Here is a 57,671-nt window from a genome sequence, read left to right as displayed (position 1 = left end):
CTTGGAGGGCAGGTGCTTCCGGCTGGTGAAGGGGGGCAGGACCCGTACCGTCCAGGGGACCTTGTGGGTGCCCTGGCGGGAGAAGAGGCCGAGGGGGCCGTAGGAGCGGATGGTGACGCGGTCGGCCTGACGGTCGCCTCGGCGGGTGGGGCGCAGGCGGGTCGTGACGCGGCGGCGTTCGCCTGCGGGGACCGTGAGGCGGTGGCGGGACGCCGTCGTCTCCGTGCCCGGCTGCCAGCTGCTGGGCGACCAGGCGTCCCGGAGGCGGGCACGCAGGGGGCGCCCGGAGGGATTCGTGATGGTGAGGGTGACGTCCGCGGTGTCGCCCAGGCGCACGGAGGTGTCGCCGGAGCGGGTCAGGCCCAGGCCTCGTACGGGGGCGGCCAGGGCGAAGTCGCAGGCGCAGGCCAGGGCCAGGGGGCCGTTGACCGCGAGGATGCCCGTCCAGCTGGGCTCCCAGATGCCGACGGGGAGGGAGCCCAGGGCCGCGAGGAGGGCGGCGCGTCCGGTGAGTGCCATCAGCGGGGGACGGGGACGTGGGCGAGGATCGCGTTGATCACGGAGTCGGCTGTCACGCCTTCCATTTCGGCCTCCGGGCGGAGCTGGACGCGGTGGCGGAGCGTGGGCAGGGCGAGGGCCTTCACGTCGTCCGGGATGACGTAGTCGCGGCCGGTGAGCCAGGCCCAGGCGCGGGCGGTGGCCAGCAGGGCCGTGGCGCCTCGGGGGGAGACGCCGAGGGTGAGGGACGGCGACTCGCGGGTGGCGCGGCAGATGTCGACGACGTAGGCGGTGATCTCCGGGGAGATCGTCGTCTTGGCGACGGCGGCGCGGGCCGCTTCCAGGTCGGCCGGGCCCGCCACGGGGCGTACGCCGGCGGCCTTGAGGTCGCGGGGGTTGAAGCCTTCGGCGTGGCGGGTGAGGACGTCGATCTCGTCCTGGCGGGAGGGGAGGGGGATGGTGAGCTTGAGCAGGAAGCGGTCCAGCTGGGCTTCCGGGAGGGGGTAGGTGCCCTCGTACTCGACCGGGTTCTGGGTCGCAGCGACCAGGAAGGGGTCGGGGAGCGGGCGGGGCGTCCCGTCGACGGTGACCTGGCGTTCCTCCATGGCTTCCAGGAGGGACGACTGGGTCTTGGGGGGCGTGCGGTTGATCTCGTCCGCGAGGAGCAGGTTGGTGAAGACCGGGCCGGGCTGGAAGGAGAACTCGGCGGTGCGGGTGTCGTAGACCAGGGAGCCGGTGACGTCGCTCGGCATGAGGTCGGGGGTGAACTGGACGCGCTTGGTGTCGAGTTCGAGGGCGGCGGCGAGGGCGCGGACCAGGAGGGTCTTGGCGACGCCGGGGACGCCTTCGAGGAGGACGTGGCCGCGGCAGAGCAGGGCGACGACGAGACCGGTCACGGCGGGGTCCTGGCCGACCACGGCCTTGGCGATCTCGGCGCGCAGGGCCTCCAGGGAGGCCCGGGCGGCGTCCGGGTCCCCGGAGCGCCCGGCGTTGTCAGTGGTCGGGTCCATCATGGACGGCGTACCTCTCTTTCGAGGGCGTCGAGTCGGTCGGCGAGTGCGATGAGTGCTGCGTCGTCGCCTGGTGGCGGTCCGAAGAGCAGGGCGTGCGGGTCCTGTCCGTCGCCGTGGAGGCGGGTGGACAGGGCGGGGAGCAGGGCCTCGGGCGCGTGCGCCTGGGTGACGGGGACGCCGACGAGGGGGGCGAGGCGGGTGCGTGTGGTGGAGCGGAGAGCGTCGGCCGCGCGGTCGCGGGCGTCGGCCTTGCGGTAGAGGCGGGCGCGGCCCTCGGCGGTTTCCGAGGCGCGGATCGCGACGGGGAGATTTTCGGGCACGAGGGGGCCGAGCCGGCGTGCCCGCCAGAGGGCTGCCAGGGCCGCGGCGATGAAGAGCTGCAGGGTGCCCCAGAGCCAGCCCGAGGGGAGCAGGTCGAAGAAGCCGCGTTCGTCGTCGGTGCCGGTGGCCGACGTGTCGGAGAGGGTGGGGAGGTACCAGACCAGATGGGGGCGCGAGCCGAGGAGTTGCAGGGCGAGCGAGGCGTTGCCCTGATCGTCGAGGCGGTCGTTGAGGAGGATGTCGGGCGCGCCGAGGACGACGGTGTCGCCGTCTCCGCGTTCGGCCGGGATGCGCAGCAGGGTGGCCAGGCGCTCGCTCGGGTAGCACTCGTCGGCGTCGAGGTGGGTGGTGGTGTAGCGGACGCCGCCCGTCTCGGCGGTGCCGGCGCGCCGGGCGGCGGGCAGGGCGCAGTCGGGGGAGAGCGCCGAGTCGAGGCTGGTGGCGGGGTCGGCGGTGACGCCGGGGGCGAGGCGTTCGACGGAGGCACTGCCGGAGGCGACCAGGACGGTGCGGCCGCCGGAGTCGGCGAACGCGTCGTGCAGGGTGGACTGCTGACCGCGGGTCAGCAGGTCGGGGACGGCGACCAGGAGGGTGGTGTCCGGACCGGTCGCGGCGGCGGCCTCGTCCAGGGTGGTGACGACGCGCGTGTCCACGCCGCGGTCGGCGAGGAGTTCCGCGACCGCGCGGCTGCCGTTGGGGTCGGCGGAGCGGGGGTCGAGTTCGCCGTGGCGGGCGTCGGAGCGGATCACGGCGATGGCGACGGCTCCGGCGAGGAGCACGACGAGGGCGAGCGCGATTCCGCGCGCGCGGGTCCACACGTGGCGGGCGGTGGGCGAGGCCGAGGTGGACGGAAGCGTGGCCTCGGTGGTCATTCGGCGGCTCCCTGGCGGGTGGTGGGGGCCGTGGCGGCGCTGCTCGTGGCGAGCTGGGGCTTGGCGCGTTCCAGGTCGCGGTCGAGTTCCGCCATGCGGTGGTACGACTGCTCGGTCGCCGAGCGGCCGCCGTACGTGACGTCGTCGAACTCGCGGGCGGCGGCGCGCAGTCGGTCGGTGTGGGCGGGCAGGGCGCGGCCCGCTTCGGCCGCGGCCTCGTCGGCGGTGCGGCCGGGGCGGAGGTCGAGGAGCGCGCGTTCTTCGAGGGCGCGGACGAGGGCGCGCATGCGTTCCTGGACGGCCTGGTTCCAGTGGCCCTGGGCGGCGTGTGCCTCGGCGGTGGCGCGGTGGTCGGAGGCACTGCGCGGGCGGTCGTCGAACAGGGCGGCGGTGGAGGCGGGTTGGCGGCGCGGGGTGCCCAGCCGCCACCAGAGGGCGGCCAGGACCGCGACGACGGCCAGGATGATGACGACCAGGCCGAGCGTGCCGCCGGGCGTGGCGGTCGAGGCGGCGTTCAGCAGTGTGCCGAGCCAGTCCCAGAAGGCGTCGAGGGCGCGCTGGAACAGGCTGGGGTCGTCCTCGTGGTACATCCGCTTGGACAGTTCGCGCCGGGCCGCCTCGCGCGCGGGGTCGCGCGGGACGGTCAGGGGCGGTTCGTCGTCCGAGCGGGCCGACGACAGTACGGAGGTGTCGCCGGCGCGCAGCAGCGTGCGCAGGGCGGCGTGTGGCAGTGCCGTGGTGAGAGGTTCCCCCGCCGAGCTCACCGCATCAGCTCCCGGGGGTGGTGCCGGGGGCGGTGGGGCCGTAGCCCTGGACACCGGCGGCGCGGGCCAGTTCGAGGTCGAGGGCCTCGCGGCGGATGCGCTGGTCGATGTAGAGGAGCACGGTGACGCCGGCCGTGATCGGGAACGTGATCATGGAGCCGATCACCGAGCCGATGCCGCTGATGATGAGGAACGTCCAGCCCAGGCTGCCGACACCGGAGTTGAGCCAGCCGGTGATCCCGTCGCCGCTGAGGGCGGCGGCGAGGAAGGTGAACGGGATGACGATGATCGACGCGACGACGTTGGCGATGATCGTGGCGAGCAGCTGGATGCCGAAGATCCGCCACCAGGTGCCCCGGACCAGTTTCGTGGAGCGGCTCAGCGCCTTCTTGATGCCCTGCTTCTCCAGCATGAGGGCGGGCGAGGCGAGCGAGAAACGGATCATCAGCCACAGGGCCACGATGCCGGCGCCGATGACGCCCAGCACGGTGAGGGCGACGCCCGCTCCGGTGCTCCCGGCGAGGGAGACGAGGATGCCGGGCAGGGTGCCGGCGGTGACGATGCCGGCGGTGATGAGCAGCAGCAGGCAGATGAGGCCGAACAGTTTGACGATCTGGGGGCGGGCGTCACGCCAGGCCTCACCGATGGTGACCGACTTGCCGAGCACGGCGCGGCTGGTGACGGTCGTGAGGAGGGCGGTGGCGACGACGGTGCCGACCAGGGAGATCCCGAAGATGACGGTGGAGTTGAGCAGTGCGTCGCCCATGGCGCGGCTCAGCTCGCCGAGGGTGGCGCTCGGGTCGTTGAGGGCGTCGGTGGTGGAGTCGTCCAGGACGAGGCCCTGGAACAGCACGACGATGATCTCGGTGAGGACCGCGACGGTGAGCGAGATGCCGAGGACGGTGCGCCAGTAGGTGCGCATGGTGGAGACCGCGCCGTCGAGGATCTCCCCGACGCCCAGCGGGCGGAGCGGGATCACGCCGGGCTTGGCGGCGGGCGGGGGGCCGCCCCAGCCGCTGCCCCAGCCGCCGGGGTGTCCGTGGCCGTAGCCGGGGCCGTGGCCGCCGGGTCCTCCGGGAGGGCCGTAGCCGCCGGGTCCTGCCGGGCCTTGGCCGCCGGGGGGCGGGGCGCCCCAGCCGCCCGGGCCGGGGGGCGGGGGCGGGGGTGCCTGGCCGGGTCCGGGCTGCCCGCTGGGGGCGGACCACTGGGCCGGTGGCGGCTGTTCCTTGGACCACTGCGGGCCGGGGCCCTGAGGCGTGTGGCCCGGCTGGTCGGCGGGCTGTGCGGGACCGGGGCGGTCTGCGGGCTCGGCAGGGCCGGACGCGTCAGGCTTCTGCCCGTCGGACGGGGCGGATCCGGGCGAGGCCCAGCCCGGAGTGTCGTTCATCGTCGCTCCTTCACGGTGCCCGTCCGCGGTCGCGGCGGCAGGTTGGCAGCCATCGTGCCATGGGGTGGTCTTGGTGTGACCGGCCGCGGTCTGGGCTGCGTACCTTCAATTGTCCGCCGGATTGGGGGCAGACTGATCGCATGGCTGATCAGTACGCGTACAGCGGCGACGACAAGCGGCCGACCGAGATCCCGGCGATCCGCTGGGAAGAGCCACCGGAAGGGCCGGTTCTGGTTCTGCTGGACCAGACGAGGCTGCCGGCAGAGGAGGTCGAACTGGTCTGTACGGACGCGTCCGCGCTGGTCGAGGCGATTCGCTCGCTGGCCGTGCGCGGGGCGCCGCTGCTCGGCATCGCGGGGGCGTACGGTGTCGCGCTCGCCGCCGTGCGGGGCTTCGACGTGGACGAGGCCGCGTCCGCGCTGGCGACGGCCCGGCCGACCGCGGTGAACCTGGCCGTCGGGGTGCGGCGGGCGCAGGCGGCTCACGAGGCGGCGCTGGCCAAGGGCGGTGACGTACGGCAGGCGGCCGCGGCGGCGCTGGCCGCGGCGCGGCAGCTGCACCGGGAGGACGCCGAGGCCAGTGGGCGGATGGCCGAGCACGGGCTGGCGCTGCTGGACGAGCTGCTGCCCGGGGGCGGGCACCGGATCCTGACCCACTGCAACACCGGTTCGCTGGTGTCGGGCGGGGAGGGCACGGCGTTCGCGGTGGCGCTCGCGGCGCACCGGGTGGGCCGGCTGCGGCGGCTGTGGGTGGACGAGACGCGTCCGCTGCTGCAGGGCGCGCGCCTGACGGCGTACGAGGCGGCCCGCAGCGGGATGGCGTACACGCTGCTCACGGACAACGCGGCGGGGTCGCTGTTCGCCGCGGGTGAGGTGGACGCGGTGCTGATCGGGGCGGACCGGATCACGGCGGACGGATCGGTGGCGAACAAGGTGGGCAGCTATCCGCTGGCGGTCCTGGCGCGGTACCACCATGTGCCGTTCATCGTGGTCGCGCCGGTGACGACGGTGGACCTGGACACGGCGGACGGGGCGTCCATCGAGGTGGAGCAGCGTCCCGGGCACGAGGTGACCGAGCTGGTGGCGCCGCAGGTGCCGGTGGCCGGCGCGGAGGCGGGCGGCGGGATCCCGGTGGCGCCGCTGGGGACGCAGGCGTACAACCCGGCGTTCGACGTGACGCCGCCGGAGCTGGTGACGGCGATCGTGACCGAGGAGGGCGTGGTGTCGCCGGTGACGGCGGAGGCGCTCGCCGAGGTCTGTGCGAGGTCGCGCCGGGTGGCTGCGGGCTGAGGGCCGCGCGGCCGCCGGAGCGGGCCGTGACCGGTTTCCGCCCACCGGAAGGGCGCCGCGCAGACCACGGAGGTGATCATCAGTGGGCCGGCGAGGGCAGACAGTAGCGCTTGCTGCGACTATGGTCACTGGCCGGTGACCTACCTCACCACTGCCTTCGCCACCGTTATGAGAATGGGATGATGTCGTTTATGAAGGGACGAGTCCTTGTCGTCGACGACGACACCGCACTGGCCGAGATGCTCGGCATCGTGCTGCGTGGTGAGGGTTTCGAGCCGTCGTTCGTGGCCGACGGGGACAAGGCGCTGGCCGCGTTCCGGGAGGCCAAGCCCGACCTGGTGCTGCTGGACCTGATGCTGCCCGGCCGGGACGGCATCGAGGTGTGCCGCCTGATCAGGGCGGAGTCCGGGGTGCCGATCGTGATGCTCACGGCCAAGAGCGACACGGTCGACGTCGTGGTGGGCCTGGAGTCGGGCGCCGACGACTACATCGTGAAGCCGTTCAAGCCGAAGGAGCTGGTGGCCCGGATCCGGGCCCGGCTGCGGAGGTCGGAGGAGCCCGCTCCGGAGCAGCTGGCCATCGGTGACCTGGTCATCGACGTGGCCGGGCACTCCGTGAAGCGGGACGGGCAGTCGATCGCGCTGACGCCGCTGGAGTTCGACCTGCTGGTCGCGCTGGCGCGCAAGCCGTGGCAGGTGTTCACGCGCGAGGTGCTGCTGGAGCAGGTGTGGGGCTACCGGCACGCGGCGGACACGCGGCTGGTCAACGTGCATGTGCAGCGGCTGCGCTCCAAGGTCGAGAAGGACCCGGAGAAGCCGGAGATCGTGGTGACCGTCCGTGGTGTCGGGTACAAGGCAGGGCCGAGCTGACATGTCCGGCGACAGTGCCGCTTCGGCGCCCGGCCGGTCCGGGGACCGCCCGGGGCGGCCTGTCGGGCGGAAGAGGAGTTCCCGCTGGGGACGGTTCCTGGAGAGCGGCCTGCTGCAGGGCGGCGTTCAGGGCAGTCCCGTCATCCGTCTGTTCATGCGGTGGGTGCGCCGGCCGTTGCTGCCGGTCATGCGGCTGTGGCGGCGCAACATCCAGCTCAAGGTCGTCGTCACGACGCTGCTGATGTCGCTGGGCGTGGTGCTGCTGCTGGGCTTCGTCGTCATCGGGCAGGTGCGCAACGGCCTGCTAGACGCCAAGGTGAAGGCGTCGCAGAGCCAGGCCACGGGCGGGTTCGCGGTGGCCAAGCAGCGGGCCGACGAGGCGGCCAGTGGGACCGGCGACGACGTCGCCACGGCGGACGGCCGTCCCGCGCAGAACGTCACCCAGTGGCTGAGCGACCTGGTGTCGTCGCTGTCCAGCGGTGGGCAGGGCGCCTTCGACGTGGTGACGCTCCCGGCCTCGGACGCGGACGGTGCCGGTGGGCGCGGGCAGCGCGCCTCCGGTGAGGTGGACTGGAGCCGCAGCGTGCCCGCGGACCTGCGGGAGCGGATCGGCAGCAGTACGACGGCCGCGCAGAGCTACACCCGCATCACCTACAACAACGAGATCAAGGACTCCCAGCCGGGCCTGGTCATCGGCAAGCAGGTCAACGACCCCAACGGCAACCCGTACCAGCTGTACTACCTCTTCCCGCTCACGCAGGAGGAGAAGTCGCTGAGCCTGGTCAAGGGCACGCTGGCGACGGCGGGGCTGTTCGTCGTCGTGCTGCTCGGGGCCATCGCCTGGCTGGTGGTGCGGCAGGTCGTCACGCCGGTGCGGATGGCGGCGGGGATCGCCGAGCGGCTGTCGGCCGGGCGGCTCCAGGAACGGATGAAGGTCACCGGCGAGGACGACATCGCGCGTCTCGGCGAGGCCTTCAACAAGATGGCGCAGAACCTCCAGCTCAAGATCAGCCAGCTGGAGGACCTGTCGCGGATGCAGCGCCGGTTCGTGTCGGACGTGTCGCACGAGCTGCGTACGCCGCTGACGACCGTGCGGATGGCCGCTGACGTGATCCACGAGGCGCGTGCGGACTTCGACCCGGTGACCGCGCGGTCGGCGGAACTGCTCGCCGACCAGCTCGACCGGTTCGAGTCGCTGCTCGCCGACCTGCTGGAGATCAGCCGGTTCGACGCGGGTGCCGCGGCCCTGGAGGCGGAGCCGATAGACCTCAGGGACGTCGTGCGGCGGGTCGTCAGCGGGGCGGAGCCGCTCGCGGAGCGCAAGGGCACGCGGATCCGCGTCCTCGGCGACCAGCAGCCCGTCGTCGCCGAGGCCGATGCCCGGCGCGTGGAGCGGGTGCTGCGCAACCTCGTCGTCAACGCCGTCGAGCACGGCGAGGGCAACGACGTCGTCGTCCGGCTCGCCGCGGCCGGCGGCGCGGTCGCCGTGGCGGTGCGGGACTACGGGGTCGGGCTCAAGCCGGGAGAGGCGACCCGCGTGTTCAGCCGCTTCTGGCGGGCCGACCCGGCACGCGCGCGTACCACGGGGGGTACGGGGCTGGGGCTGTCGATCGCCCTGGAGGACGCGCGGCTGCACGGCGGCTGGCTGCAGGCGTGGGGCGAGCCGGGCGGGGGATCGCAGTTCCGGCTGACGCTGCCCAGAACGGCCGACGAGCCGCTGCGGGGCTCGCCGATACCGCTGGAGCCCAAGGACTCGCGGCGCAACCGGGGCCTCGACGACGCCGGTCTGCCCTGCGGTGGCGGGAGCGGCGAGAAGCGGGCGACGGTGCCGGCGCAGCCGGCGAGCGGATCGGCTGCGGGGGCCAAACGGGACCCGATACCGCCGCGGGCGGCCAGCGCCACGGCCGATCCGACGGCGCTGCCGGGCAACGGCGCGCGCGTGGTGCCACGGCCCGCCTCGGGCACCCGGCGGCCCGACGAGGGCAGCGGTCAGGCTGGACGCGCCGCAGGCGGCGACGTGGGTGGTTCCGCGGGGACCGCCCACGGTGGCCGTGTGGGCGCTCCGGCCGGGAGCGCCGAGAACGGTGGGTTGAGCTCCGGCGGCGGGGCCGCTCGGGACCGGGCCGGTCGGGACCGTGCCGCTGGGGACCGGGCCGGTCGCGGAGCCGGGGAAGCCGGCCCAGACAAGGGCGCAGCAGCCCCGGGCGGGGAGAGCGCCCAGGGCGGGGACAGCACCCCCGGCGGGAAAACCGGGCCGGGCGAGGCGAAGAGGCAAGGGGAGGCATCTCGTGGGCGCTGACCGCGAAAGGCGCGGCCGGCGCAGGCACGCGCGCGTGATGGCGTACGCCGCCGGTGGCGTCCTGGTGCTGGCGGGGTGCGCGTCGATGCCGGACAGCGGGGATCTGCGCGGTGTGGAGTCCACGCCGCGCCAGGACACCCAGGTGCGGGTGTTCGCCGTGCCGCCGGGCGAGGACGCCCCGCCCTCGGAGATCGTGCAGGGCTTCCTGGAGGCGCTGACCAGTGATGATCCGCACTACAAGACGGCACGCCAGTACCTGACCGGGGAAGCGGCGAAGACCTGGCGGCCGGAGCTGTACACCACGGTGCTCGCCGACGGACCGGGTGCCAAGCCCGAGGGGCCGACCGGCCGGGAGGACACCGGCGAGATCTCCTACATGCTGACCGGCACCAAGGTGGCCACGGTGGACGCGCAGCAGTCGTACGCGCCCGCGACCGGGACGTACGGCAGGACCGTGCATCTGACGCAGGACCAGAAGAGCGGGCAGTGGCGGATCGACGCGCTGCCGCAGGGCGTCGTCATGGGCCAGTCGGACTTCCAGCGCAACTACATGTCCGTCAGCAAGTACTACTTCGCGTCGAACACCGTGGCGGCCGGCGCGACGTCGCAGCCCACCGCGGTCGCCGATCCCGTCTACGTGCGCCGCCGCGTGGACCCCATGACGCAGATGGTGCGCTCGGTGCTGAGCGGGCCCACGCGGTGGCTCGACCCGGTCGTGCGTTCGAGCTTCCCGACCGGTACGGCGCTGGCGAAGGGCGCCGGCGCGCTCACGCCCGACGACCGCAACCTGCTGACGGTCCCGCTCAACGACAAGGCCGCGGGCATCGGCACCAACCGCTGCGAGGAGATGGCCGCGCAGCTGCTGTTCACGCTGCGCAGCCTCAGCCCCGCCGTGGACGAGGTGGAGCTGCGGGCCGGCGGGGCCGAGCTGTGCTCGCTCACCCAGGACGCGGCCGAGGCTGCAGCCTCCCGGAGCGCCGCACGGCACCCGGACTACCTGTACTTCGTCGACGGCAAGGACCGGCTCGTACGGATCCCGGCGGGCAGCAGCGAGACCGAGCCGGACCCGGCGCCGGGCGCGCTGGGCGAGGGCGACACGGCCCTGCGCTCGGTGGCCGTCTCGCGCGACGAGCACACCGCGGCGGGCGTCGGCCTCGACGGCAGGTCGCTGTACGTGGGCTCGCTCGTCTCGGGCGGTTCGCTCGGCGAGCCGGTGCTGCGCAGCCAGGGCCGGAGCGAGGCGGACCGGCTGACGACCCCCAGCTGGGACGCCGACGACGGCCTGTGGGTGGCCGACCGCGACCCGCGTGATCCCCGGCTGCTGCTGTTCGAGGACGGCAAGGGTGAACCCCTGGAGGTGCGCACTCCGCACCTGGACGGGCGGATCCAGTCGGTGCGGGTCGCCGCCGACGGGGTGCGGATCGCGCTCGTCGTGGAGAAGGGCGGCAAGAAGACCCTGCTCATCGGGCTGATCGAGCGAGAGCAGAAGCAGGGCGAGAAGCCGTCCGTCCGCGTGGTCGAACTGCGCTCCGCGACCCCGGAGTTGGAGGAGGTCACGGCCATGTCGTGGGCCGGGGACAGCCGGCTCGTGGTGGTCGGGCGCGAGCACGGGGGCGTGGAGCAGATGCGGTACGTCCAGGTCGACGGCTCGACGCCGGACGTACCGGCGCCTGCGGCCCTGACGGGCGTCAAGGAGGTCACCGCCGCCGAGGACGACGGGCTGCCGCTGGTGGCGAACTCGGTGGACGGCATCGTCCGGCTGCCGACGGGCGCGCAGTGGCAGAAGGTCACGGAGGGGACGGCGCCGGTCTATCCGGGATGAGGGACCTGCGGGGTGAGGGGCCTGCGGGGGGCCGGGCCCCGAGGGATGAGGAACCTGCGGGGCCGGGCCCCGAGGGGTCGGTCGGAGCTCTGGGTGGCCGTTCGTTTCTCGTGACCGGTGATACGGCGGGCCCGGGCCGGGTACGCCCCGGCCGCGGCGCCGGGTTCTCGGTGGGCCGAGGCCTGCGTCCGGGGCCGCCCCGAGTTGTCCACAGGCGGTTTTCCACAGGGGTGGCAGGTCCCCGGCCCGGACGGCACAGTGATGGTCATGCGGGGGTGGTGGCAGGACCTCACCGACCTGGTGCTGCCGGGCGAGTGCGGGGGCTGCGGGGCGCCTCGTACGGTGCTCTGCGCGCGGTGCCGTGCGGTGCTCGGCGGGGCAGCGGTACGGCGGGTGCGACCGGCGCCCGAGCCGCCCGGGCTGCCGACGGTGCACGCCGCGGCTCCGTACGCGGACGAGGTGCGGGCGACGCTGCTGGCCCACAAGGAGCGGGGTGCCCTGGCGCTCGCCGCGCCGCTGGGGGCGGCCCTGGCCCGAGCCGTACGGGCCGGGCTCCCGGAGGACGCGCCCGGGGCCGGGGCGCCCGGGGCCGGTGCGCTTCGGGCCGGTGCGCTTCGGGCTGGGGCGCTTCGGGCGGAGGCCGAGGCCCGGCCGGGTCCGACCCGGCCGGGCGGTGAGGCCGCCGAGGTGCCGGGCAGGGCTCCGTGGGCTCCGTTGCTGCTCGTGCCTGTGCCGTCCGGGCGGCGGGCCGTGCGGGCCCGGGGACATGACCCGGCACGCCGGATCGCGCTCGCGGCGGCCGCGGACCTGCGGCGCGGCGGGCTCCCGGCCCGGGTGCTCGGGGTGCTGCGGCAGCGGCGGGCCGTGGCCGACCAGTCCGGGCTCAACTCTCGGCAGCGACTGGCCAATCTCGCGGGAGCGCTGACGGTCGTTCCGGGTGGTGCCGGGCTGCTGCGGGAGGGACCGGTCGTGCTGGTCGACGACGTGATGACCACGGGCGCTTCGCTCGCCGAGGCCGCGCGGGCCCTGCGGGCGGCCGCGGACGGACCGGCCGTGCCTCTCGGGGCGGCCGCGGGGCCGATTCCTGACGCCGGGTGCACTGCGCCCGTGTACGCGGGAGAGAGCTGGGAAAGCAGAGAGGAACAGAACGTCGGATCAAGGCAAGAGAGGACGGGCCGGCGGCCCGGCCGGCAGCGAATGGCGGGCGCACACGGCGCCTGCGGAGTGGTTGACGTGCTGTGCGCGGCAGTGGTCGCGGCGGCACCGGACTCTTTCCAAATAAACCGGAACTGACTGAGATCTTACGTCGTTGCAGGTAATGAGAGGGCCTATTCACCTGAACGGAGGTACACCGCGGTAGAGGGTGACGACATCCGTCCGGGCGAGATATGTTCGGTTGAGAGGGAAAGCCGCAGGCCACACCTCTCGAATCCGAATGCCGTGACGCGGGTTTTTCCTTCATCACTCGCGACGGTGGAGTGGAGATCTCGCCCACGGGGGAGGAGGTGGAAGTCACCGAGTCCGAGGTTCCGGGGCTCACCGGAACCTGGTGCAAAAGGGAGACGCTCCGCAGCGAAGCGGAGCGATCCGGGAACGGAGTTCTGCGTGGACATCGTCGTCAAGGGCCGCAAGACCGAGGTGCCCGAGCGGTTCCGGAAGCACGTGGCCGAGAAGCTGAAGCTGGAGAAGATCCAGAAGCTCGATGGCAAGGTGATCAGCCTCGACGTCGAGGTGTCCAAGGAGCCCAACCCGAGGCAGGCCGACCGCTGTGACCGAGTGGAGATCACGCTCCGCTCCCGCGGTCCGGTGATCCGGGCGGAGGCAGCGGCGAGTGATCCGTACGCGGCGCTCGACCTGGCGGCGGAAAAGCTGGAAGCCCGGCTGCGCAGGCAGCACGACAAGAGGTTCTCGCGCCGTGGCGCGCGCCGGATTCCGGCCGCCGAGGTCGCCGACCACGTCCCGGGCGTGGCCACGCTCAACGGAAACGGCCTCGCGCCGGCCCCCGAGGAGGAGCCGGAAGCCGTACCCACGAAGAAGATCGGCTCGCTGGAAGTGCAGGGTGACGGCCCCATCGTCGTCCGCGAGAAGACCCACGTCGCAGCGCCCATGACCCTCGACCAAGCTCTCTACGAGATGGAGCTGGTCGGGCACGACTTCTACCTGTTCGTCGACTCCGAGACCAAGGAACCGAGTGTCGTCTACCGACGGCACGCCTACGACTACGGCGTGATCCACCTCAGGACGGACACGATGGTCACACAGGCGCACTCCCCGGACGCGGGCGGTGCGCTCGGCGGCTGACCGCCCCGGGTGACAGCGGAGAGGGTGCCCCTGGAGCGCGCGTGCGCCCCCAGGGGCACCCCTGTGCGACCACTTCGCGCCCCACACCGTCACCCCGGTGCCGTTCGGGCATGAAATCATGGTGGCCACGGCCCAACCGGTGGGTCGTTGCTCTGGGTTGGCGATGGCTCAGGACCACAGGCCACAGCCTTCAGGGGGAGGAACGATGGCGGACAGCTTCGGACCGATGCGTGACGGGGATGCCCACGACGGCGTCGTCGGCATGGGCCCGGACACGGAGACCCCACGCAAGGAACCGATCAGAGTCCTCGTGGTGGACGACCATGCCCTCTTCCGCCGTGGCCTGGAGATCGTGCTCGCGGCCGAGGAGGACATCCAGGTCGTGGGGGAGGCGGGCGACGGCGCCGAGGCCGTCGAGAAGGCCGCCGACCTGCTGCCCGACATCGTCCTGATGGACGTGCGCATGCCCAAGCGGGGCGGTATCGAGGCCTGCACCTCCATCAAGGAGGTGGCACCCAGCGCCAAGATCATCATGCTCACGATCAGCGATGAGGAAGCCGATCTCTACGACGCCATCAAGGCGGGCGCGACCGGCTATCTCCTCAAGGAGATCTCCACGGACGAGGTGGCCACCGCCATTCGCGCGGTCGCTGACGGTCAGTCGCAGATCAGCCCGTCCATGGCGTCGAAGTTGCTCACCGAGTTCAAGTCGATGATCCAGCGCACCGACGAGCGCCGGCTGGTACCCGCGCCGCGCCTGACGGACCGCGAGCTGGAAGTTCTCAAGCTCGTCGCCACGGGAATGAACAACCGTGACATCGCCAAGGAGTTGTTCATCTCCGAGAACACCGTGAAGAACCACGTGCGCAACATCCTGGAGAAGCTGCAACTGCACTCCAGGATGGAAGCCGTGGTGTACGCGATGCGGGAGAAGATTCTCGAAATCCGCTGAGGCCGCGAAACCGCCGATGCCGCTGAGCCCGGGACGGCGAAGCGGCACAGGGCACAGCGGCCGGACGTCAAGTTGTCAGGCGGTCAGGCGGTCAGGCGGGCCAGTTCTCTCACGAGCGGCTCGCGCAGGTCCGGTGCGTCGACGCGCTCCACGCGCACGTCCGTGCAGTCCACCCAGGTCGCGGCCTCGGCCAGGGCCTGGGCGACGGCCGGGACCGCCTTCGGGCCGTCGAGCGTGACCTGCTTCGCCACCAGCGTGCTGCCCGCGCGCGCCGGGTCGACGCGGCCGACCAGCCGGCCACCGGCCAGCACCGGCATCGCGAAGTAGCCGTACACCCGCTTCGGCTTGGGGACGTAGGCCTCCAGGCGGTGGGTGAAACCGAAGATCCGCTCCGTGCGCGCCCGCTCCCAGATCAGGGAGTCGAACGGGGACAGCAGCGTGGTGCGGTGGCGGCCGCGCGGGGGCGTCCGCAGGGCCGCCGGGTCGGCCCACGCCGGCTTGCCCCAGCCCTCGACCGCGACCGGCACCAGCCCCGAGTCGGCGATCACCGCGTCGACCTGCTCGCCCTTGAGGCGGTGGTAGTCGGCGATGTCCGCGCGGGTGCCGACGCCGAGGGACTGACCCGCCAGGCGGACCAGGCGGCGCAGGCACTCGGTGTCGTCGAGCTCGTCGTGCAGCAGCGTGTCCGGGATCGCGCGCTCGGCGAGGTCGTAGATCCGCTTCCAGCCGCGGCGCTCCACGCACACCACCTCGCCGTACATCAGGGCGCGTTCGACGGCGACTTTGGAGCCGGACCAGTCCCACCAGTCGTTCGTCTTCTTCGCGCCGCCCAACTCCGTCGCCGTCAGCGGGCCTTCGGAGCGGAGCTGCTTGATGACCTGGTCGTAGACCCCGTCGGGCAGGTCGTGGTTCCAGTGCGGGCGGCTGCGGTAGGCGCGGCGGCGGAAGGCGAAGTGGGGCCACTCCTCGATCGGGAGGATGCACGCGGCGTGGGACCAGTACTCGAAGGCGTGGGGGTGTGCCGCGGGTGCGCCGGAGGCCGTCGCCCCCCAGTAGGCCTGCTCCACCGTCCTGCGGCCCACCGCGCCCAGGCGGGCGTACGGCACGAGTTCGTGGGAGCGGGCCAGGACCGAGATCGTGTCGAGCTGTATCGCGCCCAGGTGGCGCAGGACGCCGCGGACGCCGGAGCGGCGGTCGGGGGCGCCGAGGAAGCCTTGGGCGCGCAGGGCGATCCTGCGGGCCTCGTCTGCGGAGAGTTCTGCTGCGGGACGCGGGCTGGTCATGGTTCGCACGATAGGGGGTGGGACTGACAGTGGGGGTGTGACCAGCGAGGTCGGGTGCGCGGTGCCGGGCGCGACTAGGGAGCGGGCAGGTACGGCGCCGTCGACGGCAGTCCCAGGTCCGAGGGGAGGAGCGACCCCACCCAGGTGTCGCGGCGCACTCCCCTGTTGTTCGTCGCGGAGCGGAGCGTGCCCTCGATGGTGAAGCCCGCGCGTTCGGCCACCGCGCGGGAGGCCCGGTTGCCCACCTCCGCGCGCCATTCGACGCGGTCGATCGCGCCGTGGGCGAAGGCCCAGCGGCAGGCGGTGAGGGCCGCTTCCGCGATGTAGCCGTGGCGGCGGTGCCGCTTCGCGGCCCAGTAGCCGATCTCCGCCATGCCCAGGGCGCGCATGGTGAGGCCGAGCAGGCCCGCGAGGTCTCCGCAGTGGAGGAAGACGCCGAAGGTGAACAGGGAGCCGTCCGCCCAGCCGGCCGGAGCCGTCTGTTCCGTGAAGCTCTCGGCGTGCTCGCGCAGATAGGGCGAGGGGATCGTCGTCCAGCGCTGGATGTCGGGGTCCTGACAGGCCTCGTGCACCGCGTCGGTGTCCCGGGGGCCGACCGTGCGCAGCAGGAGGCGGTCCGTGGTGAGGGTGACGGGGTCCATCGGCCGATTCTGCTCGGCGGGCGCCCGCGGTGCCATCCCTTTGCCCTCGGTGAGCGGGTGATCACTCCGTGTGCGATTCGGTGGCGCGATGCGGCACCATCCGGCGGCCCCGGACGTTGTCCTCTGTGAAGCGGAAGCGAAACAGAATGGAAGCAACGGACGGTCGCCGTCACGGCAGGCCCTCCCGGCGCGGTGGGGTCCTCGCATACGATGGCCGTTGCTCAGTAAGTCAAGTGGTAACCGACCGTCCCAGGCCCGACCGGCAAGGAGACCAACCCCCGTGTCCGTCCTCTCGAAGATCATGCGTGCAGGCGAAGGCAAGATCCTGCGCAAGCTGCACCGCATCGCGGACCAGGTCAACTCCATCGAAGAGGACTTCGTCGACCTCTCCGACGCCGAGCTGCGGGCCCTCACCGATGAGTACAAGCAGCGGTACGCCGACGGTGAGAGCCTGGACGACCTGCTGCCCGAGGCCTTCGCCACCGTCCGCGAGGCCGCCAAGCGCGTCCTGGGCCAGCGCCACTACGACGTGCAGATGATGGGCGGCGCCGCCCTGCACATGGGATACGTGGCCGAGATGAAGACCGGTGAGGGCAAGACCCTCGTCGGCACGCTCCCGGCGTACCTGAACGCGCTGTCCGGCGAGGGCGTCCACATCATCACGGTCAACGACTACCTGGCCGAGCGCGACTCCGAGATGATGGGCCGCGTCCACCGCTTCCTGGGCCTGGAGGTCGGCTGCATCCTCGCCAACATGACGCCGGCTCAGCGCCGCGAGCAGTACGCCTGCGACATCACCTACGGCACGAACAACGAGTTCGGCTTCGACTACCTGCGCGACAACATGGCGTGGTCCAAGGACGAGCTCGTCCAGCGCGGCCACAACTTCGCCATCGTCGACGAGGTCGACTCCATCCTCATCGACGAGGCCCGTACGCCGCTGATCATCTCCGGTCCCGCCGACCAGGCGACCAAGTGGTACGGCGACTTCGCCAAGCTGGTCAAGCGCCTCAAGCGCGGCGAGGCCGGCCAGCCGCTCAAGGGCATCGAGGAGACCGGCGACTACGACGTCGACGAGAAGAAGCGCACGGTCGCCATCCACGAGTCCGGTGTCGCCAAGGTCGAGGACTGGCTGGGCATCGACAACCTCTACGAGTCGGTGAACACCCCGCTCGTGGGCTACTTGAACAACGCCATCAAGGCCAAGGAACTGTTCAAGAAGGACAAGGACTACGTCATCATCGACGACGAGGTCATGATCGTCGACGAGCACACCGGACGTATCCTCGCCGGCCGCCGTTACAACGAGGGCATGCACCAGGCGATCGAGGCGAAGGAAGGGGTGCCGATCAAGGACGAGAACCAGACCCTCGCCACGATCACCCTCCAGAACTTCTTCCGCCTCTACAAGCGCCACGACCACAGCGGCAAGGAACAGCCCGGTCTGTGCGGCATGACCGGTACGGCCATGACCGAGGCCGCGGAGTTCCACCAGATCTACAAGCTCGGCGTGGTGCCGATCCCGACCAACCGGCCGATGGTCCGCAAGGACCAGTCCGACCTGATCTACCGCACCGAGGTCGCCAAGTTCGAGGCCGTGGTCGACGACATCGAGGAGAAGCACCGCAAGGGGCAGCCGATCCTCGTCGGCACCACCTCCGTCGAGAAGTCCGAGTACCTCTCGCAGCAGCTGAGCAAGCGCGGCATCCAGCACGAGGTGCTCAACGCCAAGCAGCACGACCGGGAGGCGACGATCGTCGCCCAGGCCGGCCGCAAGGGCGCGGTCACGGTGGCCACGAACATGGCCGGCCGTGGTACGGACATCAAGCTCGGCGGCAACCCCGAGGACCTCGCCGAGGCCGAGCTGCGCCAGCGCGGGCTCGACCCCGAGGAGCACATCGAGGAGTGGGCGCACGCCCTGCCCGAGGCGCTGGAGCGGGCCCAGAAGGCCGTCAAGGCGGAGAAGGAAGAGGTCGAGAGGCTCGGCGGCCTCTACGTGCTGGGCACCGAGCGGCACGAGTCGCGGCGCATCGACAACCAGCTGCGCGGCCGTTCCGGCCGTCAGGGCGACCCGGGCGAGTCCCGCTTCTACCTCTCCCTCGGCGACGACCTGATGCGGCTGTTCAAGGCCCAGATGGTCGAGCGCGTGATGTCCATGGCGAACGTGCCGGACGACGTGCCGATCGAGAACAAGATGGTCACGCGCGCGATCGCCTCCGCGCAGTCGCAGGTCGAGCAGCAGAACTTTGAGACCCGTAAGAACGTCCTGAAGTACGACGAGGTCCTCAACCGCCAGCGTGAGGTCATCTACGGCGAGCGGCGCCGCGTCCTGGAGGGCGAGGACCTGCACGAGCAGATCCAGCACTTTATGGACGACACCATCGACGCCTACGTCCAGGCCGAGACCGCCGAGGGCTTCCCGGAGGACTGGGACCTCGACCGGCTGTGGGGCGCGTTCAAGCAGCTCTACCCGTGCAAGGTCACGGTCGAGGAGCTGGAGGAGGCGGCCGGCGACCGGGCCGGGCTCACCGCCGAGTTCATCGGCGACTCCGTCAAGGACGACATCCACGAGCAGTACGAGGCGCGTGAGGCGCAGCTCGGCTCCGAGATCATGCGCGAGCTGGAGCGCCGGGTCGTGCTGTCGGTCCTGGACCGCAAGTGGCGCGAGCACCTCTACGAGATGGACTACCTCCAGGAGGGCATCGGCCTGCGCGCGATGGCCCAGAAGGACCCGCTGGTCGAGTACCAGCGCGAGGGCTTCGACATGTTCACCGCCATGATGGAGGGCATCAAGGAGGAGTCGGTCGGCTACCTGTTCAACCTGGAGGTCCAGGTCGAGCAGCAGGTCGAGGAGGTCCCCGTCGAGGACGCCAAGCCCGTGGCCGACCTGGAGAAGCAGGACTCGGTGCCTGCGCAGGCGGGTGCCCGGCCGGAGATCCGCGCCAAGGGGCTCGACGTCCCGCAGCGGCGCAACCTCCACTTCTCCGCGCCGACCGTCGACGGCGAGGGCGGCACGATCGAGGGCGACTTCACGGAGGACGGTGAGCCGGTGCGCTCCGAGGCCGACGGCCTCACGCGCGCGGAGCGCCGCAAGCAGGCGAAGAGCCGGGGCCGCCGCAAGAAGTGACCGGCGCGGGAGCACCGTGACGGCGTGAAGGGCCGGACACCCCGGGGTGTCCGGCCCTTCGGCGTGCCCGGTCCGGGCGCGGATCGGGCAGTCCTGGTCGGCGTGCCCGGACCGGCTCGGCCGGGCCGCGCACGGATCGGTCAGTCCTGGTCGGCGCGCGGCGGCCGGGGACCGCCGAGCTCCACCGCGGTGCAGCGCCAGCGGAGGTCCTGGCCGAGTTCCAGGCGGAAGGCCATGGCGCGCAGCCGGTCGCCGGCGCCGATCCGGGCGAAGGCCTCGATCGCGCCCGGGCGGGGCTCGCAGTACCCGATGTCCCGGACGACGGGACGGGCGCCGCGGGTGCGCAGGGGGCTGCGTTCGGCCAGCCAGGCCAGCTCGTCGTAGGCGCGGCCGCGGGTGTGGCGGAGCATCGAGTGGACGGGCCGGTGGCCGCTGAGGACGGCGACGAGGAGGTCCGCGAAGAGATCGGTGGGAAGGGGCCGGGGGAGCGGCCGGCGGGGGGTCTGGGCGGGGACGCGGGGCGAGGACTGCGCGGGCGCCGTAGCGGGGGTGCGCGCGGGCGGCGGAGTGAGGGCGTTCGGGGACGGCGGGGTCATGCCCTGCCGGGCCCTGCGCGGGGTCGTGCGGGGGCCTGGGGCGGCCGGCCGGCGGGTGCCGGGGGAGGTGGGCGGGCGGGTGTCGGCGGGGCGGGTGTACGGGCGCTTGGCGCGTGCCGAGGCCGGAGGGCGGCCGCCGGCCGCCGGGGTGCGGGCAGGGCCACCACCGGGAGTGCGGGGCGGGCCGGCGGGGGTGAGGGGTGGAGCGGCGGTGCGTCCGGTGGTGAGGGTGGCGGTTCCCTCGCGGACTCGGGTCCGGGGGCCGGTGCCGGCCGGGGTGTCGAGGGAGGGGCCGTCCTGGAGGGGAAGCGGGCGGCGGTTGGTCCTGGTCATGACCTTGTTCATGGGGGTCCCCGTTTCGTGAGCCGGTGGATACCGGTGAGTAACTTCGGGTGGTGATCTTGTACGGGGACGAACGGCGCCGGAGCAAGGCGGCGGGATGCGTGTCGGAGGACCCGAAAGGGTTCACTTATCCGGGTGATGTGCGGCGCGTGGAGCCCGTCCGATCCCGGGTGGGGCGGGTGAATTCCCGGCTCGGAGTGGACGCGTCCGGCGTCCCGGGGCGGGACTCGAAAGGGGACGCGGCGCACGTATTCTGAAGGTCCTCTGCGGCCGGAAGGCCCTGCCGGAGCCACCGAACCGACCACGAAAGCGGCCAGCCATGCGTGTCTACGTGCCCATGACCCTCCCCGGTCTCGCCGAGGCGTACCAGACGGGTGAGCTGGGTGCCGGGCCGTTCGTCGCCTATGCCGTGACGCCCGCACTGCGCGAGTGGTACCTCTCCGACGACATCGAGGAGCTGGAGTACGCGGCGCTCAGCCGTGCCGCGCTGGCCTCGCTGCGGCTGCTGGCCGCCGAGCCGGACGCGCCCCGGCGCCGGGTCGTGGTGGCCGTGGACGTGCCCGACCGGGTCGCGAGCACCGACCCCGACCGGGGCCTGGACCCGGCGGCGCTGGGCGAGGTGCGGGTCGCGGGTGCCGTGGCGCTGGGCAAGGCGGCGTCCGTGCACGTCGACGCGCCCGACGCGGAGGCCGACGTGGCGGCTGCGGCCGACGCGCTGCCGGCGGCGGACGGCGGGGACGACGACGCGCAGTTCGTCGTCGACGGGGCGGAGGACCACGAGCTGCTGTGGTTCGCCACGCAGGAGATCCCGAACCTGGTGGGGCGCGGGAACTGACCGCCCTCCCGCCCGGCGCACCTGCCGCCCGGGGGCGCGTTGAGGCGCCGCTCTCTTGATTGTCAGTGGGGGCGGGTACGTTCTGGGGCATGGGGACGAAGACGGGCGCGCACATTGTCTGGGACTGGAACGGGACGCTGTTCCACGACATCGACGCGATCATCGGGGCGACGAACGCGGCCTTCGCCGAGCTGGGGCTGGAGCCGCTGACGCTGGAGAAGTACCGGGAGCTGTACTGCGTCCCGGTGCCGAAGTTCTACGAGCGGCTGATGGGGCGGCTGCCGACCGAGGCCGAGTGGGAGCGGATGGACGACATCTTCCACCGGTACTACGCGGAGCACCGGGTCAGGTGCGGGCTGACGCTGGGCGCCGAGGAGCTGCTGGCCGGGTGGCGGCTGGCGGGGCGCAGCCAGTCGATATTGAGCATGTACGTGCACGAGGAGCTCGTGCCGCTGGTGCGCGGCTTCGGGATCGAGCCGCACTTCATACGCGTCGACGGGCGGACGGGGCCCTCGGGCGGCAGCAAGGCCGAGCACATGGTGCGGCACCTGGCATCGCTGAACGGCGTGGCCCCCGAGCGCACGGTGGTGATCGGGGACGCCGCGGATGACGCGGTCGCCGCGCTGCACGTGGGGGCCCGGGCCGTGCTGTACACCGGCGGATCGCACAGCCGGGCGAGTCTGGAGGCGGTGGGCGTGCCGGTCGTGGACTCGCTGGAGGAAGCGGTCGACGAGGCGCAGCGGCTGGCGGCCTGAGCGCGGGCTGCACGGCGCGATGGCCCACAGCCGGATGCGCGCACTGTGCAGAACGTCAAACTTCCAGGGCTGCTTTTGTACACATACGGCTCATGACGGGGGCCCTGTGAGGAGCGATAGCCTTGGTGGCGTGATCAGCGCGATAGTTCGCGGGGACGCCGATGTCCTCGCCCTGCGCCCGGAGAGCACGGACGACATCCGTGTCCGGGCGGCAGTCGCTGGTCCTCGCGGGCGGGACGGGGCATCGAGAGCTCCCAGGACGCCGAGCACCACCAGGATCCAGGCGTCGCAGAGAGCAGCGTCACACCGGTGGAGCAGCTCAAGAATGGCTCAGACACCCCCGCTCATCTCACCTTGCGGCATAGCGTCGGTACAGACCGGATACCCCGTGTCACGACGTGACGTCGTAGGCGCAGAGGCCGTACTTCCTTCTACGTCACGCAACGGCGCGCGACAGGAGCCAGAGGACAATGCAGACCAAGCTGGACGAAGCCAAGGCCGAGTTGCTCGAGAGGGCCGCCCGGGTAGCTGAGAACAGCCCGGTCGGGGGGCACCTACCGACCGGGTCGACGGGCGAGGAGACCCCAGACGCCCCGCAAGCTCCGGACCGCGAGTCCCTGCTCACGTTCCTCCAGCGTTACTACCTCCACACGGCCCCGGAGGACCTTGCCGACCGCGACCCGGTCGATGTCTTCGGAGCCGCCGTCTCGCACTACCGGCTGGCGGAGAACCGCCCCCAGGGCACGGCCAACGTGCGGGTCCACACGCCCACGGTCGAGGAGAACGGCTGGACCTGCAGCCACTCCGTGGTCGAGGTCGTCACCGACGACATGCCCTTCCTCGTCGACTCCGTCACCAACGAGCTGACGCGCCAGGGGCGCGGCATCCACGTCGTCATCCACCCGCAGTTCGTCGTGCGGCGCGATGTCACGGGCAAGCTCATCGAGGTGCTGCCCACGCCCACCACCGGCGCCGGTGGCCTTCCGCACGACGCGCACGTCGAGTCCTGGATCCACGTCGAGATCGACCGTGAGACCGACCGGGCCGATCTGAAGCAGATCACCGCCGACCTGCTGCGGGTGCTCTCCGATGCCCGTGAGGCCGTCGAGGACTGGGGCAAGATGCGGGACGCGGCGATCCGGCTGGCGGAGGGGCTGCCGGACGAGCCCATCCCCGGCGACCTGCCCGGGCCGCAGGTCGAGGAGGCGCGCGAGTTGCTGCGCTGGCTGGCCGACGACCACTTCACGTTCCTCGGCTACCGCGAGTACCAGCTGCGCGACGACGACTCCCTGGCCGCCGTGCCCGGCACCGGCCTCGGCATACTGCGCGCCGACCCGCACCACTCCGACCAGGAGAGCCACCCAGTCAGCCCGTCCTTCGAACGGCTGCCCGCCGACGCCCGTGCCAAGGCCCGCGAGCACAAGCTGCTCGTCCTGACCAAGGCGAACAGCCGGGCGACGGTGCACCGGCCGTCCTACCTGGACTACATCGGCGTCAAGAAGTTCGACGCCGACGGCAACGTCATCGGCGAGCGGCGCTTCCTCGGACTGTTCTCCTCCGCGGCCTACACCGAGTCCGTGCGCCGCGTGCCCGTCATCCGGCGCAAGGTCGCCGAGGTCCTCGAACGAGCCGGGTTCTCGCCCAACAGCCACGACGGCCGCGACCTGCTCCAGATCCTGGAGACGTACCCGCGCGACGAGCTGTTCCAGACCCCCGCCGACGAGCTGCGCGCCATCGTCACCTCCGTCCTCTACCTCCAGGAGCGCCGCCGCCTGCGGCTCTACCTGCGCCAGGACGAGTACGGGCGCTACTACTCGGCCCTCGTCTACCTCCCGCGCGACCGCTACACCACGGCCGTCCGCCTGCGGATCATCGAGATCCTGAAAGAGGAGCTCGGCGGCATCAGCGTCGACTTCACGGCGTGGAACACCGAGTCGATCCTGTCCCGGCTGCACTTCGTGGTCCGGGTGCCGCAGGGCACCGAGCTGGAGCATCTGTCCGACGCCGACAAGGAGCGCATCGAGGCCCGGCTGGTGGAGGCCGCCCGCTCCTGGGAGGACGCCTTCGCCGAGGCGCTCAACGCCGAGCTCGGCGAGGAGCGCGCGGCCGAACTGATGCGCCGCTACGCGCACGCCTTCCCCGAGGGCTACAAGGCCGACCACAACCCGCGCGCCGCGGTCGCCGACCTCGTCCACCTGGAGCAGCTGAACGCCGAGGAGGGCAAGGACTTCGCGCTCAGCCTCTACGAGCCGGTGGGTGCCACCCCCGAGGAGCGCCGCTTCAAGATCTACCGCACGGGCGACGCGATCTCCCTCTCGGCGGTGCTGCCGGTCCTCAACCGGCTCGGCGTCGAGGTCGTCGACGAGCGGCCGTACGAGCTGCGCTGCTCGGACCGCAGCGTGGCCTGGATCTACGACTTCGGTCTGCGCATCCCGCGCCCGCAGGGCGGCGGCGCGGACTACTTCGGCGACGACGCCCGCGAGCGGTTCCAGGACGCCTTCGCCGCCACCTGGACCGGCCAGGCGGAGAACGACGGCTTCAACGCCCTCGTGCTCAGCGCCGGGCTGACCTGGCGGCAGGCGATGGTGCTGCGGGCGTACGCGAAGTACCTGCGCCAGGCGGCGTCGACGTTCAGCCAGGACTACATGGAGGACACCCTCCGCAACAACGTCCACACCACCCGGCTGCTCGTCTCCCTGTTCGAGGCGCGGATGTCCCCGGACCGGCAGCGGGCGGGGCACGAGATCGTGGACGCGCTGCTGGAGGAGGTCGACGCGGCACTCGACCAGGTCGCCAGCCTGGACGAGGACCGGATCCTCAGGTCGTTCCTCACCGTCATCAAGGCGACCCTGCGGACCAACTTCTTCCAGGAGGCGGCGGGCGGCAGTCCGCACGCGTACGTCTCCATGAAGTTCGACCCGCAGGCGATCCCCGACCTGCCCGCGCCGCGCCCGGCGTTCGAGATCTGGGTCTACTCGCCCCGGGTCGAGGGCGTGCACCTGCGCTTCGGCAAGGTCGCGCGCGGCGGTCTGCGCTGGTCGGACCGGCGGGAGGACTTCCGCACGGAGATCCTCGGCCTGGTCAAGGCGCAGATGGTGAAGAACACCGTCATCGTGCCGGTCGGCGCCAAGGGCGGCTTCGTCGCCAAGCAGCTGCCCGACCCGAGCGTCGACCGGGACGCGTGGATGGCGGAGGGCATCGCCAGCTACAAGACGTTCATCTCGGCGCTGCTCGACATCACCGACAACATGGTCGCGGGCGAGGTCGTGCCCCCGGCCGACGTCGTCCGGCACGACGAGGACGACACGTACCTCGTCGTCGCCGCCGACAAGGGCACCGCGACCTTCTCCGACATCGCCAACGAGGTCGCCGAGAAGTACAACTTCTGGCTCGGTGACGCCTTCGCCTCCGGCGGTTCCGCCGGCTACGACCACAAGGGCATGGGCATCACCGCCCGCGGCGCCTGGGAGTCCGTCAAGCGGCACTTCCGCGACATGGGCGTGGACACGCAGAGCGAGGACTTCACGGTCGTCGGCATCGGCGACATGTCCGGTGACGTGTTCGGCAACGGCATGCTGCTCTCCGAGCACATCCGCCTGGTCGCCGCCTTCGACCACCGGCACATCTTCATCGACCCGAACCCGGACGCCGCCACCTCCTACGCCGAGCGCCGCCGCCTGTTCGAGCTGCCCCGCTCCAGCTGGGAGGACTACGACAAGGAGCTGCTGTCGGCCGGCGGCGGTGTCTTCCCGCGCACGGCCAAGGCGATCCCGGTCAACGCGCAGATCCGCGAGGCCCTCGGCATCGAGGCCAAGGTCACCAAGCTGACCCCGGCCGACCTGATGAAGGCCATCCTCCAGGCACCGGTGGACCTGCTGTGGAACGGCGGCATCGGCACGTACGTGAAGTCCTCGGCCGAGTCGAACGCCGACGTCGGCGACAAGGCCAACGACGCCATCCGCGTCGACGGCAAGGACCTGCGGGTCAAGGTCGTCGGCGAGGGCGGCAACCTGGGCCTGACGCAGCTGGGCCGGATCGAGTTCGCGCTGCACGGCGGCCGGATCAACACCGACGCCATCGACAACAGCGCCGGCGTGGACACCTCCGACCACGAGGTGAACATCAAGATCCTGCTCAACGGCCTGGTCACGGACGGCGACATGACCGTCAAGCAGCGCAACAAGCTGCTCGCCGACATGACCGACGAGGTCGGCCGCCTGGTCCTGCGCAACAACTACGCGCAGAACACGGCGATCGGCAACGCCCTCGCGCAGTCCAAGGACATGCTCCACGCCCAGCAGCGCTTCATGAAGCACCTGGTCAGGGAGGGCCACCTCGACCGGGCGCTGGAGTTCCTGCCCACCGACCGGCAGATCCGCGAGCGCCTGGCCCAGGGGCAGGGCCTGACGGGGCCGGAGACGGCCGTGCTGCTGGCGTACACGAAGATCACGGTCGCCGAGGAGCTGCTCCACACCTCGCTGCCGGACGACCCGTACCTCAAGGGCCTGCTGCACGCGTACTTCCCGACGGAGCTGCGCGAGCAGTTCGCCGACCGGCTCGACGGCCACCCGCTGCGCCGTGAGATCACCACGACGGTCCTGGTCAACGACACGGTCAACACGGGCGGTACGACGTATCTGCACCGCCTGCGCGAGGAGACCGGCGCGTCGCTGGAGGAGATCGTGCGGGCGCAGACCGCGGCCCGGGCGATCTTCCGCCAGTCCCCGGTGTGGGACGGGGTCGAGGCGCTCGACAACAAGGTCGAGGCCGAGGTCCAGACCCGTATCCGGCTGCACGCCCGCCGCCTGGTGGAGCGCGGCACGCGCTGGCTGCTCAACAACCGGCCGCAGCCGCTGGAGCTCGCCGGGACCGTCGACTTCTTCGCCGAGCGGGTCGAGCAGGTCTGGTCGCAGCTGCCGAAGCTGCTGCGCGGCGCCGACCTGGAGTGGTACCAGAAGATCTACGACGAGCTGACGGGTGCCGGCGTTCCGGACGAGCTGGCCACGCGGGTGGCCGGCTTCTCCTCGGCCTTCCCGACGCTCGACATCGTCTCGGTCGCGGACCGCATGGGCCGGGAGCCGCTGGACGTCGCCGAGGTCTACTACGACCTGGCCGACCGGCTGCGCATCACCCAGCTGATGGACCGCATCATCGAGCTGCCGCGTGCCGACCGCTGGCAGTCCATGGCCCGCGCGGCGATCCGCGAGGACCTGTACGCGGCGCACGCGGCGCTGACCGCGGACGTCCTGGCCGTGGGCAACGGCACCTCGACGCCCGAGCAGCGCTACAAGGCCTGGGAGGAGAAGAACGCCGCGATCCTCGGCCGGGCCCGCAGCACGCTGGAGGAGATCCAGGGCTCGGACGCGTTCGACCTCGCGAACCTCTCGGTGGCGATGCGGACGATGAGGACCCTGCTGCGGACGCATTCGTAACGCCTGCGACAGCGAGGACGCCCCGGGCCGGGAACGGTCCGGGGCGTTTCGTCTTCCGGGCGTCTTCCGGTCGTCTTGCCGGGCGTCTTCCGGGTCGTCTTCCGGGCGTCTTCCGGGTGGGCGCGCGGCACCGCTCAGCGCAGTGCGCTCGCCACCAGCCGGGCCGCCCTCTTCACCTTCGGTGTGGCCACCCGCCGCACCACCGGGCGGATCACCCGCGCCGTCACGCCGACCGGCTCCCAGCGGACCTGGAGACGGCCCGGGCCGTGGCCCTCCGGCTCCACCGTCAGCCGGTGGGACGGGAGGCGGGTGGTCAGCGTCGGGAACGACAGGGGCGCCAGCAGCAGGCCCGTGTGGGACAGGCCCTGGTGCGTCAGCCGGAGCAGCGGGTGACGGACGCCCGCGAAGCCCTGCAGGGGCAGGGAGGCCGCCGCCAGGTCCAGGTGCGCGTGGCCCTCGAAGAGGCCCGGGCGCACCGGGGAGAGGCGGAAGGGGACCTGCAGGCGGCGGCCCCCGGGAGCGATGAGCAGCGTGGCGCGCTGGGGGCCGACCGGGAGGCGCCGGGCCGGGTCGTAGGTGCGGATCGCGAGGTCCACGGAGGCGCCCGGGCCGCGGGTGATCTCGGTGATCTCGTGGCGGAACTGGGCGCTGGGGAACGGGCGGGTCTCCAGCTCCAGGTCGGACAGGTCGAGTTCGCGGCGGGCCCAGGCGGTCGGGGGGACCCGGTTGCCCCAGTAGGTGCGGCCGTCGCCGTCCGTCGCGATCTGGCGCGGGGCGACGCCGTGGCCCAGGCCCCGGGAGGCCAGGCGGGCGTCCGCCGGCCGCCGGTCGCGGATCAGCTGCACGACCACCCGCTCGGCGCGCGGGAGGCGGGCGAACGCGCCCGGCGTGAGGGTGTCGAGGTAGGGGGTGACGAGGTCCGTGAAGGACGTCAGCCAGGCGTCGTCCCGGTAGGGCAGGTCACCGGCGTACATGCGGAAGTCGTGCTTGAGGAACTTGTGGTCCTTGTCCTCGCGCAGCGACTCGTGCCCGCTCTCGGCGAGGAACGCGTCGATGAGCCGCTGGACGTGGATCCGGTCCCGGACGTTGGCGAGCTTGTGCCGCTGGTTGGATATCGAGGCCGCGTCGGAGGCCGCGTACGGGGCGACGTACCAGCGGTAGACCGGTTCCGGGATGATCGTGAAGCTCTTGGCCAGGCAGTACGCCTGCGCCGAGAACAGCTGGTCCTCGTAGTGGATGCCCTCGGGGAAGCGCAGGCCGTGCCGGTCGAGGAAGGCGCGGGCGTACATCTTGCTCGTCGACAGGTGCTCGAAGAGCAGGCGCGGGTCGGCCTCGATGCCGTCGAGGGTGCGGCGCTCGGCGACCAGGTGGGGCATCCACGTCGAGCGGCGGCCGTTGTCCACGCGGATCCGCTGCACCGCCCCCATGGCGAAGTCGAGTTCGCGTTCGCGGTGCGCGGCGAGCAGCAGGGCGACGGCGTCGTCGGGCAGTTCGTCGTCGCTGTCGAGGAACATCAGCAGCGGTGCCCGGGCGATCTCCAGGGCGCGGTTGCGCGGGGCGCTGCAGCCGCCGCTGTTGCGCTCCAGGCGCAGGTGGCGGATGCGCGGGTCCTCGGCCGCCAGCCGCTGGGCCACCGCCGGGGTGGCGTCGGTGGAGTGGTCGTCGCTGATGATGATCTCGAGGTTCGCGTGGGTCTGCCGGCGCACCGAGGCCACCGCGCGGGGGAGGCGTTCGGCGTCGTTGTAGACGATGACCGTCACGGTGACGTCGGGGGTGCTCATGCGGTCGCCTCCTGCGGGGTGGGGGCCGGGGTGCGCTCCTCGAGCGGCAGGACCGGCGGCAGGTCCTTCTCGTCCTGGCCGAGGAAGACCCGGCGCACGACGCGTTCGGCGGCGCGTCCGTCGTCGTACTCGCAGAACCGGCGGCGGAAGGCGGCCCGGGTCTTCGCCGCGCCCTCGTCGCGCCAGGCCTCGGTGGTGAGGATCTCCGTCAGCTCCTGCTGGGTGCGGGCGACGGGCCCCGGGGCCTCGGCCATCAGGTCGAAGTAGACGCCCCGGGTCGTGCGGTAGGTCTCCCAGTCGTCGGCGTGGATCACGATCGGCCGGTCGAGGTTGGCGTAGTCGAACATGATCGAGGAGTAGTCCGTGATCAGGGCGTCCGCCGCCAGGCACAGCTCCTCGACCGGGTCGTAGGAGGAGACGTCGATGATCCGGCCCGTGCGGCGCAGGTTGCTGAGCGGGGAGGCGGCGCCGCCGTAGAAGTAGTGGCCGCGCACCAGCAGGACCGTTTCCTCGCCCAGGCGGTCGGCGAGGGCCGCGAGGTCGAGACGCGGGGTCCAGCCGGCCTCGTAGTCGCGGTGGGTCGGCGCGTAGAGGATCGCGCGGTGGCCGGGGGCGATGCCGAGCCGGTCGCGGACCGCGCGGATCTCGGCGGCGCCGGCGGTGTAGTAGACGTCGTTGCGCGGGTAGCCGTGGTCCAGGGAGACGTAGCGCGAGGGGTAGGCCCGCTCCCACATGCGGGTGGTGTGGCTGTTGGCGGAGACGCTGAAGTCCCACTTGTCGATCCGCTCCAGCAGCGCCTGGAAGTCCAGGCCCTGCGCGGCGGCCGGGTACGCCATCTGGTCGATGCCCATGCGCTTCAGGGGCGTGCCGTGGTGGGTCTGGAGATGGATCGCGTCGGGGCGCTTGACCACCGCGTTGGGGAAGTTGACGTTGTTGACCAGGTACCGGGCGGTGGCCAGCACCTCCCAGTAGCGGCGGGTGCCGGGCAGCACGTGGTCGGTGCCGGGCGGCAGCAGGGCCGCGTTCTCCGGGTTCACCACCCACACGGGGTGGATCTGCGGGGCGAGTTCGGCGAGCTTGGCGGCGATCGCGGCCGGGTTGCAGGCGACTCCGCGGTTCCAGTACGCGGCGAACACCGCCAGGTGCGGGTTGACCGGGCGGCCGAGGGCCCTGCGGTACTGGTGGTCGCGGAGCCGCGCTCCCACCTGGCGCCTGCGGGCGCGTACGGCCGATCGGGCGGTGCGCCGGGTGCGGTTGACGGCCTGGAAGGCGCGGTACCGGCCGTACGCGCCCTCCTGGAGGAGCGAGCGGCGGACGCCTTCGAGCCCGGCAGGGTGGCGGTAGCCCTCGGGGCGGCGGCGCAGGGCGGCCAGCGACGCACGGCGGAAGAACTCCCGTGCGACCTCCTCCGTCATGCCGCCGCGGGCGAAGGTGCGCAGGCAGTCGCGGACCATGACGTCGTAGAGGACGGTGTGGGCGGCCCGGCGGTCGCGGGTGAGGTCGAGGAGGGACTCGTAGCGCGCGACCAGGCCGTAGCGCTGTTCCGGCGTGAGCGGGGGCAGGCTCGCGGGGCGCAGCCGGCGGTCCTCGTAGGCGACGTGCGGCAGGCAGGCCACGCGGTCGGCGAGCAGCAGGGCGGCCAGGGCCGCGTAGGGCTCGTCGTCGGTGCCGAACCGCTGCTCGTGCGCCTTGTAGAAGTCCGCGCGCAGCACGCGGGTGCCGAGCAGCGGGGTCAGCCGCAGCAGCGGTGAGCAGTCGTCGAGGGCGACGTCGGCACGGCCCGCCCGGGCGAGCAGCGAACCGTCGGGGGAGGGCATGCCCGTGGTGCGCCAGGTGCTGCGGACGTGGTCCAGCAGCAGGACGTCCACCTCGGGCGGCAGCTCGGCCACCCGCTCGGCGACCAGGCGCGGGGCGCCGGCGGGCAGGCCGTCCTTGGCGTGGACGAAGTGCAGCCAGCGTCCACGGGCCCGGGTGGCGCCCGCCGCGCGGGCCGCGGCGTCGCCCGTGCCGTCCGGCAGCGGCAGCACCTGGACGTCCGGTGCGTGCCGCTCGGCCGTCTCGCGGGCCCAGTCGCCGACCGCGGCCACGATCACCTCGGCGTCCGGCAGCGGATGGGCGGCCAGGGAGTCGAGGAGTTCCGTCAGATGGCCCTGGACGTTCGGCCCGTGGACGACGACGCTCAGCTCGGCCATCACGGGACCCCTTCTCGCGGCTGCACCTACGCGGTCATGCTGCCATCAATGAGACAAAAGGGCCGATCGGGTGCGCCTCACGAGGGAACCTTGGCCTTGGGCTTCGGCGCCTTCTCCCCGGTGAACGCCTCGTACTCCTTCAGGACGTCCTCCGTCGGCCCGTCCATGCGCAGCTCCCCGCGCTCCAGCCACAGCACGCGGTCGCAGGTGTCGCGTATCGACTTGTTGTTGTGGCTGACCAGGAAGACGGTGCCGGCGTGCTTGCGCAGCTCGCGGATGCGGGCCTCCGAGCGCTTCTGGAAGGAGCGGTCGCCGGTGGCCAGGGCCTCGTCGATGAGCAGCACGTCGTGGTCCTTGGCGGCGGCGATGGAGAACCGCAGCCGCGCGGCCATGCCGGAGGAGTACGTGCGCATCGGCAGCGTGATGAAGTCGCCCTTCTCGTTGATCCCCGAGAAGTCGACGATCTCCTGGTAGCGCTCCCTGATCTGCTCGCGGGACATGCCCATGGCCAGGCCGCCGAGGTGCACGTTGCGCTCGCCGGTCAGGTCGTTCATGAGGGCTGCGTTCACGCCCAGCAGGGAGGGCTGGCCGTCGGTGTAGATGCGGCCGTTCTCCACCGGCAGCAGCCCGGCGACGGCCTTGAGCAGGGTCGACTTGCCGGAGCCGTTGGTGCCGATCAGGCCGATCGCCTCGCCCCGGTAGGCGACGAACGACACGTTCCGCACGGCGTGCACCCGGCGCACACCGGCCGCCTTCTCCGTCTGCCTGCGGCGCACGATGCGGTTGAGGGCGGCGGTCGCGGAGCCGCGTCCGGCGCCGGTGCCGTTCACGCGGTAGACGATGTCGACGCCGTCGGCGACGACGGTGGGGATCTTCTCGCTCGGGTGCTCAGCCACGGCCGTACGTCTCCTCAGCCTTCCAGAAGTAGATGAACCCGCCGGCCCCGGCGAGCAGCGCCCAGCCGGCGGCGATCGCCCACACGTGGGCCGGGAGCTGGCTCGCGTGGAAGCTGTCGATCAGGGCGAAGCGCATCAGGTCGATGTAGATGGCGGCCGGGTTGGTCTCCAGCAGGACCGTCACCACGCGCGGCAGGCTGTCCTTGTCCGCCAGCTGGTCGATGCTCCACATGACGCCCGAGACGTACATCCAGGTGCGCAGCACGAACGGCATCAGCTGGGCGATGTCCGGGGTCCTCGCGCCCATCCGGGCCACGACCATGGAGACGCCCGCGTTGAACGTGAACTGCAGGACCAGTGCCGGCACCGCCAGCAGCCAGGACACGCCCACCGGCACACCGAAGCAGAGCAGGATGACGACCAGCGCGGCCATCGAGAACAGCAGCTGCTGGAGCTGCTGGAGGCAGAACGACAGGGGCAGCGCGGCGCGCGGGAAGTGCAGGGCCCGGACCAGGCCGAGGTTGCCGGATATGGCGCGGGTGCCCGCCATGATCGAGCTCTGGGTGAACGTCCAGACGAACACGCCCGTGACCAGGAACGGGACGTAGTCCGGCACGCCGTGCTTGGTGCCGAGCAGGACGCCGAAGATGAAGTAGTAGACCGCCGCGTTCAGCAGCGGGGTCATCACCTGCCAGAGCTGGCCGAGCTTCGCCTGGCTGTACTGGGCGGTGAGCTTGGCGGTGGCGAACGCGGTGATGAAGTGGCGGCGGGCCCACAGCTGCCGGACGTACGCGGGCAGGGAGGGCCGGGCGCCGCTGACCGAGAGGCCGTGGCGGGCGGCGAGGGCCGCGAGGTCGTCGTCGGCGGGGACCGGTGTCCGGGGCGGTGTGTGGAGGACCTGACTCACATCCGCTGCTTTCGCTCGGGGGAGGGGGTGGGACGTCCTGGGAGCCGCGCGGGGCCGGAAAGGGGGTGGTCTTTGCCGTCTTTGCCGAAGCCTGCACGACTCTTTGCGTCGGGACGGGACCGTATCGTCGCAACGCGAGCGTAAGCCGTTCGAGCGTCGCAACGCAACCGTTTCGTCGTCACGCCCTATGCTGTCCGGCATGACGACGAAGCCCGAGGAGTCCCAGCCGTCCCCGCGCCGCCGGGCCCCCGCGGGAGCGGCCGTACTGCGCCAGGACGTCACGGAGGCCATCCGGGCGGCCGTGTTCGAGGAGCTCGCGGCCGTCGGCTACGCGCGCATGTCCATCGAGGGGATCGCGCGCCGTGCCGGGGTCGGCAAGACGGCGGTCTACCGGCGCTGGCGTTCCAAGCTGCACCTGGTCCTGGACATCGTCTCGGCCCTCGCCGTGCAGGGCCTGCCCGCGCCGGACACCGGCTCCCTGGAGGGCGACCTGCGGCTGCTGTACGAGGTGACGTCCCGCGCCCTGCGCCACCCCGTCGCCTCGCAGATCATCCCCGACCTCCAGGCCGAGGCGGCCCGCAACCCCGAGATCGCCGAGGCCCTCCAGAAGGCCCTGCGGGAGGGTCAGGACGGGGTCGCCACCGGCATCGTCACGGCGGCGCAGCGGCGCGGCGAGCTGCGCGAGGGCCTGGACCGCGACCTCGCGCTCGACCTGATCTCGGGACCGCTGTACTGGCGCTCGGTGGTGATCCGCAGCCCCAAGCTGCCCAAGGGGTACCTGGGCGCGCTGACGACGGCGACGGCCGGGGCGCTGCGGGCACTGTGACGGTCCGTCCCGGCCGGTAGTTCAAACACCGGCGGTGGCCGGCTTCTGCCGGGAGTCCGGCCGTCGCAAGGCTGGAGCGGGCCGGCGCCGGACCGGGGTAGGTGAGTGCCGGGCCCGGGTGGGTGCGTGCCGGGCCGGGGCGGATCACCGCCGGGCCGGGGTAGGTCAGTGCCGGGCCCGGGTGGGTGTGTGCCGGGCCGCAGCGATTCAGCGCCGCGCCGGGCGGATCAGCGCCGGGCCCGGGCGGGTCAGTGCCGGCCCGGGTGGGTCAGTGTCGGGCCGCGTCCGGGTGCAGTCGTAGCCAGCCCTGCCACGCCGAGGTGATCATGTCCTGGACGTCGTGCCGGGCCTTCCAGCCCAGTTCGGCGGCGGCGCGGTCGGCGGAGGCGACGACCCGGGCCGGGTCGCCCGGGCGGCGGGGCGTGACCTCGGGCGTCAGGTCGAAGCCGGTGACCGCGTTGATGCGGTCGATCATCTCGCGCACGGAGACGCCCTCGCCGCGGCCGATGTTGACCGTGAGGTCGCGGCCGGGGGAGGAGCGCAGAACCCGGGCCGCGGCGACATGGGCCTCGGCCAGGTCGACGACGTGGATGTAGTCCCGTACGCAGGTGCCGTCCGGGGTCGGGTAGTCGTCGCCGAAGACGCGCGGCGGCGCGTGCTCCGTGAGCTTCTCGAAGACCATCGGCACGAGGTTGAAGACACCCGTGTCCGCCAGCTCGGGGCCGGCCGCGCCCGCCACGTTGAAGTAGCGCAGGGAGGCGGTCGACAGTCCCGTCGCCCGGCTCGTGGCGCGCACCAGCCACTCGCCGGCCAGCTTCGTCTCGCCGTACGGCGACATCGGCAGGCAGGGCGTCTCCTCGGTGACCAGGTCCACGTCCGGCATGCCGTAGACCGCCGCCGAGGAGGAGAAGACGAAGGACGGCACCCCGGCCGCCGTCACCGCGTCCAGCAGGATCCGCAGGCCCTCGACGTTCTCCCGGTAGTAGCGCAGCGGCTGCTCGACCGACTCGCCCACCTGCTTCTTCGCCGCGAGGTGCACGACGCCGGTGACCTCGTGGTCCGCGAGGGCACGCGCGACCCGCTCGGCGTCCAGGATCGAGCCCACCACCAGCGGCACCCCGTCGGGCACGCGCTCGGCGATGCCGGTGGACAGGTCGTCGTACACCACCGCCTGTTCGCCCGCCGCGGTCATCGCCCGTACGACGTGCGCGCCGATGTAACCGGCGCCGCCGGTGATCAACCAGGTCATGTGCGGCCGTCCCCTCGTCAGTTGGCCCGTGGTGGTGTGCGTGGCGCTGGTCCGTCGTGGTCGTGGTGTTCTCAGTGAAGCAGGCGGCGCAGCCGCCGGCGTACGACGGAGAGCACACCGCGTACGCCCGGTGCCACCCGCAGCGCCAGCGCGCCCGAGTGGGTGGGGTACGGCTGTACGAGTACCACGCCGCGCCGGGCGCTCGGGACGGCGCGGCGGCGCAGCAGACCGGCGCCCGTGAGCGCGTGCGCCGAGACCTCACGGCTCCCGCCGTCGCGGAAACGGACCCGCAGGCGCAGATCCCAGGTGCCCGCGCCGAGCGCGACCAGGGCGGCCAGATCGACGCCGACCTCGGCCGACCAGGTGGCGGGGGCCCCGGCCGGCCCGGCGACGCCGGATCCGGACGGTCCGCCCGGTCCCTCGCCTGCCGGGGCGGGCCCGCCCGGCTCCGGGCACGGCACGAGCGCCGCGCTCCCGCCCGGGACCACCACGTCCCCGTCGTCCCGGTGCCACCACTCCATCTCCACCGTCTCCGGTCCCGCCTGCGCCACCCGTCCGTACAGCTCGTGCAGCACCAGCCGCAGCCGGGTGTCCCGGGCGCGGGGCCGCAGCGCGGCGTCGACCGCGAGGGGGAGCGCCCGCACCGGGCCGGTCAGCAGGGGTTCGAGGGAGACCTGGGGCAGGTCGGGCGACCAGACGGGCGTGCCGTCGGCGGCCCGGGCGTACGGCGGCCGGAGCCGGGCCGGGCGGGCCGCCAGCTCCCGCAGCCGGGACAGGTCGCGCGGCTCCGGGGCGGCCAGGACGACCCGTCCCGCCAGCCGGCCGGGAGCGGCCGGGTTGCGCGCCCAGTCGTCCGCGTCGTACTCCGCGAGGTGCGCCCGCGTGAGCTCCCACCACGCACGCCGGTACGCGATGTCGCGCAACCCCAGTTCGCGCAGGTACATCCGCAGGTCGTGATCGAGGAACTTGGCGCGCGCGGCCCGCGCGAGTTCCTTCTGCCCGGCGCCCAGCAGGATCTCGTACGCCTGCCGGCACGCCTCCGTACGGGCCCGCCAGTTGTCGACGCCGGCCCGGTCCAGCGAGATCGACAGCCGCTCGGCGGACCGCCGCACGTGCCAGACGTACACCCGGTCCGGCACCAGGGCGATGCGCGGGGCGGCGGCCAGCACGCGTGCGGTGAAGACGACGTCCTCGTACGGGAAGCGGCCCTCGGGGAAGCGGATGCGGTGCGCGCGCAGGAAGCCGGTGCGGTAGAGCTTGTTGACGCAGAGCGTGTCGTGGACCAGGCGGGGGCGCCGCGCGGGCCGCGGCACGACGGCGTGGTGGGCGTACAGGCCCGCCTGCCAGGGGACCTCGCGGCCGCCGGGCAGTTCCCTGCGCACGCACAGGCCGCCCACCACCTCGGCGTTCGTCCCCGCCGCCGCCGCGAGCAGCGCGTCGACCGCGCCCGGAGGCAGGACGTCGTCGCTGTCCAGGAACATCACGTAGGACGCCGTCACCGCGTCGAGCCCGGTGTTGCGCGGGGTGCCGCAGCCGCCGCTGTTGGCCCGTCGGCGGATCACCCGCAGCCGCGGTTCCGACGCGGCCAGCCGCTCCAGCAGGCCCGCGCTGCCGTCCGTCGAGCAGTCGTCGACGGCGACGACCTCCCGCACGGCAGGCCCCTGGTCGAGCGCCGAGCGCACGGCGTCCGTCACATGGGCGGCGTCGTCGTAGCCGATGACCACGACGGCGACGTCTTCCTCGGCGTTCCTCACGGCATCCATCACCGCGGATCGTAAGCCGGGCGAATGACATGAAAGTGATAACACACCATCAAACGCCCATAAAGGGTGCAGGGCGTCACAGAATCGGGCCGTGACGATCGGACAGGCGAGGGGGAGCGACCGGTTCGGCACGCGTGCGGGGCCCGTGGCGGCGCCCGCGGCGTTCCCCGCGGTGCTTCCCGTGGTGGTTCCCATGGCGGTGATGCTCGCGATCGGGCTGTGGGGCCTGGACCGCGGCGGCATGTGGGGCGACGAGAGCGTCACCTTCCAGGTCGCGCAGCGCACGGTCGGGCAGATCTGGCGGCTGCTGCACGACGTGGACGCGGTGCACGGCCTGTACTACCTCGTCATGCACGCCGTCCTCGCCGTCCGTCCGGACGAGGTCGTGCTGCGCCTGCCGTCCGTGGCCGCGGCGACCGCCACCGCCGGCCTGGTCGCCGCCCTGGGGGTCCGGCTGGCCGGGCCGCGGGTCGGCCTGTGGGCCGGCGTCCTCTACGCGATCACCCCGATGACCGGCCACTACGCCCAGGAGGGACGGTCGTACGCGCTGGTCGCGGCGGGCGTGGCGGCGGCGACGCTGCTGCTGGTGCGGGCCGTGGACACCGGGCGTGCCCGGGCGTGGTGGCCCTACGGGGCGGTCCTCGCGGTGAGCTGTCTGCTGCACGAGTTCGCGGTGCTGGTGCTGTGCGCGCACGCCCTGACCCTGGCCCTGTGGCGGGTGCCCCGCGGGGTGTGGGCCGGCTGGGGCCGCGCGGCGGGGGCGGTGGTGCTGCTCCTGCTGCCGCTGGTGTGGGTCTCCCAGGGGCAGGCCGGGCAGGTAGCCTGGCTGGAGACGCCCGGCTGGGACCGGGTCGCGCGGCTGGCCCGGAACTTCGCGCCCGGCCCGGAGGGGGCCGCCTTCTGGGTGCCGCTGCTGCTGATGGCCGTGGGGCTGCGGGCGCGGCGGACGGCGGCGGTGGCGCTGCCCTTGCTGCTGGTGCCGCCGGGTGTGCTGCTGACCGTCTCCCAGGCGCGGCCGCTGTACCACGACCGGTACGTGCTCTACGCGCTCGCGGGCGCTTCCCTCCTGGTCGCGGCCGGGGCCGGGCGGGTGGCGGGGCTGCTCGGACGGGTGCGGTTCGACGGGCGGCGGCTGCGGATCGGCGGCCGGCAGATGCACGCCCTGGCGGGCCTGGCCGGCGTCCTCGCCCTGACCACGGTCTTCGTGCAGCAGCTGCCGGTCCACCGCCAGGACCGCTCGGCCGCGCACCGCCCGGACAACCTCGCCGTGGTCTCCGCGCTCGCCGTCCGCCAGATGCGCCCCGGCGACCCGGTGCTCTACGTGCCGTCGGTCGGCAGGCTGGCCGCGCTGGCCTACCCGAAGGGGTTCGCGCGGGTGCGGGACATCGCGCTGCGTGAGTCGGCGCCCCGGTCCGGCACGCTGTGGGGGCGCGAGGCGACACCCGGGGAGCTGCGGCGCAGGCTCGCCTCGGTGGACCGCGTCTGGCTGGTCGCCGAGCGGTACGCGCTGGCTCCGGGCTGGTCCCCGGCCGACCCGGTGGAGCGCACCAAGCTGACCGTCCTCGCGCGGGAGTTCACCGTCCGCGAGGAACACGTCCGGGACGACGTGGTGCTGCGCCTGCACGTCCGCCACCGACCCGCCGACCTCCCACCCGGCACGACCACGACGGCCCGGCTCCGGGCGGACCACCGGGGGACGGAGTGAGCGAGGCCGGGTGACGGGCGGCTCCTGGCTGGGCCGGGCCCAACACCCCACCGGGGTGCGCCGGGCGTCGCTGCGACGGTCGGTTCCGGGCGTCGCGCCCGCCGACTTCGCGGGCGCGGCTGGATCCAGTGCGATGGCGGGCCGCGGGTGCGTCCCATCGCGGGTGAGTCCGCGGAGGCGGCGGCTGGCGGCAGCAAGCCCGACGTGCCGCCCGGCCGCGCCGAGGCAGCCCGGCTTCCGGCGTGCTGCCCGGCCGCGCCGAGACAGCTCGGCTTCCGGCGTGATGCCCGGCCGCGTTGAGGCAGCCCGGCTTCCGGCCTACCGCCCGGTCTCGCCGAGACAGCTCGGCTTCCGGCCTACCGCCCGGTCTCGTCGAGGCAGCCCGGCTTCCGGCGTGCCGCCCGGCCGCGCCGAGGCACCCCGGCACCCGCCCGGCCTCGCCGAGGCCCCGGCGCCCGGCCGGTCGACCCGCCTCGCTAAGACAGTCCGGCTCCCGGCGGCCCCCCGGGCGTCGGGGTCAGCGCGGCTGCGTCCAGCGCGGTGGTGAGCTCGTCGAGACGAGCCCGCAGCGTGCGGATCTCGGCCGCTTCGAAGCCCGTGGCCGCGGCGATCCGGCGCGGCACCTCCAGCGCCCGCTGCCGCAGGGCCGTGCCCTCCTCGGTGAGACGCACCTCGACCGACCGCTCGTCGCGGGCGCTGCGCTCCCGGCGCACCAGACCGGCCGCCTCCAGCCGTTTCAGCAGCGGCGACAGCGTGCCGGAGTCCAGCCGCAGATGCTCCCCGAGCTTCTTCACGGGCAGCTCGCCCTGCTCCCACAGCACCAGCATCACGAGGTACTGCGGGTAGGTGAGCCCCAGGTCCTTGAGGATCACGCGGTAGACCCCGTTGAAGGCGCGGGAGGCCGCGTGCAGGGAGAAACAGATCTGCTGGTCCAGGCGGAGCCAGTCGTCGTCCTGCGTGTTCATGCCTCCAGGGTAGCTCGTGCCCACCATTCAATTGCGCGCAACTTAATTGTGTGCTCTAATTCTGGGTGTCGGGCGGCCCGGAAGCGGGCCGCCGAACCATGACGTGAGAGGGAAGGTCTTCCATGGACGCGCTCTACACCGCTGTCGCCACCGCCACCCACGGCCGTGACGGGCGGGCCGTCAGCTCCGACGGCGTGCTGGACCTCGCCCTGGGCGTGCCCCAGTCGATGGGTGGCAACGGCCAGGGCACCAACCCCGAGCAGCTCTTCGCCGCCGGTTACGCCGCCTGCTTCGGCAGCGCCCTCGGCCTGGTCGGCCGCCAGGCCAAGGTCGACGTCAGCGACGCCGCCGTCACCGCCGAGGTCTCCATAGGCAAGCAGGGCGAGGGCTTCGGCCTCGCCGTCACCCTCCGGGTGGAGCTCCCCGACAGCGTGGACGAGGCGACCGGCCGCAAGCTGGTCGAGCAGGCCCACCAGGTCTGCCCGTACTCCAACGCCACCCGCGGCAACATCGAGGTCGACCTCGTCATCGAGTAGGCGCCGCCCGCGTCACGGCCCGACCCGCGCCAGCACCTCCCCCGTCCGCCGGCTCCACGCCACCACCACGGCCTCCTCGGGCACCGGGTGCCAGCGCGTCAGCAGCAGCCAGCGCACGTGGTAGCGGCGGACGACGGCGGCCCGCTCGGCGCGGGTCGCGTCCGGGGCGAGGTAGGCGCGCACGTCGGCCGCCCGCCGCCGGCGCTCCGCCTCGTCCAGCGCCGGGTCGGGCCAGATGGGCGCGGCGAGGTTCGGCCCGTATCCGGCCAGGGAGTGGCTCGCGAGGTACCCGTCGGTGATCACCACCTCGCCCCGCCCGATGTGCCGCGCCGCCCAGTCGTACGCCGGCCAGCGCGTCGGCTGCGTGAACCCCACCGGGTCGACGGAGCGCGGCACGACCGCCCCGGCGTGCACGGTCAGGAACCCGGCGCACACCCCGGCCGCCGCCACCCCGCCCAGCACCCTGCGGGCCCGGCTCCAGGGCCGGGCCGCCGCCAGCTCCACCGCCAGGGCGAACTGCAGCGGCACCAGCACGGCCCACAGGGCCCGGGCGTACGTGTAGTGCCCGCTCACCCAGCCGTACGCCACCAGCAGGCACTCCAGCGCGAACATGAACACCAGCGGATCACGCGCCGAGCGGCGGGCCCGCAGCCACAGCGCGGGCAGACCGAGCAGCGCCAGCCAGGAGTTGGCGAGCATCCGCTCGTACAGCTGCCGGTGCATCGCGTCCATGCCGGTGTCGCCCACCAGTTCCAGCACGTCGTAGTACGGCCACGCCAGGGCGAGCGCCGCGCAGGCCGCGGCGGTGAGCGCCCAGCGCGCCACCACCGGCCGGCGCCAGCCGCGCTGCCGGGACGCCACGATCGCCACCGCCCCGGTGAACGCCGAGGCGGCCGTCACCGGATGCGTGAGCAGGATCAGCGCGTACAGCAGGCCGATCCCGGCGTACCCCCACCAGCCGCCGAGCCCGCTCGGGCCGACGAACCGCACCGCGGCGTCCTGCCGGGCCCGGGTACCCGTCCAGGCCCACGCCCAGAAGGTCAGGCCGATGGCCAGCGCGGACGGATAGCCGAGGTTCGTCGTCATCGGCATCAGGCCGAGATAGCCGCTCCACAGGATCCGCGTGGTCCCCCACAGCAGCGTCATGAACAGCAGCGCCAGCACCGGCGCCCAGGGGCGTGCGGTCAGGCTCCGGACGAACCGGCCGAGCCCCGCCAGCAGCACCAGCAGGTGCACCGGCCCGGCGAGCTTCACCACCGCCCAGCCGGACAGCCCCGTCACCCGCGCCAGCACGCCCTGTGCGACGGCGTACGGGCCGTAGTAGGGGCTGCCCTCGCCCGGCAGGTCCGCCATGGTGTGGGCCGGGTGCAGCAGATCGTCCCTGAGGCGCTCGATCACCGCCGCGTGCTGCCCGGCGTCGCAGCACAGCGGGACGCGCCAGAACGCCAGCGTCATCACCAGCCAGAACAGGGCGCCGTAGAACCGGTACGGGGTGAGGCGTCCCGGGCGGCCGCCGCGCAGCGCCGTCGCGCCGCGCACCGCCCGCCGGACGAGGACCGGGGCGCTCACAGGAGAGGGGAAAGGGTCTGGGGCATGCGCCGAATGTTCCCGGCCCTACGCACGCCCTGACCCCGCGTCACTTCATCGGGTGAGGCCGCTACGCCCACCTGCCGCCTGCCCGTCGCACAGCGCCCTCTCGGCCGCCACCGGCCAGCGCGCGAACCGGAACCGCGTCCGCTCCAGCGACCCGGTGAGGTTGTGCCAGAACCGCTCGGCGGTGAGCGGCGCGCGCACCGACTCCCGCAGCTCGGCGAGCCGCCCGCAGTCCAGCGCGGCCCGGGCCGCCTCGACCGCCTCCCGCGTCGCCCCCGCCCGCAGCAGGTCGCGGTACGGCGGGTTGCGCACCGCCCACTCGGCGAAGACCCAGTGGTTGCGCAGGAACTTCTCGTGCCCGGGCCAGCTCCACCGCTCCAGCGCCAGATGCGCGCCGATCGGACTGGCCAGCCCCCACGCGTCGTTGACGTAGGCGTCCAGCGGTGCCGCCGCTCCCGTGACGCCGAGATGACGCCCCACGATCACCACGCGGTACGGCGCGTCCGCGCGCATCGGCGTGGCGTGCAGCCGCCGCCCGGCGTCGAAGTACAGCAGCGTCGGCCGGGGCGACCGGGCGGCCTCCGCCAGCATGCGGCGCCCCTCCGGCAGGGCGGGCCAGTTGCGCACCCAGGTGGCGGTGCGCACCGGGTTGTGGTCGCCGAGGCCCTCCACGTCGGAGCTGCGCACATTGAACGAGCCGGGCGTGCTGCGCACGTCGAACGGCGCCCGCAGCGGGCTGACCGCCGCGCACAGCCACACCACCAGCAGGGCGCCCGCCGCGCCGGTGACCCGGTTCGCGGGCACCACCAGCACCGGCAGGAGCAGCAGCAGGAGCGCGGGCAGGATCATCCGGGCGTGCATGTAGTCGCCGCCGACGCGGACGACGTACCCGGCCAGCAGCAGTCCGGCCGCGAGGGGCGCCAGCAGCACCGCGAGCGAGGCCCGGCCCGGTACCCGGTCCCGCCGCTGCCGGCGGGTGCGGCGCACCAGCAGCACGGCCAGCGCGCCCAGCACGGGCACGACCGGCCACAGCCAGTACGGCCCGAGCGTCTCCTGCACGTACCCGGCGCCCCGGCCCCAGTCGCTGGCACTCGCCTCCTTGGCGATGGCCGGCAGCGGCACCAGGATCCCGTAGTACCCGGCCCGGAACACCTCGTACGCCAGCGGCACCGCGCCCGCCGACGCCAGCAGCGCCGCCACCCCCCGCCGGGACGGCCGCAGCACCCACCACTGCGCCACCAGGAAGCACCCCGTGACCACCGCGAGATCCGGCCTCACCAGCGGCCCCAGCCCGAACACGAACGCGGCCAGGCAGGCCTCCCGGACCTGCTGACCGGGCCGGACACGGGTCAGCAGCCACCACGACAGACCGGTCCAGCAGGCGCCCAGCCCGCTCTCCAGACCCGAGGTCATGTACGACCAGAACGGCGGCACAGCCAGCAGCACGAACGCCCCGGCCGGGAGCAGCAGCCCCGCGCCCCGGTGCAGCCGGCACGTCGCGTACAGGGCCAGCGCGAACCCGGCCGTGCTCAGCAGCAGCCCCAGGCCCACCGCGAGGAACGCCGGGTCCTCGCCGGTGACCCAGGTGGCCAGCGCGAGCAGCCACTGCCACAGGGTGCCCGTCGAGCTCTCGGCCCGTTCCCCGACGTTGAACACCGGCCCGTGGCCCGCCAGGATCTGCCGGACCGGGCGCAGGTAGATCAGCCCGTCGTCGCAGATCCAGCGGCGCCGGTAGCCCAGCACGAACAGGGCCGCGGTGGGCACGGCGACCAGGGCCGCGTGCCACCACCGCGCCGGTCCCGGCCCCGCCCCGGCGGCCGGTGGCCGGGCCGGGGCGGCCCGCTGGCCGGGCAGGGAGGGGAGGGCGTCGGGGGCCGTGGGTGTCGTCATCGGTCGATCAGCGCCTCGGGGCGGGCGGGAACACCCTCGGTCCGGCGGGCCGCGGGCAGCAGCCCGCTGCCCCGCTCGCCCAGCATCAGCAGGCGGACGACCCGCTCGGCGGCCCGCCCGTCCTCGAACTCGCAGTACCGTTCCCGGAAGCCCGAGCGCAGCCGCGCCGCCTCCCCGTCCCGCCAGGTGCCGGAGGCGAACAGCCAGGCCAGCTCCCGGTACGAACGCGACACGTGGCCGGGCGCGTCGGCCGTGATGTCGAAGTACGCGCCCCGGCTGGCCGCGAACGCGCCCCAGTCGTCGGCGTGCACCACGATCGGCCGGTCCAGCAGGACGTAGTCGAACATCAGGGCGGAGTAGTCGGTGACCAGGACGTCCGAGGCCAGCAGCACGTCCTCGACGTGCGGCTCGTCCGTCGCGTCCACCAGCACGCCCCGCCGGTGCAGGTCGGACAGGCCGAGACCGCGCGCCACGCCCCCGGCCAGCGACGGGTGCAGCCGGACGACCAGGGTGTGGCCGGGGCCGAGGTCCGCCGCGAACCGGGCCGGGTCGAACCGGTCGACATGGCCGCCCTTGCGGTAGTCACGGCGGGTCGGCGCGTACAGCACGACCGTGTGCCCGGCCGGGATGCCGAGCCGCTCGCGCACCGTGAGACCCCGCTCCGGACCGGCCCCGACCAGGACGTCGTTGCGCGGGCTGCCGGTGCGCAGCGAGGTGAAGTGGCACGGGTACGCCCGCTCCCAGGCCCGCTCCGCGTACCGCCCGGCGACCAGGCTGTAGTCCCAGCGGTCGGCCCGGCGCAGCATCTGCGGCACGTCGAAGCCGTGCCGGGCGCCCGGCTTGGTCAGCAGGTCGGCGCCCATGAACTTCAGCGGCGTGCCCTGGTGGGTGTGGATGTGGACGCTGCCGGGCCGCTTGGCCAGGGTGCCGGGCCAGTTGACGTTGTTCACCCAGTACGTGGCCCGCGCCATGACCTCGTGGTAGCGGCGCGAGCCCGGCGTCACGTGCTCGATGCCGGGCGGCAGCGCGTCCACCGCGTCCTCCCGCACCACCCACACGCCCCGGATGTGCGGGGCGATCTCGCGGGCCTTGGCGTGGATCGCGGCCGGGTCGCCGGACACCCCCCGGTGGTGGGTCGCCGCGTAGACGGCCAGGTGCGGATCGAGCGGGCGCTTCGACTGGAGCCCGTACCAGCCGCGCAGGGCGGTGTCCGACGCCTTCCGCGTCACCCGCCGCCGCCCGCCCAGGGCGCTCGCGCGCAGCTCCCGCAGTCCGCGCGCCGCCGCGTAGGCCGGGTAGGGCGCCGCCGCCAGCAGCCGCATCTCCACGCCCCGCCAGCCGTCCGGCTCGGGGAAGCCGCCCTCCGGGAGGTGGCGGCGGTGGAAGGAGCGGATCTCGCGGTAGAAGTCGCCCCGGTCGGCGGGCCGCACCCGGTCCTCGCGGGCCAGCACGAACAGCATGTGGTCCAGGGCCCGCTCCAGCAGCAGCGGCCGCGCCCAGTCCAGGCCGGGCCGCTGCTCCAGGAACGTGAACAGGCCCTCGTACTGCGGGAAGATCTCGAAGTGCCGGCGGCCCGGCGTCCTGGTGATCGCGCCCTGCCGCCGCTGCCGGTACTCCACGCCGATCCGGTCGAGGCACGCGATGCGCTCCGCCACCACCATCGACCGGTAGGTGACCGGCGCGTCCTCGTACAGACCCGGCGCGTACCGCAGGTCGTGCTCCTGGAGGAACGACCGCCGGTACGCCTTGTTCCAGGCCACCAGGAACAGGTTCAGGTACTGCGGGCTCTCCCGGACGGTGAAGGTCTCCAGGCCCGCCGCGGCCAGCAGGTCCGCCGCCTCGCTGCGCCCGCCCCGGCCCCACCAGTGGGTGCGTACGTGGTCGAAGACCAGCATGTCCGGGTCCCCGGTCGCCTCCAGCCGCGCGGCGACCGCCGCCAGCAGGCCCGGCGTGTAGTGGTCGTCGCTGTCGAGGAACAGGACGTAGTCGCCGGCCGCCTCGGCGAGACCGGCGTTGCGGGCCCGGCCCAGGCCCACGTTCTCGGACAGGTGCAGCACCCGCAGCCGGTCGTCGCGGGCGGCGTACTCGTCGAGGATCGCGCCGCTGCCGTCCGGCGAGCGGTCGTCCACGGCGATCACCTCGAAGTCGCCGTAGGACTGGCCGAGCACCGAGTCGAGACACTCGCGCAGGAAGCCCTGCACGTTGTAGACGGGGACGATGATGCTGAAGCGGGGCACGTCTTCGGTCAGCTCCTTGTGAGGGTGGCGGCGGGGGCCGGGACGCGCTCGGCGAGCGGCAGCACCGGCGGGATCGACTCGGGCGGCTCGCCCAGCAGCACCCGGCGCACGACCCGCTCGGCGGCCCGCCCGTCGTCGAACTGGCAGAACCGCTCCCGGAACGCGGCCCGCAGCGCCGTCGCGGACTCGTCGGCCCAGCCGCCGTCGCGGAACAGGGCCGCGAGTTCCCCGGGCGTCCGGGCGACCCGGCCGGGCGGGCACTCCATCAGGTCGAAGTAGACGCCCCGGGTCTCCCGGTAGACGTCCCAGTCGTCGGCGTACACGACGATCGGCCGGTCCAGGTTGGCGTAGTCGAACATGATCGACGAGTAGTCGGTGATCAGCGCGTCCGCCGCCAGGCACACGTCCTCCGAGGAGCGGTGCCCGGTGACGTCGATGATCCGGCCGCCGCCCCGGGAGGCGCCCCGGTCGTAGAAGTAGTGGGCGCGCAGCAGGACGACGTACTCGTCGCCGATCGCCTCGCAGAACTCCGCCAGGTCCAGGCCGGAGGCGAAACCCGTGGCGTAGTCGCGGTGCGTGGGGGCGTACAACAGGGCCTTCTTGCCGTCCGGGACGCCCAGTTCCTTGCGGACGCGGGCGACGTCCTCGCCGGAGGCCGTGCAGTAGACGTCGTTGCGCGGATAGCCGTACTCCAGCGTCTCGTGCGCGGCGGGGAAGGCGCGCTCCCACATCTCGGTGGAGTGGCGGTTGGAGGTGAGGTTGTAGTCCCAGCGGTCCACCCGGGCCAGCAGCCGGGCGAAGCTCCCGGTCGCCGCGGCCACCACCGGGTACGTCGCCTGGTCGGCGCCCATCGTCTTCAGCGGTGTGCCGTGCTGCGTCTGCAGATGCACGCTGCCCGGGCGCTTGACCACCGCGTCGGCGAAGTTGGCGTTGTTGACCAGGTACTTCGCGCGGGCCAGCACCTTCCAGTACGTCCGGCTGCCGATCACCGCGTACTCCACGTCCGGCGGCATGCTCCGTACCGCCTCCGGCTCCACCAGGAACACCGCCCGCAGGTGCGGGGCGAGTTCGCGGGCCTTGGCGTGGATCGCGGCCGGGTTGCAGGCGTAGCCGCGGCCCCAGTACGCGCAGTACACGACCAGGTTCCCGTCGAGCGGCAGACGCAGCTGCACCGCGTACCGCAGGCGGGTGCGCAGCCCGCGCGGGCGGGGCAGCAGCGCGGCGGCCCCGGCCGCCCTGCGGTTGGCGGCGCGCAGCAGGCGGAACGCCGCGTACGAACCGGACGCCAGCAGCCGGTGCTGGACGCCGAGGCTGCCGCCGGGTGCCCGGTACCCGGCGGGGCGGTGCCGCCGGTAGAGCGCGCTCGCCCGCCGGAAGAAGGCGCGCCGCCCGGCCGGCAGCCGCCGGGGATGCGCGGCCGTCTTCAGCACGGCGGCGAAGAGCTGCTCGAACAGCGGCCCGAGCCGCTCGGCGGACAGCCCCTGCTCCGCCGCCCGGGTCAGCACCAGCTCGGCCTGGTCGAGCAGCTCGGTGTGGTGCCCGCCCGGCAGATTCAGCCGGTTGCCCTGCCGGCGCAGCAGGTGCCGGACGACGACCGAGCGCAGGACCGCCACCCGCTGTGCCCGCAGGGCGACGAGACCGCCGAACCCGACGTCGGTGAAGTGGTCGCCGGGGAAGGCCAGGTCCCGCTCGGTGAGGAAGGCCCGGCGGTAGACCGCGCTCCACGCCGGGAGCGTCACCCCGGTCAGGCGCGGGGCCTCGTCCGGCGAGAAGGCCCGGTCCGGGGTCCCGGCCAGCAGGGGAGCGGCCGGGTTGGCGGGCTCGCCCTCCCACCAGGGGGTCCGCTCGTGCTCGGCGTACAGCACGTCCACGTCGCCGGTCTCCTCCAGCCGGGCGTCCAGCGCCGCCAGCGCCCCCGGGACCAGGACGTCGTCGCCGTCGAGGAACAGCACGTGGCCGCCGACCGCCGCCCGCAGCCCGGTGTTGCGCGCCCCCGCCAGACCGGCCGACGGCGGCGAGTACACCGGCGTCACCCGGGAGTCCCGCCCGGCGTACCCGGCCACCACGTCCGCCGCCGGGGCGTCGGGCGCGTCGCACACCGGGATCAGCTCGAAGTCGCCGAACGACTGGGCGAGGATCGAGTCCAGCGCCAGGGACAACCGGCCCGCGACGCCATGGGACGGGACGACGATGCTGAAGCGGGGCATTCTGCTCTTTCTGTCGAGGCTCTGCTGCTGGCCAGGGGAAGCGCGGGCCCGGTCAGGCCGCGCGCGGACGGCCCGGGCGCCCGGAGGGGCGCCAGGAGGGCGGACGGCTGGGGGTCGGCCGTGAAGGGCTGGAGGGCATGGGGCGTCCCGGGATGGTGAACCGTGGTCAGAGGTGGTCGGTGAGGGCGGCCGCGTGCGCGCCGGCCGGGGACGGCACCGTCGCGAGCGGCTCGCGCGTCAGCGCGGCCGCCGCCGACGGCACCGGACGGCGCTCGCCGAGCGGCACCACCGGCGGCAGCTCCGTCTCCCCGAGGACGACCCGGCGGACCACCCGCTCGGCGGCCCGCCCGTCGTCGTAGGTGCAGAACCGCTCGCGGAACGCCGCGCGCAGCTGCGCCGACCGGGAGCCGCGCCAGTGGCCGGTGGCGAAGATGTCGATCAGCTCGTCCTCGCCGCGGGCGATCGCGCCGGGCGGGAAGGCGCGCAGGTCGAAGTAGGTGCCGCGGGCCGCCTCGTACGCCTCCCAGTCGTCGGTGTGGATCACGATCGGCCGGTCCAGGTTGGCGTAGTCGAACATCAGCGACGAGTAGTCCGTGACCAGGGCGTCGGAGGCCAGGCAGAGCGACTGGACGCTCGGGTGGTCGCTGACGTCGACGACCCGGCCGCAGGTCGTGGTCAGCGGGGTGCCGTAGGCGTGGTGGCCGCGGGCCAGGACGACGAAGCGCGGACCCAGGCGGCGCGCGATCCGCTGCAGGTCGAGGCTGCGGTACGGCGAGCGCCGGTAGTCGCGGTGGGTCGGCGCGTACAGGATCGCCACCGTCCCCTCCGGGATGCCGAGCGAGGCGCGCAGCCGGGTCACGTCCGCCGGGGTGGCGGTGCGGAACACGTCGTTGCGGGGGCGGCCGTACTCCAGCGTGGTGTAGCGGCCGGGGTGGACGCGCTCCTGCGTCAGGGTGGTGTGGCGGTTGGCGGACAGCACGTAGTCCCACCGGTCGACGTCCCGCAGCAACCCGGCGAAGTCCCGGCCCCGGGCGGCCGCCGGGCGCTCCTGGAGGTCCAGGCCGATATGGCCCAGCGGGGTGCCCTGCCCCGTCTGGATCAGGACCTGGCCCCGGCGCTTGGCCAGGCCGGGGTCGAAGCCGGTGTTGCTGACCAGGTACCGGGAGCGGGCGAGCGCCGTCCAGTAGGCGGCCGTGCCGGGCACGAGGCGGCGCGGGCCCGGCGGGATCGTGTGGTGGTGCTCGGGACGGGCGACCCACGCCGTGCGGACGTGCGGCGCGAGATCGCGGAAGGCGGACTCCAGCGCCCCCGGGTCGCACCCGTGGCCGCGGCCGTCGTCGGCGGTGAAGACGGCCCGGTCGGCGCGCAGCGGCAGACAGCGCTGCAGGCGGTAGTGGGACCGCAGCACGACCGCCCGCAGGCCCCGCAGCAGCCTGCCCGTCCTGCGGGCGAGACGGCGGTGCAGGGCCGAGGCCAGCTGGAGCGTCCGGTAGGTGCGGTGCAGGCCGAAACGGATCAGGACGTGGTGCACCCGGGCGCGCAGCGGGACGGGCACGCCCGGAGTGCGGTAGCGGCGGTAGTGTGCGCGGGCCCGGCGCAGGAAGTCGGCGCGCGAGCCCTTGGGCAGACGGTCCCGCCGGGAGTACACGATCGCCAGGTGGTGGACCATGCGGCGGAACAGCACCGGCCGCCACTGGGCCAGTCCCGGGCGTTCCTGGAGGAACGCGAACACCCGGTCGTACTGCTCGAAGACGTCGAAGTGCCGCTCGCTGGTGGTGCGCAGGATGCTGCCCTGCCGTCGCTGCCGGTAGTGCACGCAGACCCGGTCCAGGGTCGCGATCGACTCCGCGGTCATCAGCACCGGGTACGTCCACGGCGTGTCCTCGTACAGGCCGGGCGGGAAGGCGAACTCCTCCTTCTCGACGAACTCCCGCCGGTACGCCTTGTTCCAGGCGACCATCAGCAGCCGCAGCAGGCCCGGCCGGTCCTCCAGGCGGAACGGGGCCGGGCCCTGCTCGGTCAGCTGCAGGGCCGCCTGGTTGCGGACCGCCTCGCCCGTCCAGTAGGTGCGCGCGTAGTCGAAGACCAGGACGTCGGGATCGCCCGTCTCCTTCAGCCGGTCCGCGATGGCGCGCAGCGCGTCGGGCACGAGGGTGTCGTCGCTGTCGAGGAACAGCAGGTAGTCGCCGCTCGCGTGGGCCACGCCGGCGTTTCTCGCGCGGCCCAGGCCGACGTTCTCGGGGAGGTGGACGGGGTGGACGCGCGCGTCGCGGGCGGCGAACTCGTCGATGATCGCGCCGCACGCGTCCGGCGAGCAGTCGTCGACGACGATCAGTTCCAGATCGGGACAGGACTGGGAGAGCACCGATTCGAGGCACTCGTGCAGGTACGCCTGAACCTGGTACGCGGGGACAATGACACTGAACCTGGGCAAGAGGCCATCCATCGGTCGGCGCGGGCGTTCGGCCCGGGAACGGCCGGTGGGGCCTGTTGGTTACGGCGGCTACGGCATCCGGGGGAACGCCGAAGGGGCGGACCGCACCCGGCCCGCCCCTCCAACCGCTCTGTGAGCAGGGCTATTTGACCGCGCCCGCCATCACGCCGGACACGAACTGCCGCTGGAACGCGAAGAAGACGGCCAGCGGGACCACCATCGAGATGAACGCGCCGGGTGCCAGCACGTCGATGTTGTTGCCGAACTGCCGTACCTGCGTCTGCAGTGCGACCGTGATCGGCTGGCTCCCGGAGTCCGAGAAGATCAGCGCGACCAGCATGTCGTTCCACACCCACAGGAACTGGAAGATGCCCAGCGAGGCGATCGCCGGAGCGCCCAGCGGCATCACGACGCGGAAGAACAGGCGCAGTTCGCCGGCCCCGTCCAGCCGCGCCGCCTCCAGCAGCTCCCGCGGGATCTCGGCGAAGAAGTTCCGCAGCAGGAACACGGCGAACGGCAGGCCGAAGCCGACGTGGAAGAGCACCACGCCGAGCACCGAGCCGAAGATGCCGATCTTGCCGAAGAGTTCGGCGATCGGGATCAGCGCGACCTGCACGGGCACGACCAACAGGCCGACCACACCCAGGAACCACCAGTCGCGACCGGGGAAATCCATCCAGGCGAAGGCGTAGCCCGCCAGCGAGCCGATGATCACCACCAGCAGGGTCGCCGGGACGGTGATCCACACCGTGTTCAGCAGGCTGCTGGTGATGTCCTCGTTCTCCAGCAGCTCGGCGTAGCTGTCGAAGGTGATCTGCGACGGCTCGGTGAACACCTTCCACCAGCCGCTCGCCGCGATGTCCTCCGGCGAGCGGAGACTGGCCAGCAGCAGACCGATCGTCGGCACCAGCCAGAACAGGCCGACCAGGATGAGGAACACCCGCACCAGTCCACCGCTGACCCCCTCGACCAGCCGGGACCCCAGCGAGCGCTTCGCCCGCACCGGGTCGGTGGGCCGCGCCGCCTTGCCGGGCACAGGGCCCGCGTCCGCGGTCATCGCCGCACCTCCCGCCTCAGCCGCCGTACGTTGAACCACATCACCGGGATCACGAGCAGCAGCAGGAACACCGAGATGGCGCTGGCGATGCCCGGCTGGTCCTCGGAGAAGCCCTTGCGGTACAGCTCCAGGGCGAGCACGTTCGCGTCGTCCTGCGCGGAACCCGGGGCGATGATGAAGACCAGGTCGAAGATCTTCAGCACGTTGATCATCAGGGTGACGGTGACGACCGCGAGGACCGGCGCCAGCAGCGGCACCGTGACCCGTCTGAACACCTGCCACTCCGTGGCGCCGTCGACCCGGGCGGCCTCCAGCAGCTCCCGCGGCACGCCCGCGAGCCCGGCCGCGATCAGCACCATCGCGAAGCCCGCCCACATCCAGATGTACGCGCCGATGATGGACGGGGTGACCAGGGACGGGCCGAGCCAGTCCAGGCCGTTGTACGGCTCCTTGAAGTTGCTTTCCGGGAGCCTGAGTTGCGCTCCGTCGGCCGCGGCGGGCAGCGTGAAGGTGCCGTCGTCGCCGGCCGTGGTGGAGGCCACCACCCTGCCGTCCTTCACGGCCTCGACGCGCATCCCGGCGTAGCCCAGTTCGGACGCGTCGACGCTGTTGAGGGTGCCGACGCCCTTGCCGCGTGTGAAGTCCTGCCAGGTCGTGCCGGTGACCTTGTCCGGCTCGGGCTTCGGCGCCACCGCCGGCTTCGCGTCGTCCGGCATCAGGTCCGGCGCGACGCCCACCAGCGGCAGCGAGACGGGCTCGCCCGCGCGCACGGGCGACTCGGTGATGAACGCGCCGCCGCCCGCCGGCTCCAGCGGCGACTCCCGGCCCGGGTGCGCCTTGGGGAACGCCGACGACTGGGCGAAGGTGTCGTGCACGCCCACCCACACCGCGTTCGCCACGCCCTTGTCCGGGTCCTGGTCGTACACCAGGCGGAAGATGATGCCCGCCGCCAGCATCGAGATCGCCATCGGCATGAAGACGACCAGCTTGAACGCCGTGCCCCAGCGCACCCGTTCGGTCAGCACCGCGAAGATCAGACCGAGGGCCGTGGCGACCGTCGGCGCGAACACCACCCAGAAGACGTTGTTCTTCAGCGCGGTGCGAATGCCCTCGTCGGTGAAGAGGGCCTTGTAGTTGTCGATGCCGGCGAAGCCGTCGCCGGACTGGTCGTAGAAGCTGCGGACCACCGAGTACCCGATCGGGTACACCACGAGCGCGCCGAGCAGGACGAGCGCGGGCAGCAGGAACAGCGCCGCGACCATCCTGCGGGTGCCGGTCACACTCTTGCGCGACTTGGGAGCGGCAGGGGGCTCGACGCCCCCTGCCGCCGTGGCCGACGTCATGACGTCAGTTCCCGTACGCCGCGGCCGCTTCGGCCTCCAGCTTCGCCTGCGTGCCCGCCACGTCCTTCGGGTTCTTCAGGAAGTCCTGGAGGATCTTCCACTCGCCCTTTCCGGGCGTGCCGCCGAAGGCCTGCGGGGCCTGGTCGGACATGTCGAAGCGGAAGTCGTCACCGGCGTCGATGAGCGCCTTGGCGATCTTCTGCTGCACCGAGTTCGGATACGCGGAGTTCTCCACGTTCTTGTTCGGCGAGAGGTAGCCGCCCAGCTTGGCCTGGATCGTCGCCGCGTCCGGCGAGGCGAGCCAGGTGGCCAGGGCCTGCGCCCCCTTCGAGTCCTCCAGGATCACGGCGGCGTCACCGGCCGAGACCACCGGCCCGTTGTCCCCGACCGCCGGGAACGGGAACACCTTCGCGTCCGTGCCGACCTTCATCGAGGAGGGGATGTTGACCTGCGCGAAGTCGCCCGCCGCGACCATGGCCGCCTTGGGCTGGTCCCCACCGGTGAAGACCTGCGTGACCGAGGCCGGGAAGTCGGTCTGCAACGCCCCGTTGGCCCCGCCCGCGATGTAGTCCGGCTTGCCCCAGACCTGCGCGAGCGTGGTCAGCGCGTCCTTCACGGACGGGTCCGTCCACTTGATCTCGTGCTTGGCCAGCTGGTCGTACTTCTCCGGGCCGGCCTGGGAGAGGTAGACGTTCTCGAACCAGTCGGTGAGCGTCCAGCCCTCGGCGCCGCCGACGGAGAACGGGGTGACGCCGGAGTCGTAGACCGTCTGGGCCGTGTTCAGCAGGTCCGGCCAGGTCTCGGGCTCGCTCGCCCCGGCGTTCTCGAAGACCCGGTTGTTGTACCAGATCAGGGACTTGTTGGCGGCCTTGTAGTAGACGCCGTACTGCTTGTCGCCGACCTTGCCGATGTCCTGCCAGCCCTGCGAGTAGTTCTCGCCGAGCTCCTTCTGGGCGTCGGCGCCGAGCGGCTTGGCCCAGCCGCGGTCCACGGCCTGCTTGATGGCGCCCGGCTGCGGCAGCATCACGACGTCCGGCGGCTGCCCGCCGGCCACCTTCGAGCCGATGAAGTTGATGATCGGGTCCTGTGCCGGCACGAACGTGACCTTGGCGCCCGTGCGCTTCTCGAACTCCGCCAGGACCTTCTTGAAGTTGGCCTGTTCGGTGCCGGTCCAGACGGCGGCGATCTCCAGGCTCGTCCCGTCCAGCTTGGGCAGGGTGACGCTGTTGGCGGTCTCCTCGGAGGTGCCCGTGTCTCCACTGCTGTCGTTGCCGTCGTCGCCTCCGCAGGCGGTGAGCGAGAGCGCGAGCGCTCCCGCGGCGACGGCCGCCGCGGCCCTGGTGGCTCTGCGGCTTCGGGGGGTCGCCTTGTCCCGCTCGGGCGACCAGCGGTTCCGGATGGTGCTGCTCGTCATGCGCATGACTGCCCCGTTCTTCGTTCCTCGTCGAACGTCGAGCGCGCTCCCGTGCGATCTGGTCTACGCCCGGGTGTGCGGGGGCGGCAAGATGGCGTCGGCTGTCAAGCGGGGGATCGTGACCCCCTCGTGACCAGGGACGCGGCCCGTGACGCCGGGCGGGGCCGAGGGCCGCCCCCCGTCACAGAAGGGACGGCACCCGCGCCGCCGCGACCTCCCGCGCCGCCCTTTCCAGCGCGCTGGCCAACAGTGCCAGGTCGGTCGGGCCATTTCCGAGCTCCCGCACCGGACGCCGGGCCGGTGGGTCACCCATGCGGTGCCATTCCAGCGGCACGACCGTGGGGCGCAGCGTCGCCGTGCGGGGAATCCGGCCGGTGACCCGCCCGCCCTGGAACGGCGTGACCCGCCCGTCCGCGCAGGTGAGGCTGCCACGGCCGGGCGCGGGCTCGTCGGGGCCCGTGGCCGGGGCGTCCAGAGTGACGCGCAGGGTGGCCCGGCGGACCGGCTCCGTCTCCGCCGTACGGGGGCACGGGCCGGTGGCCGCCACCAGGTGCACGCCAAGCCGTTCGCCCTCCCGGGCCACGGCCTCCAGGGCGCGCATCACCGATCCGGCGGCGGGGCGGCCCGTCGAGCCGAGGGCGGGGGAGACCAGGGCGTCCAGGTCGTCCACGACCACCACCAGCCGGGGGAGCGGAGGCGCCGCCGCCTCCGTCTGCCGACGGGCCCCGCCGGGCCGCAGCCGCAGCGTGGAGCTGGACGTGCTGTCCAGGTCACCGGCGCCGGCGGCCGCCTCGCCCGGCTGGGCGCCGCGGGCCGCCGCGGTGCGCTGGGCGACCATACGGCCCTTCAGCTCACGTCCCGTGTGCCACTCGGCGAAGTCGCTCCGCCCGAGCAGCTCGGCCCGGCGCTTCAGCTCCGCGCTCAGGGACTGCGCGAACTCCCGCATCAGGACCGGATCGTGAGCCGTGAGATACGTGCTCACGTGCGGCACGTCCGTGCACACCCGCAGCCCGTCGCCCGGGCCGCCGCCCGCGCCCGGTCCGCCCCGGCCGTCCACCAGCACGATGCCCAGCCGGTCCGGCCGCTCGGCGGCGGCCAGGGACGCCACGACCGCCCGCAGCAGCTCCGTACGGCCGCTGCCCGGAGGGCCCTCGACGAGCAGATGCGGTCCCTGCGCCGCCAGGTCCACGCCGACCGGGCCGCGCGGACCGGCGCCCAGCACCGCGCGCACCCGGCCGCCCAGCGCGTCGGTGTCGTCGGCCGCGTCCGCCCAGCGGGCCATCAGCGAGGCCGGGGTGGCCCGGGCCAGGCCCAGCTCGTCCAGCAGCCGGGCCGCCTGCGGCAGCGGCGCCGAGACCCGTGGCTGCGGCTCGCCCGCCGGGCCGTCCGTCCGCAGCGGCGCCAGCGCCCGCGCGAACCGCTCGGCCCAGGCCGGGGAGACCGCGTCGACGGTGGCGACGGTGCCGTGCCCGACGGGACCCGGCACCCCGCCGTCCCCGCCCACCGGGGCCACGCGCAGCAGCCGCAGCGCCGTCGCCACGTCCCCGCTGAGGAGCGCGACCGCGCCGCACTGCCGGAAGGTCGGCGCCGCGGAGCAGGCCGCCTCGTAGGTCTCGGTGACGGGCGAGGCGGGCGAGGCGGCCGCGGTCTCGGCCAGACAGATCACGTGGATCCCGGCCCGCGGCCCCTCCAGCGCCAGCCGCGCCACGGCCTTCCGCAGCTCGGCTCCGCCGGGATCGCCGTCCACGACGACGACCGTGTACGGCCCCGGGAAGCCGCTCGCGGCGGCCGGGGCGTCGTCGTCCCGGGCCCAGGCAGGGCGGTGGCCGGCCGGCCGGGACTGCGCCGGGGGCCGCGCACCTCCGGCGGCCGCCGGGGCGTGGGAGCCTACGGCTTCAAACGCGTCGGCGGGGTGGGCGCCGTCGCGGGCGGGCGCGCCGGGCGGCGGGCCGCCCGCGGGGCGGCTGCCGGGGGCGCTCCCGAGGGTGTCGCGGGTGGGGGAGGCAGGGGTGCCCGGGGCGTCGGCGGGGTGGGCGCCGGAGCTCCGGGCGCCCGGGATCAGCCCGGCACCGGTGGTGCCCGCGCCCGGGATCAGCCCGGCACCGGTGGTGCCCGCGCCCGGGATCAGTTCGGCACCGGTGGTGCCCGCGCCCGGGATCAGCCCGGCACCGGTGGTGCCCGCGCCCGTGCCCTCCTCCGCCAGGTGGTCCTCCAGACGGCGCAGCAACTCGTCCGTGCGGGCCGCGGCCTGTTCGCGGTCGTGGGCCAGCAGCAGACGGCAGTCCTGACCGTGTCCCGGGCGGACATGGGGCAGCCAGCCCAGCCAGGACCACTCGGCGGTGCGCTCCTCCAGGGGGCGGGAGCGGTCCGCCGTGATGAGGACGATCTCCAGCAGGTCGGGGGAGTGCAGCGCGGCGAGCTGGGCCAGGACGGCGCGGGCCAGCCCGGACAGCCGGGCCCGGGGGCCGGCCAGACCCAGCGCGCCGACCTCGCGCAGCCCGGCCGTCACCGGCACGGCGGGCAGCAGGCCCGAGCCGTCCGGCGCCGCCCGGTCCGCCGTACCGAGCCGCACGGCGAGCGCCTCGGGGTGGCCCGGCCCGCGCTCCCACAACCGGGGTCCGGGACCCAGGGCCGTCAGCAGCAGCGCGGCCGCGTCCGGCCAGGTCTCGGGAAGGGCCGGGGCCGTGGCCGAGGGCCCCGCCGCCACGACCGGCCCGGCCGGTGCGTCCTCGTACGTCCCGCGCGGTTCCGGGGGTGCCTCCGCGCGCCCTCCGGCCCACCGCCGGGCCCATGCCCCGAGGCCGCCCCGGCGGCGCGCCCCGGGCGGCACGTCGGTGCCCCGCAGGGGAGTGCCCTTGCGTCCACGGCCGACGCGCTCGTCAGGCGAGGCCGGGCTGTCCGGACCGGCGGGGGCGGCGGCGCGGCCGTGAGCGGTCGTGCCGTGAGCAGTCTTGTCGTGAGCATGCGCGGAGGAGGCGGCCGGTCTGCCGGTGCTCCGGGGATCGGCCGGGCCGGGATGGCCGCCGCCGCCCGGCGCTGCCGTACGGGGACGCCCGTCGTGGCCCGAGGATGCGGTTCCGGCGGCGGTTCCGGCTCCGGCGGCGGTTCCGGCTTCGGGGTGGGAACGCCCGGCGCCGTCTGCGGTCCCGGCGGGTCCGGAACGCCCGGTGCGGTCCGCAGCCCCGGTGGCGCCTGAGCGCCCGGTCCGGTCCGGGGCTCCGGCGCCGGTGTGCCCGGTCCCGTACGCGGTCTCGGCGCCAGCAGGCCCGGTCCCGTAC

38 protein-coding genes (1 of these 38 only partly in view) are annotated in these 57,671 nt (G+C 73.3%); 14 read left to right on the top strand and 24 right to left on the bottom strand.

The annotated features are described in order from the left end of the window. The 5 genes in view from ACPXCS_RS11375 to ACPXCS_RS11355 are tightly spaced (at most 4 nt apart) and all read right to left on the bottom strand, a layout consistent with a single transcriptional unit that may run on beyond the window. A protein-coding gene (locus ACPXCS_RS11375; protein ID WP_425951965.1) for a DUF58 domain-containing protein crosses the window boundary here: on the bottom strand, positions 1-519 show its 5' portion. 792 nt of this gene lie to the left of the window's left edge; only the first 519 of its 1,311 coding nucleotides appear in the window; its start codon is at positions 517-519; the stop codon falls past the left edge of the window. Next, complete coding sequence (locus tag ACPXCS_RS11370; protein ID WP_425951968.1) at positions 519-1,508, bottom strand: AAA family ATPase; 990 nt, start codon at positions 1,506-1,508, stop codon at positions 519-521. The genes ACPXCS_RS11375 and ACPXCS_RS11370 overlap by 1 nt, the downstream gene beginning before the upstream one ends. Then, positions 1,508-2,704: a DUF4350 domain-containing protein gene (locus ACPXCS_RS11365; protein ID WP_425951964.1), complete on the bottom strand. Its 1,197-nt coding sequence runs from the start codon at positions 2,702-2,704 to the stop codon at positions 1,508-1,510. Before ACPXCS_RS11365 ends, ACPXCS_RS11370 begins: the two co-directional genes overlap by 1 nt. Continuing rightward, a complete protein-coding gene (locus ACPXCS_RS11360; RefSeq protein ID WP_425951963.1) occupies positions 2,701-3,468 on the bottom strand; it encodes a DUF4129 domain-containing protein in 768 nt (255 codons plus the stop codon). The genes ACPXCS_RS11365 and ACPXCS_RS11360 overlap by 4 nt, the downstream gene beginning before the upstream one ends. A 4-nt stretch (positions 3,469-3,472) precedes the next feature. Next, complete coding sequence (locus ACPXCS_RS11355) at positions 3,473-4,855, bottom strand: hypothetical protein (protein WP_425951962.1); 1,383 nt, start codon at positions 4,853-4,855, stop codon at positions 3,473-3,475. 140 nt (positions 4,856-4,995) lie between these two features. Between ACPXCS_RS11355 and mtnA the strand changes: the two genes are divergently transcribed. The 7 genes from mtnA to ACPXCS_RS11320 all read left to right on the top strand — a co-directional run bounded on the left by mtnA (position 4,996) and on the right by ACPXCS_RS11320 (position 14,387). Continuing rightward, positions 4,996-6,144 (top strand): S-methyl-5-thioribose-1-phosphate isomerase, encoded by a 1,149-nt coding sequence (gene mtnA, locus ACPXCS_RS11350; protein ID WP_351350959.1) that lies wholly within the window; start codon positions 4,996-4,998, stop codon positions 6,142-6,144. Positions 6,145-6,323: 179 nt separating this feature from the next. After that, entirely contained in the window at positions 6,324-7,013 is a 690-nt protein-coding gene (gene mtrA, locus ACPXCS_RS11345; protein ID WP_009188938.1) for a two-component system response regulator MtrA, read from the top strand. Between the two features lies 1 nt (position 7,014). Beyond that, positions 7,015-9,312 carry an MtrAB system histidine kinase MtrB gene (gene mtrB / locus ACPXCS_RS11340; RefSeq protein WP_425951961.1) on the top strand — a complete coding sequence of 766 codons (2,298 nt, stop codon included), beginning with the start codon at positions 7,015-7,017 and terminating at the stop codon, positions 9,310-9,312. Next, entirely contained in the window at positions 9,302-11,134 is a 1,833-nt protein-coding gene (locus tag ACPXCS_RS11335; RefSeq protein ID WP_425951960.1) for an LpqB family beta-propeller domain-containing protein, read from the top strand. Before mtrB ends, ACPXCS_RS11335 begins: the two co-directional genes overlap by 11 nt. A 267-nt stretch (positions 11,135-11,401) precedes the next feature. Continuing rightward, positions 11,402-12,427, top strand: a complete 1,026-nt coding sequence (locus ACPXCS_RS11330; RefSeq protein ID WP_425951959.1) for a ComF family protein — start codon at positions 11,402-11,404, stop codon at positions 12,425-12,427. A gap of 312 nt (positions 12,428-12,739) precedes the next feature. Beyond that, positions 12,740-13,435: a ribosome hibernation-promoting factor, HPF/YfiA family gene (gene hpf, locus ACPXCS_RS11325; RefSeq protein ID WP_425951958.1), complete on the top strand. Its 696-nt coding sequence runs from the start codon at positions 12,740-12,742 to the stop codon at positions 13,433-13,435. Between the two features lie 205 nt (positions 13,436-13,640). Then, entirely contained in the window at positions 13,641-14,387 is a 747-nt protein-coding gene (locus tag ACPXCS_RS11320; protein WP_425951957.1) for a response regulator, read from the top strand. Positions 14,388-14,470: 83 nt separating this feature from the next. On the opposite strand, the gene ACPXCS_RS11315 is transcribed toward ACPXCS_RS11320, so the two are convergent. Both ACPXCS_RS11315 and ACPXCS_RS11310 read right to left on the bottom strand, forming a co-directional pair. Next, a complete protein-coding gene (locus ACPXCS_RS11315) occupies positions 14,471-15,670 on the bottom strand; it encodes a winged helix-turn-helix domain-containing protein (RefSeq protein ID WP_425951956.1) in 1,200 nt (399 codons plus the stop codon). A 74-nt stretch (positions 15,671-15,744) separates the two neighbouring features. Beyond that, positions 15,745-16,311 (bottom strand): GNAT family N-acetyltransferase, encoded by a 567-nt coding sequence (locus ACPXCS_RS11310; RefSeq protein ID WP_425951955.1) that lies wholly within the window; start codon positions 16,309-16,311, stop codon positions 15,745-15,747. Between the two features lie 280 nt (positions 16,312-16,591). Between ACPXCS_RS11310 and secA the strand changes: the two genes are divergently transcribed. Then, positions 16,592-19,438, top strand: coding sequence for a preprotein translocase subunit SecA (gene secA, locus ACPXCS_RS11305; protein WP_425951954.1), 2,847 nt, complete (start codon positions 16,592-16,594; stop codon positions 19,436-19,438). Positions 19,439-19,578: 140 nt separating this feature from the next. On the opposite strand, the gene ACPXCS_RS11300 is transcribed toward secA, so the two are convergent. Beyond that, on the bottom strand, positions 19,579-20,379 hold the full coding sequence (locus tag ACPXCS_RS11300; protein WP_425951953.1) for an Rv3235 family protein: 801 nt from the start codon (positions 20,377-20,379) through the stop codon (positions 19,579-19,581). Between the two features lie 316 nt (positions 20,380-20,695). On the opposite strand from ACPXCS_RS11300, the gene ACPXCS_RS11295 reads away from it, so the two are divergent. The 3 genes from ACPXCS_RS11295 to ACPXCS_RS11285 all read left to right on the top strand — a co-directional run bounded on the left by ACPXCS_RS11295 (position 20,696) and on the right by ACPXCS_RS11285 (position 27,398). Further along, positions 20,696-21,211: a DUF6912 family protein gene (locus ACPXCS_RS11295; protein ID WP_425951952.1), complete on the top strand. Its 516-nt coding sequence runs from the start codon at positions 20,696-20,698 to the stop codon at positions 21,209-21,211. An 89-nt stretch (positions 21,212-21,300) separates the two neighbouring features. Beyond that, on the top strand, positions 21,301-21,966 hold the full coding sequence (locus ACPXCS_RS11290; protein ID WP_425951951.1) for an HAD family hydrolase: 666 nt from the start codon (positions 21,301-21,303) through the stop codon (positions 21,964-21,966). A gap of 470 nt (positions 21,967-22,436) precedes the next feature. Then, a complete protein-coding gene (locus tag ACPXCS_RS11285; protein ID WP_425951950.1) occupies positions 22,437-27,398 on the top strand; it encodes an NAD-glutamate dehydrogenase in 4,962 nt (1,653 codons plus the stop codon). A gap of 134 nt (positions 27,399-27,532) precedes the next feature. On the opposite strand, the gene ACPXCS_RS11280 is transcribed toward ACPXCS_RS11285, so the two are convergent. From ACPXCS_RS11280 to ACPXCS_RS11265, 4 genes are all read right to left on the bottom strand, one after another. Beyond that, positions 27,533-29,179, bottom strand: coding sequence for a glycosyltransferase family 2 protein (locus ACPXCS_RS11280; protein WP_425951949.1), 1,647 nt, complete (start codon positions 29,177-29,179; stop codon positions 27,533-27,535). Further along, complete coding sequence (locus ACPXCS_RS11275) at positions 29,176-31,371, bottom strand: CDP-glycerol glycerophosphotransferase family protein (RefSeq protein WP_425951948.1); 2,196 nt, start codon at positions 31,369-31,371, stop codon at positions 29,176-29,178. Before ACPXCS_RS11275 ends, ACPXCS_RS11280 begins: the two co-directional genes overlap by 4 nt. A gap of 77 nt (positions 31,372-31,448) precedes the next feature. Beyond that, positions 31,449-32,267, bottom strand: a complete 819-nt coding sequence (locus tag ACPXCS_RS11270) for an ABC transporter ATP-binding protein (protein ID WP_425951947.1) — start codon at positions 32,265-32,267, stop codon at positions 31,449-31,451. Then, positions 32,260-33,174: an ABC transporter permease gene (locus ACPXCS_RS11265; protein WP_425951946.1), complete on the bottom strand. Its 915-nt coding sequence runs from the start codon at positions 33,172-33,174 to the stop codon at positions 32,260-32,262. The genes ACPXCS_RS11270 and ACPXCS_RS11265 overlap by 8 nt, the downstream gene beginning before the upstream one ends. Before the next feature lie 199 nt (positions 33,175-33,373). Between ACPXCS_RS11265 and ACPXCS_RS11260 the strand changes: the two genes are divergently transcribed. After that, positions 33,374-34,000 carry a TetR/AcrR family transcriptional regulator gene (locus tag ACPXCS_RS11260; protein WP_425951945.1) on the top strand — a complete coding sequence of 209 codons (627 nt, stop codon included), beginning with the start codon at positions 33,374-33,376 and terminating at the stop codon, positions 33,998-34,000. Positions 34,001-34,268: 268 nt separating this feature from the next. Here the strand turns inward: ACPXCS_RS11260 and galE are convergent, their stop codons facing one another. After that, positions 34,269-35,249 (bottom strand): UDP-glucose 4-epimerase GalE, encoded by a 981-nt coding sequence (gene galE / locus ACPXCS_RS11255; RefSeq protein WP_425951944.1) that lies wholly within the window; start codon positions 35,247-35,249, stop codon positions 34,269-34,271. A 71-nt stretch (positions 35,250-35,320) separates the two neighbouring features. Next, entirely contained in the window at positions 35,321-37,012 is a 1,692-nt protein-coding gene (locus ACPXCS_RS11250) for a glycosyltransferase family 2 protein (RefSeq protein WP_425951943.1), read from the bottom strand. Between the two features lie 193 nt (positions 37,013-37,205). Here ACPXCS_RS11250 and ACPXCS_RS11245 point away from each other — a divergent pair, with 193 nt between their 5' ends. After that, positions 37,206-38,717: a glycosyltransferase family 39 protein gene (locus ACPXCS_RS11245; RefSeq protein ID WP_425951967.1), complete on the top strand. Its 1,512-nt coding sequence runs from the start codon at positions 37,206-37,208 to the stop codon at positions 38,715-38,717. A gap of 476 nt (positions 38,718-39,193) precedes the next feature. On the opposite strand, the gene ACPXCS_RS11240 is transcribed toward ACPXCS_RS11245, so the two are convergent. After that, positions 39,194-39,682, bottom strand: coding sequence for a MarR family winged helix-turn-helix transcriptional regulator (locus ACPXCS_RS11240; RefSeq protein ID WP_425951942.1), 489 nt, complete (start codon positions 39,680-39,682; stop codon positions 39,194-39,196). A gap of 122 nt (positions 39,683-39,804) precedes the next feature. On the opposite strand from ACPXCS_RS11240, the gene ACPXCS_RS11235 reads away from it, so the two are divergent. After that, on the top strand, positions 39,805-40,218 hold the full coding sequence (locus ACPXCS_RS11235) for an organic hydroperoxide resistance protein (RefSeq protein WP_425951941.1): 414 nt from the start codon (positions 39,805-39,807) through the stop codon (positions 40,216-40,218). Between the two features lie 12 nt (positions 40,219-40,230). On the opposite strand, the gene ACPXCS_RS11230 is transcribed toward ACPXCS_RS11235, so the two are convergent. From ACPXCS_RS11230 to ACPXCS_RS11190, 9 genes are all read right to left on the bottom strand, one after another. Next, positions 40,231-41,787, bottom strand: a complete 1,557-nt coding sequence (locus ACPXCS_RS11230; protein ID WP_425951940.1) for a hypothetical protein — start codon at positions 41,785-41,787, stop codon at positions 40,231-40,233. A 72-nt stretch (positions 41,788-41,859) separates the two neighbouring features. Beyond that, positions 41,860-43,701: a hypothetical protein gene (locus ACPXCS_RS11225; protein WP_425951939.1), complete on the bottom strand. Its 1,842-nt coding sequence runs from the start codon at positions 43,699-43,701 to the stop codon at positions 41,860-41,862. Next, a complete protein-coding gene (locus tag ACPXCS_RS11220) occupies positions 43,698-45,938 on the bottom strand; it encodes a bifunctional glycosyltransferase/CDP-glycerol:glycerophosphate glycerophosphotransferase (protein ID WP_425951938.1) in 2,241 nt (746 codons plus the stop codon). Before ACPXCS_RS11220 ends, ACPXCS_RS11225 begins: the two co-directional genes overlap by 4 nt. Before the next feature lie 8 nt (positions 45,939-45,946). Beyond that, on the bottom strand, positions 45,947-48,145 hold the full coding sequence (locus ACPXCS_RS11215) for a bifunctional glycosyltransferase/CDP-glycerol:glycerophosphate glycerophosphotransferase (protein ID WP_425951937.1): 2,199 nt from the start codon (positions 48,143-48,145) through the stop codon (positions 45,947-45,949). A gap of 166 nt (positions 48,146-48,311) precedes the next feature. Next, on the bottom strand, positions 48,312-50,579 hold the full coding sequence (locus ACPXCS_RS11210) for a bifunctional glycosyltransferase/CDP-glycerol:glycerophosphate glycerophosphotransferase (RefSeq protein WP_425951936.1): 2,268 nt from the start codon (positions 50,577-50,579) through the stop codon (positions 48,312-48,314). A 142-nt stretch (positions 50,580-50,721) separates the two neighbouring features. After that, the gene (locus tag ACPXCS_RS11205; protein ID WP_425951935.1) at positions 50,722-51,636 is read right to left on the bottom strand and encodes a carbohydrate ABC transporter permease; all 915 of its coding nucleotides are present in this window, start codon (positions 51,634-51,636) and stop codon (positions 50,722-50,724) included. Then, positions 51,633-52,979: a carbohydrate ABC transporter permease gene (locus ACPXCS_RS11200; protein ID WP_425951934.1), complete on the bottom strand. Its 1,347-nt coding sequence runs from the start codon at positions 52,977-52,979 to the stop codon at positions 51,633-51,635. The genes ACPXCS_RS11205 and ACPXCS_RS11200 overlap by 4 nt, the downstream gene beginning before the upstream one ends. A gap of 4 nt (positions 52,980-52,983) precedes the next feature. After that, complete coding sequence (locus ACPXCS_RS11195) at positions 52,984-54,399, bottom strand: ABC transporter substrate-binding protein (protein ID WP_425951933.1); 1,416 nt, start codon at positions 54,397-54,399, stop codon at positions 52,984-52,986. A 175-nt stretch (positions 54,400-54,574) separates the two neighbouring features. Continuing rightward, the coding region (locus ACPXCS_RS11190; RefSeq protein ID WP_425970945.1) for an FtsK/SpoIIIE domain-containing protein at positions 54,575-57,671 on the bottom strand (3,097 nt) is incomplete at its 5' end.

The sequence above is a fragment of the Streptomyces sp. DT190 genome (assembly GCF_049846985.1).
Taxonomy (GTDB): Bacteria; Actinomycetota; Actinomycetes; order Streptomycetales; family Streptomycetaceae; genus Streptomyces.
This window is presented reverse-complemented; position numbering and strand designations above follow the sequence as displayed.

What these genes read in the sequence shown, in the direction of transcription:
- ACPXCS_RS11235 (WP_425951941.1), top strand. Translation starts at nt 39,805, where the DNA reads ATGGACGCGCTCTACACCGCTGTCGCCACCGCCACCCACGGCCGTGAC.
- ACPXCS_RS11205 (WP_425951935.1), bottom strand. Translation starts at nt 51,636, where the DNA reads ATGACCGCGGACGCGGGCCCTGTGCCCGGCAAGGCGGCGCGGCCCACC.
- ACPXCS_RS11310 (WP_425951955.1), bottom strand. Translation starts at nt 16,311, where the DNA reads ATGGACCCCGTCACCCTCACCACGGACCGCCTCCTGCTGCGCACGGTC.
- mtnA (WP_351350959.1), top strand. Translation starts at nt 4,996, where the DNA reads ATGGCTGATCAGTACGCGTACAGCGGCGACGACAAGCGGCCGACCGAG.
- ACPXCS_RS11290 (WP_425951951.1), top strand. Translation starts at nt 21,301, where the DNA reads ATGGGGACGAAGACGGGCGCGCACATTGTCTGGGACTGGAACGGGACG.
- ACPXCS_RS11215 (WP_425951937.1), bottom strand. Translation starts at nt 48,145, where the DNA reads ATGCCCCGCTTCAGCATCGTCGTCCCGTCCCATGGCGTCGCGGGCCGG.
- ACPXCS_RS11195 (WP_425951933.1), bottom strand. Translation starts at nt 54,399, where the DNA reads ATGCGCATGACGAGCAGCACCATCCGGAACCGCTGGTCGCCCGAGCGG.
- ACPXCS_RS11280 (WP_425951949.1), bottom strand. Translation starts at nt 29,179, where the DNA reads ATGAGCACCCCCGACGTCACCGTGACGGTCATCGTCTACAACGACGCC.
- ACPXCS_RS11245 (WP_425951967.1), top strand. Translation starts at nt 37,206, where the DNA reads ATGGCGGTGATGCTCGCGATCGGGCTGTGGGGCCTGGACCGCGGCGGC.
- ACPXCS_RS11285 (WP_425951950.1), top strand. Translation starts at nt 22,437, where the DNA reads ATGCAGACCAAGCTGGACGAAGCCAAGGCCGAGTTGCTCGAGAGGGCC.
- ACPXCS_RS11200 (WP_425951934.1), bottom strand. Translation starts at nt 52,979, where the DNA reads ATGACGTCGGCCACGGCGGCAGGGGGCGTCGAGCCCCCTGCCGCTCCC.
- ACPXCS_RS11370 (WP_425951968.1), bottom strand. Translation starts at nt 1,508, where the DNA reads ATGGACCCGACCACTGACAACGCCGGGCGCTCCGGGGACCCGGACGCC.
- ACPXCS_RS11260 (WP_425951945.1), top strand. Translation starts at nt 33,374, where the DNA reads ATGACGACGAAGCCCGAGGAGTCCCAGCCGTCCCCGCGCCGCCGGGCC.
- ACPXCS_RS11365 (WP_425951964.1), bottom strand. Translation starts at nt 2,704, where the DNA reads ATGACCACCGAGGCCACGCTTCCGTCCACCTCGGCCTCGCCCACCGCC.
- ACPXCS_RS11250 (WP_425951943.1), bottom strand. Translation starts at nt 37,012, where the DNA reads ATGGATGCCGTGAGGAACGCCGAGGAAGACGTCGCCGTCGTGGTCATC.
- ACPXCS_RS11295 (WP_425951952.1), top strand. Translation starts at nt 20,696, where the DNA reads ATGCGTGTCTACGTGCCCATGACCCTCCCCGGTCTCGCCGAGGCGTAC.
- mtrB (WP_425951961.1), top strand. Translation starts at nt 7,015, where the DNA reads ATGTCCGGCGACAGTGCCGCTTCGGCGCCCGGCCGGTCCGGGGACCGC.
- ACPXCS_RS11315 (WP_425951956.1), bottom strand. Translation starts at nt 15,670, where the DNA reads ATGACCAGCCCGCGTCCCGCAGCAGAACTCTCCGCAGACGAGGCCCGC.
- ACPXCS_RS11320 (WP_425951957.1), top strand. Translation starts at nt 13,641, where the DNA reads ATGGCGGACAGCTTCGGACCGATGCGTGACGGGGATGCCCACGACGGC.
- ACPXCS_RS11275 (WP_425951948.1), bottom strand. Translation starts at nt 31,371, where the DNA reads ATGGCCGAGCTGAGCGTCGTCGTCCACGGGCCGAACGTCCAGGGCCAT.
- ACPXCS_RS11225 (WP_425951939.1), bottom strand. Translation starts at nt 43,701, where the DNA reads ATGACGACACCCACGGCCCCCGACGCCCTCCCCTCCCTGCCCGGCCAG.
- ACPXCS_RS11330 (WP_425951959.1), top strand. Translation starts at nt 11,402, where the DNA reads ATGCGGGGGTGGTGGCAGGACCTCACCGACCTGGTGCTGCCGGGCGAG.
- ACPXCS_RS11240 (WP_425951942.1), bottom strand. Translation starts at nt 39,682, where the DNA reads ATGAACACGCAGGACGACGACTGGCTCCGCCTGGACCAGCAGATCTGT.
- ACPXCS_RS11300 (WP_425951953.1), bottom strand. Translation starts at nt 20,379, where the DNA reads ATGAACAAGGTCATGACCAGGACCAACCGCCGCCCGCTTCCCCTCCAG.
- ACPXCS_RS11355 (WP_425951962.1), bottom strand. Translation starts at nt 4,855, where the DNA reads ATGAACGACACTCCGGGCTGGGCCTCGCCCGGATCCGCCCCGTCCGAC.
- mtrA (WP_009188938.1), top strand. Translation starts at nt 6,324, where the DNA reads ATGATGTCGTTTATGAAGGGACGAGTCCTTGTCGTCGACGACGACACC.
- galE (WP_425951944.1), bottom strand. Translation starts at nt 35,249, where the DNA reads ATGACCTGGTTGATCACCGGCGGCGCCGGTTACATCGGCGCGCACGTC.